Below are 57671 nucleotides of genomic sequence, written 5' to 3'. Positions count from 1 at the left end.
TTAAGCATGACGCCGTGGACATCGGATTTATGCAAAATATTCGGTGATTGCACCTTGAGGGCGAGGGGATAACCCGCCTCATTAGCAATGGCGACGGCCTCATCGGCATCTTTGACAAACCAAGTGTCGATAGTATTGAGGCCATAGGCGCGCAAAATCGGGCTGGCTTCGTGGGTCTCGAGTACCGCTTTGCCCTTGGCCTGTGCCGCTTGCAGCAGTTTTCGCGCCGTTTGGCTGTCGGTTGGAATATTGTCGGGGATCGACTGCGGCACTTCCTGCAGCAGTTTTTGGTTACGGCGATATTCCACCATATGCATAAAGGCGCCGACCGCACCTTCGGGGGTGCGATAGGTGGAGATGCCGCCCTTGGTAAAGCGTTTGCGGGCTTGATAGGCCGAGTCTTCACCGCTCCAGTTGGTGAGGATATTCAAGCGGTTTTTCTTCGGATGCGCGTGGATCACTTTAATCAAGGCATCGGCAATTTCGACACTTTCGCCAAGGGCGGAGGGCGAATGCAGCACTAAAATGGCGTCTAATTCTTCACTATCCATCAGGATATTGAGTGCGCTGGCGTAACGGCTGGCGTTGGCATCGCCGATAATATCGACGGGGTTTTGCTTCGACCACGTATTGGGCAGCACGGCATCGAGTTTGGTGATGGTCTCTTGGGATAACTCCGCCAGTTTGCCACCGCGCAGAATAAGTTCATCGACGGCCAATACCGCTGGGCCGCCACCATTACTGATGATCCCTAATCGCTCGCCTTGCAATGGATTAGAGTGGGCGAGGCTTTCTACCGCGGCAAAAAGTTCAATCAAATCATTCACCCGCAGCATACCTGCGCGCCTAAAGGCGGCTTCGTACACGGCATCGTTACCGCCAATGCCACCCGTATGCAACTTGGCGGCACGCACTCCTTCGGCGCTGCGGCCGGATTTAATCACTAATATGGGCTTATTACGGGAAGCGGCGCGGGCGGCGGAGAGAAAATGGCGTTTCTCATTGACCGAATCGATATACAACATGATGGCGCTGGTACGGCTATCACGGCCGAGGAAATCGAGCAATTCATCGAAGTTAATATCGGTGGCATCCCCTAGGGAGATAAAGGATGAAAAGCCAATACCTTTGTTGTTTGCCCAATCCAGCACTGTGGTACAAATCGCCGCCGACTGCGACACAAAAGCAATTTTGCCGGGCAGGGCGCTGGCATGGGCCAAACTGGCATTGAGCCCTAACGGCGGCAATAACATGCCCAAACTATTGGGGCCGAGGATACGCATGCCATAGCGTTTCGCATGTTGCATGGCCAAGTCGAGTAGGCTGATACCTTCTTCATTGACCTCCTGTGCCATGCCGGATGCCATGATAATCGCCACCTTACAGCCGAATTGCGCTAGGGTTTCGACGATGGCGGGCACGCGACTGGCGCGGGTACAAATCACCGCCAGATCGGGCTTTATCGGCAAGGCTTCTATATTGGGATAGGCAAGCACCCCCATCACGGCGCGGTATTTTGGCGTCACGGGCATGATAGGGCCAGAAAATCCGCTCGAGAGCAGGTTTTTCATCAGCACATTACCGGCGCGTTTCTCACTATTGGAGGCGCCAATAATGGCTACGGATGTGGGTTTAAATAAGGAGTGTAATGTACGTTGACTCATAAATGATCCCATCCCAGTCGAAGACATCGCCAGTGTAACCTAGGCTTTGCAGGCTGCACAGCTAAGTTTATGTATCCACTAGACAAGTCTATGAGTTAATCAGCCATTCGCCTGATAAAGAAAGCCGTTCTACTGATTTAGTTGGCGCCAAATCACGATTCGTACGATTTTTGCGCACGCCGTGCTGATTTGAGCGAAAAAAATCAGTTAGTCGTTTGAAAACCCCTGAATATGAAACTACTTTTTAATCACAGATCAATAATTGCGAAGTCTCTATGACATACAAGGATGGCATTGTTGCAGTGTTTGCAGCAGTAATAGGATATTTTATCGGCAGCTTAGTCAGTTTTACGCTGAGTACCTTAGTTGCCGTGATTATCATGCTCGGTTGGCAATTCTATCGACAATCCTCAACCTCTCAACCCATACCTCACTCCTTTGCCACTTCCGCAGCGAGCGGCGACTGGCAAGATCAGCTTAATCTCTATCAAGAAGTGTCAGTGTCGTTAAAGACCTGCGAGCAGAGTATCGACGATGTGCTATCGGTACAGTCGGATGCGGTTGACTTACTCGGTGGCGCCTTCGATGGCTTAGGTAAATTAATGCACGAGCAAAGCGAGTTTATCTCAGCATTGGTTCATAGCGCCGATGATGAAGAAATCTTTCACTCAGAGCAGATGAAGCTATTTGCCAATAACACTTCGATGACGCTAGAGCGTTTTATTCAATCGACCATTGAGATGTCTGCATCGAATATCGATCTGCTCGAAAAAGTGAATGTGATTTATGAATCTATGCCTCAGGCGATGAAGGCACTCAAGGATATAGATCAAATCTCTTCGCAAACCAACCTATTAGCTTTAAATGCGGCCATTGAAGCCGCCCGCGCGGGCGATGCAGGCAGGGGCTTTGCCGTGGTGGCCGATGAAGTGCGCGCCTTGTCTAATCGCAGCGCAGGCTTTAGCGAAAGTATTCAAAAGCAATTACACACCATTCAAGTGCAAATCGAGCAGCTTACCCATCAAGTGAGTAAAGTCGCTGCTCAGGATATGTCTTACATTATTGAGGCAAAAAAAGATCTGGATACTGCACTGGAGCAAATCATTGTTAAAGCAGAAAAAGATGCCGCAGTGATTGATAGAATCGATGCCTCTGCCCATGAGTTGGAAAGCGCCATTGCAGACGCAATTCGTGGCTTGCAATTTAGCGATATCACCTCCCAAAGTATGATTTACACCAATCAGACGCTGCAACATTTGCGGGAGTCCTTAAATAGTGTCACCGCGATGTCGCCTGAAGAATTCGACGAACAGTGTGATGGTCTGGTATCCCAGATCAGCGGTCGGCGTAAAAATACCCATAACCCAGTATCAGCAAGCCAAATCAGTTGCGGTGAAATTGAGCTTTTCTAAATAGGGACATTGTGATGGCTAATATTTTCTACATCTCTTTGCCGGAACGTTTTGATTTTTATCACCATAAAAAATTCACCAACGATTATCAAAAGGCCTTTCTCGAAGAGGACATTAAGCACTTAGTGCTGGATTTTAGCCGCGTACTTTACATTGATAGCTCGGCCCTTGGAATGATGGTGTTGCTGCATCGAAAAGCGTTGGAGCGACAGATCAGTACGGCGATCCGAGGTTTGCACGGCCAAGCGGAAGAAATTATCAACATAGCTAATATGGGTCGTTTGTATCTTGTCGAACGGGATGTATAAGTGCCTAAAAGCCAACGCTATATTTTGGTCATTGAAGATGACCTAGTGACAAACCAAATTATTACCGCGTTTATTCACAGTAAAGGTTGGGGGGTGATCACTTGTTGCAGTTTAGAAGAGGCCAGTGAGGAAATTTACCAGCAGAATATTGAACTTATCTTATTAGATTATTTTCTACCCGATGGTTCGGCTTTAACGCTATTAGAAAAATTAAGATATTGCGAATCCCCTGTACCAGTGATTGTGATCAGTGCTGATAATGAGTATCAAAAAATATTATCTTGTTTTAGATTAGGCGCCCTTGATTACATTATTAAACCAATTAATTTAGAGCTATTTTGGCATAAAGTTGAAGGCCTGCTCGCACATTTTTCCTTAGAGAAACAAGTTAAGCAACAACGCTCCATTTTAGAAAAGATGCTATATCAAAAAGCCCGCGAAGAACAAATGGCGAGGCATTTATTTGAGCATCTTGTCAATATCGGTAATGTCACTTACGACTTTGTCAAAACGTTTACCCAAGCCAGTGCCAATTTTAGCGGCGATATTATTCTCAATACCGTGGGACCTAACGGTAATTTCTTTTTAATCATTGCCGACTCCACCGGCCATGGATTAAGCGCTGCCATGCCGATTTTACGGGTGGCGAATACCTTTAGAGCCATGGTGGCGAAAGGCTTTAATTTGGTGAGTTTGATTTATGAACTCAATGCTAACGTGTATGAAGACAGCCCCGGCGACCGTTTTGTTGCTGCTATGGTATTGGAAGTCGATTTCTTTAAGAATCAAATACATCTTTGGAATGGCGGCATGCCGGATGCACTGCTTTACCAAGATGAGTTTGAGGGTTCAACCGGGCATAGCGAGCTGGACCATATACAAAGATATCGCTCTAAAAATATGGCGCTGGGTATTTTATCGCCTAGTTCGTTTATCGCTAATATTGCTTCATTCCCGATCCCTAAAACTGGCCGAATTTGTCTACTCAGCGACGGTTTAATCGAGCAACAGAGTAAAGGCGGTGTTTTTTTTGGCATGGATAGCGTGATTTCACTGCTGAGTTTTTACGGCCGCGATTTAACCGAACACCTTAAAGCAAAACTCAAAAGTATTTTTGAACATGAGATAACCGATGATATTGCCGTCTGCGTACTCGATTTTGAGTTATTAAATAACTGGTATCGAGAACGAGAACATAAATCGAGTCAAATATGCATGAAAGGGGAGTTTGCTTGGGCGATAAAAATGATGGGGTCAATGCTGTTAAATGTCGATTATTTAAATTCACTGAATCAGTTTTTGAATATTTTTGGGTTTTCTACTACGTTTAGTCAGAGGGTATTTACTGTTGTTTCTGAGTTAGTTACCAACGCAGTAGACCATGGTGTGCTTAAGTTAGATTCGCGACTTAAAAATGATCCCGAGAGCTTTGAGCTGTACCACAGTATACGTGAAGGCAGCATAGACAAACTGATCGCTGCTGACTGGGTTAAGGTCGAGCTCGAATGGCATGCACAGTTAAATGAACTCAAGATTATCGTGTCCGACAGTGGTGAGGGTTATATCCCCAAAGAGCAGGCTGCATCAACAGATTGGTTTCAAATTTCGGGTCGTGGGCTTTTATTAGTCAAGTCTCTTTGTAAGAGCTATGAATTAGTGGCTCCAGGAAATAAAACTAAAGTCATAATGGAATTGTAAATGAGCAAAAAAATATTAATTGTTGATGACTCGGCCGCGATTAGACAGATGGTCGAGGCGACATTAAAGTCGGCCAATTACCAAGTCGTATTAGCAAAGGATGGCCGTGAGGCCCTAGATTTATGCGGCGGACAACGATTCGATTTTATTTTGACGGATCAAAATATGCCTCGTATGGATGGGTTAACCTTAATCAAATCCCTTAGAGGCATGTCGGCCTTTATGCGCACACCGATTGTGATGCTGACCACTGAAGCTGGTGAAGATATGAAGGCCCAAGGTCGAGCCGCAGGCGCCACGGGATGGATGGTCAAGCCCTTTGACCCCCAAAAGTTATTAGCTATCACAGCCAAAGTGCTGGGCTAACTTAGGTCGGGGTGTGCTATGTCCATTAATATGGCAGAGTTCCATCAGGTTTTTTTTGAAGAAAGCCACGAACATCTTGAAAATATGGAGCAATTGCTCCTTGCATTAGATTTAGCCGCCCCCGATCCCGAAGAACTAAATACCATCTTCCGTGCCGCCCATTCGATAAAAGGGGGCAGTGGCATTTTTGGTTTTACCGCGCTGACCAGCGTGACCCATGTAATGGAGAATTTGCTCGATAAAACCCGAAAGGGCACGTTTGAGCTGTCATCCTCTGTCATTGATCTCTTGCTTCGTACCGTCGATACCCTGTCACATATTTTAAATCTCTATCGAGAAGAAGAACCTATCGATTGGCAACAAGTGGAGTTTGCCAAAAACCAGTTAGTGGCGGCGCTAAATGGTGAGCCATTTTCGACCCAGGCGGCCAAGGTTGTCGAGACCGCTAACCAAGATAAACCTGTTGCGGTATCAACCAATTCGGCGCCACAAGAAGATGCGAGTTTTGGTTTTTTTGAAGATGAAGTCGAGCTAGGGCTGGTCGATGAACCTGAACATTTCGGCTTTTTTGACGAGGCTTATACCGCAAAGGAAATCCGCGTCGAGGATATTCATTCAAACGCTGCGGATTCAGCAACCCATGCTGCTGTGAGTGATGATGAATTAGGTTACGGCTTTTTTGAATCACTGACAGCAGAGAGTTTTGCAAATGAGCTGGACGCATTATCAACACCCGCTAAGGATGTGCAAGTAACCGATAAGGCGATACATAAAACCTTGGCTGAACAATCTGACGCCAAAACGACTCGCTCAAAAAAGCCGCCTAAAGACAGTGCCCAACTTAAATCTCAAGCGACTACGGATGTCAAACTGGAGACTCAAACCCATTTAGCTTCATCCCCTGCGATGAATACGACATCAGCAACACCAGCTGCCTCTAGCCAAGTGGCGAAAAAGGCGAGCACATCGACTCAAGATGCCACCTTGAGGGTGGAAACCTCCAAGATAGATACCTTAGTTAATCTGGCGGGTGAATTGGTGATCACCCAATCCATGCTCACTCTTATAGGCAATGAACTGGGCGGTGAATTAGGTGAGCGGCTTAAAACCGCGCTCAATGAGTTAGAGCGCAATACTCGGGAAATGCAGGAAGCCGTGATGTCGGTGCGCATGTTACCCGTGTCGTTCGTGTTTAACCGTTTCCATCGTCTGGTACGGGATTTGTCGGAGCAGCTTGGGAAAAATGTCAATCTGGTGATTGAAGGCGGTAACACTGAAATTGATAAGGGAATGATCGAAAAGTTGGTCGATCCTCTGACCCATCTCGTACGCAACAGTCTAGACCATGGTATTGAAAAGCCAGAAAAAAGAATCGCGGCAGGTAAAAGTGAGGTCGGTGTGTTGTCCCTCAAGGCGAGTCAGCGTGGCGGCAGTATAGTGATCGCCGTTCACGATGATGGCGGTGGTTTAAACCGCGAGCGCATTTTGCAAAAGGCCCGAGAGAATGGCATGGCACTGCCTGAGAACATGACAGACAAGCAAGTGTGGCAATTGATCTTTGCTGCGGGGTTCTCAACGGCCGCTGAGGTCACCGATGTCTCTGGTCGCGGCGTGGGTATGGACGTGGTGCGTAAGAATATTGAGGCCTTAGGTGGTCGCATCGATATTGATTCCGTTGCGGGCGAGGGCGCGACCTTCGAAATCCAGCTTCCTCTTACCTTAGCCATAGTCGATGGCATGAGCGTCAGCGTGGGCAATCAAATCTATATCTTGCCCTTAGTGCACATTATCGAATCGATACAGCCACAAACCGAGCAGCTTAAATTTTTGGCTAAAGAGCGGTTACTCAGGGTGCGGGAAGAATATCTACCGCTATTAAATCTATATCAATTAATGGAAATAGAACCCCAAGCCAAGACGCCAGAAGCCGGCATAGTGGTCTTGCTCGAAAGCAATAATAAACGCTTTGGCCTGTGTGTCGATGCGCTCGTCGGGCAGCAACAAGTGGTGATCAAGAGCCTTGAAAAACACTATCGGCGGATCCCGGGCGTATCGGGGGCGACCATCATGGGCGATGGCAGCGTGGCCTTGATCCTCGATGTTGAATCACTTGCACTGCATATCAAAAATTAACTAAGGATGTCGCAATGGATAACCGCACGAACACGGCGAGTAAACAGGAATATAGCGTCCACGATGAGGTCGAGTTTTTAAGCTTTGTGCTGGGTGAAGAACATTATGCGCTCGACATTATGTCGGTGAAGGAGATCCGCGGTTATGAACCCGTCACTAAAATCGCCAATGCGCCGAGTTTTATCAAAGGCGTGCTCAATCTCAGGGGCGATATCGTTCCGATTGTCGATTTAAGGATGAAGTTTGCCGTGGGCAGTGCGACCTACAACGAGTTCACCATCGTCATTATGTTGAATGTGTTTGACCGTATCGTTGGGATTGTCGTTGATGCGGTGTCGGATGTGATTAAACTCGCCGCCGAAGAAATTCTACCCGCCCCCGAGTTTGGGGTGGCCTTCGATAGCCGTTACCTTAAGGGGCTGGCTACGGTAGAAGACAAGATGATCATTTTGGTAAATATACAGGCTCTGATCAGCAGTGATGAGCTGGGTCTAATTGATGCAAATAGTCTGTCTGATCAGGAGTAATCATAATGGGTATTTTCAATGTGTTTGGAAATGAAGAGGCGCGCCAGCAAAAGGAAGAAGAGCTGCAACGCTATTTCCAATTATTAGATAACAGCGGCAACAGCTTTATGATCGCCGACAGCAACCGCAATATTATCTACGCCAATAAAGCGGTATTGAATATGTTATCCGAAGCCGAGGCGGATATTCGCAAAGAGCTGCCGCAGTTCTCTGTGGCGAAGGTGGTGGGCAGTAATATCGATATTTTCCATAAAAATCCGGCCCATCAACGCAATATGCTCGAGCGTCTTACCCAATCCCATACGGCGCAGATCAGCATTGGAAAACGGATTTTCAAGTTGATCCTGACGCCCATTATCACCCGCGAAAATAAACACTTAGGCACGGGCGTTGAATGGATTGATAGAACTGAGAGCATAGAGTCCGAGCGGGCGACGCAGCGCATTTTAGAAGCACTGAATAATACCAGTACCAATGTGATGATCGCCGATGCCAACCGCACCATCATCTATATGAACCGCTCGGTGGAGTCGATGTTACGCCAATCTGAGAGTGAGATAAGGCAAGCGCTGCCGCATTTCTCCGTGGATAAAATTCTCGGCAGCTCGATGGATATTTTCCATAAAAATCCAGCCCATCAAGCCAGTCTGTTAGACAAGCTCGACCGTAAATATGAATCGCAAATCAAAGTGGCGAGTTGTCATTTCCGCTTAACTGCCAGCCCGATCATTTCTAAAACGGGCGAGCGATTAGGTTCTGTCGTCGAATGGCTCGATCGCACGGTCGAAGTGCAAATCGAGCAGGAAATCTCGCGCATCGTCAATGCGGCTGCGGCGGGGGATTTCTCCCAACGGGCGGAGACGCAAGGTAAGCAGGGTTTCTTCTTGATGCTCGCCAATAGCCTCAACGCTTTAATTGAAACCTCGGATCGTGGTTTGCAGGATGTGGCGCGGGTGTTGATGGCGCTCGCCGAAGGTGATTTAACCACGCGTATCTATAACGATTACGAAGGTACCTTTAATGATTTGAAAAACTATTCAAATCAAACGGCTGAAAAGCTCTCTTACATGATAAGAGACATCCAAAAAGCCGCCGATACCATCAATACCGCCTCTTCAGAAATCGCTCAAGGCAATGCCGATTTATCGAGCCGCACCGAGGAGCAAGCATCGAGTCTTGAACAAACCTCAGCGAGTATGGAGGAGCTGACGGGCACAGTGAAATTAAATGCCGACAACGCCAGCCAAGCCAATGCACTTGCCTCTAAGGCCGCCGACGTTGCCGTCGATGGGGGCGAGCTTATCCAGCAAGTGGTGCAAACCATGGCATCGATTAACGAATCGGCACGTAAGATCGCCGATATTATTGGGGTTATCGATGGCATTGCCTTCCAAACCAATATCTTAGCGCTTAATGCCGCGGTCGAAGCGGCCAGAGCAGGCGAGCAAGGCCGTGGATTTGCGGTGGTGGCCTCTGAGGTGAGAAGCCTAGCCCAACGTTCGGCTAATGCAGCCAAGGACATTAAGGCCTTGATCTCAGACTCTGTGACCAAAATCGAGAGCGGCAACAGTTTAGTCGGCAAATCCGGCGATACTATGAAAGAAATCGTCATCGCCATTAAACGGGTGAACGACATTATGGCGGAGATTGCCTCGGCCTCGAATGAGCAGGCTATTGGCATCGATGAGATCAGCAAAGCCGTGGTGCAAATGGATGAAATGACGCAGCAAAACGCGGCCCTAGTGGAAGAAGCCGCGGCCGCAGCCGAGAGCATGCAATCACAGGCGCAGCAATTAGCCGACAGTGTGGCCAATTTTACCGTGGATGAAGACACCAGCGCTGCGCCCAAACCTGTGGCGAGCACCAAAAAGTTAGCGGTTAAACAACCGTCATCGACAGTGACTCGCATGCCCGTGAAACCTAAGGCGATGGCGCCAAAGGTCAATAAAGCCGACCAAGACGAATGGGAAGATTTTTGATTGAGCGAACATCAACCTCTAGGGAAAGAGTTTGTTTTTACGGCGGCGCACTTTAATACGGTGAAGACACGGCTGTATCAATTTGCCGGGATTAAGTTAGCCGACAGTAAAGACGCTATGGTGTACAGCCGTTTAGTCCGGCGGATCAGGGCGCTGAAGTTAGCGGGATTTACCGCGTATTTCGAGTATTTGCAGGCAAACGAGGGTGAGCATCAGGAGTTTATTAATGCGCTGACCACTAACCAGACGGCGTTCTTTCGTGAGCCGCATCACTTTGAGATTTTAAAGCAATATTTGCAGGCTCATCCGCATACCAAAAGGATCTGGTGTGCGGCCAGCAGCACTGGGGAGGAGCCTTATTCGATTGCCATGGTGGTTGCGGAGCATTTTGGCCGTTTTAATACTCCCATCGAAATCGTCGCCTCCGATATCGACAGTCGGGTGTTATACAAGGCGCAAACAGGGATTTACCCCATCGAGCGTATCGAGGCGGTGAGTGCTGAGCGCAAGAAGGCGTTTTTTCAGCGTGGACGTGGGGCCCAACAAGGCAATGTGCGCGTGGTCCCTGAACTTAAACAGATGTTGCATTTTACGCGGCTTAATTTGGTCGATGAGTTTTGGTCAATCAAGACGCCCATCGATGTGATTTTTTGTCGCAATGTAATGATTTATTTTGATAAAACAACGCAGGAAAGCATTCTTAAACATATGATGCTTTCCCTTGCCGACGATGGACTCTACATCGCTGGCCATTCGGAGAACTTTAATATGTTTCCCCAAATCATTAAGCCCGTGGGCCAAACAACCTACAAGGCGGTAAAGGGAGCTTGAGTGCCAAAACCGAATATTGAGTACCCTGTTATTGAGCCGAATCGGTATTTTGACCATCATTTTGGCTGTGACGCCGTAAAAATTCTACCAGGAGAATTCTACGCCACACGGGATCAAACCATGATAGTCACAGTGTTAGGCTCATGCATTTCAGTATGCCTCTATGATCCTGACTTAAGAATTGGGGGAATGAACCATTTTTTATTACCGAGCGATAACGGCAACAGTTCTGGGATATTAACCGATTCGGCCCGTTACGGCGTATACGCCATGGAGTTGCTGATTAACGAGTTGCTCAAACTCGGCGCGCGGCGCCGCGCCTTGGTCGCTAAAGTGTTTGGTGGTGGCAATATGCTCAACGGGATCACCGCCCATAATATTGGGGAGCGCAATGCGGAGTTTGTGCTCGAGTATTTGCAAGTGGAGCAAATCCCGATATTGGCGGCGGATTTACTCGATTTTTATCCTCGAAAAGTATATTTCTTCCCTGGGACGGGATTAGTCAAAGTACGAAAAATCAAAACGATGCATAACAGCACCATTATGGACAGGGAAAGTGAATATCGCCTACGGATCAGGAATTTGCCCAGTGGCGGAGATGTGGAATTTTTTGGTGACTAAGCGATGACGATAAAAGTACTAGTGGTAGATGATTCGGCACTGATCCGTAACTTATTGGGCAAGATGATCGAGGCCGATCCTGAGTTATCTTTGGTGGGCATGGCCGCCGATGCCTATATGGCCAAGGATATGGTGAATCAGCATCGCCCCGATGTGATTACGTTAGATATTGAAATGCCCAAGGTAGATGGGCTGACCTTTTTAGACCGGTTGATGAAGGCTAGACCCACGGCAGTGGTAATGATTTCCTCATTAACCGAGGAGGGTGCCGATGCGACCTTTAATGCGCTAGGATTAGGCGCGGTGGATTTTATCCCTAAACCGAAATTAGACTCGCCTCAGGATTTTAATGAATATCAAGATTTGATTCTGGAGAAAATTAAATCGGCGGCGAATGCGAAGCTGAAAACCCAACGCACTCAACCCGTTGCCGTGACTGCGCCAAGTCTAAAACCCACCCTAGCAAATCGCGTGATCAACACGCAATTGGTGGCAATTGGCGCTTCGACTGGCGGCACTGAAGCCATTTTATATCTGTTGCAACAGTTTCCTGCAGTCATGCCACCGATAGTGATCACCCAACATATGCCGCCGGGTTTTACCCGTACCTTTGCCGAGCGGCTAAATAAACTTACCCGTTTGAATGTTAAGCAAGCCGATGATGGCGAACGTTTATTGCCCTGTTATGTGTATATTGCGCCCGGAGATCAGCACTTAGAAGTGATTAAGGTCGGCGGTAGTTTTAAGACCCGTTTGACCCAAGGTGATAAGGTTAGCGGCCATAGGCCCTCGGTGGATGTGTTATTTAATTCGGTTGCGGCGTGTGCGGGGACCAATACCACGGCGGCTATCCTCACTGGCATGGGTAAAGATGGTGCCGATGGTATGGCATTAATCGACCAGCAGGGGGGCAAAACCTTTGCTCAGGGGGAGCAGAGCTGCGTGGTGTTTGGCATGCCAAGGGAAGCGATTAAACGCGGTGTTATCCATCATGTGGTCGAACTGCCGCAACTGGCGGATAAAATGCTCAACTATTTAGCCTCGCTTAAGCGAGACTAAAAGCACGCTTACAAATAGATTTTGGTCTTATCAATGGCAAATTACGCGCAATTTTGTCATTCCTCGTAACAGTCTTATTTGCACGCATCAGTCGTCACTTATGCAACTGATAATCACAAGTCACTTTTTAAAGCCCTGAATTTGATTAACATGTTGATGTATAAAGCTTATTTTAAAGTGGTGATTAAACGGTTGCGTCCAGTCCGCTTCGCCTCATACAGATTTTTATCCGCCAGCAATAAACAATCTTGAAACTCATTACATTCGGTCGAGAAGGCCAAGCCACCGCTTAAGGTGACTTTAAATTCGGCTCCTTCTTCGACAAACACGATATGACTAAAGCTCTCGCGAATGGCATTAAGCTTGGCAATGGCTAAGGGCGCGGGTAGATCGGGCAAGACCAACATAAATTCCTCGCCGCCGTAACGCCCCATAAAGTCCACGGGGCGTAGAGATTGCTGTAACAGGTGGGCAAAGGCTAATAGGACTTTGTCGCCGCCAGAATGTCCATAGGTATCATTTACTTGTTTAAAGTGATCTAAGTCCAGCATGGCAATGCACACTGAAGAGTTGATACGTTTGGCGAGGTTATAACAGCGGCGAGCGGCAACCAGGATCTGAGTGTGGTTGAGTAGCCCGGTTAAGCTATCACGGCTGGCGGAGCTGCGAATATCATGGCCACGCTGGGCGCGGGAAATCACTTGGGTCACAAACAGACTCGGCGCGGTTTGCTTTGAGATTAAATCGTCGGATCCCGCCTGAATGATGCTGACCTTGTTCTGCATGGTGTCGTCGGAGCTGAGCACGAGTATCGGACTCGAGCTGTACTTGTCTAATTGGCGGATCATTTTTGCCAGCTCTAAACCATTCACATCGGGCATATACAAATCAAAAATAAACAAGTCTGGCTCAAATTGCTCTAGGGTCGGCAGCACTTGTTCGGGTTTGGTCATGCCTTTTACCATCAGGCCATGACTACGAAGTAGGCTGGAAAAATAATCGACCATGGACTGTTGATCGTCCACCAGCAGAATTTTAAGCGGCTGTTTTTCTGACATTTTAAGCCACTGATGGATCTTGCGTACCAGTAGTGTGGTTTCGGCGGGTTTGACAAAATACTCGCTGACATTGGCGCGGATCGCCAGCAGTCGCATCTCGAAGTCGCCGCGGGAAGAGAGAACAAACACGCGGGTGTTATTTTTTTCAAATTCAGTCGCCGCCGTAAATAAAGCGGCCTCGGTATAATCGGGTAAGATAAGATCGAGTAAGACTAAATCGAAGGGCGAGGTATTTTGGATCCCCAGAAAATCGGTGAAATTTAAAAAATGCTGCACATTAAAACCAAACTCATGCAGCTGCTTCGTTATCATCGCCCCGACATTACTGTCATCCTCCACAATCGCAATTCGATACTCATGCCGTGCTTTGGTGGGTTTATAGGGGCTTTGCTGCATTTGCGCTTCCACCACGGGTGCTGCGGGTTCACTACGCAGATTATTTTGCAGCAATTGGTGGAAGAGGGTATCTAATCCCTTGATCACGGGCAGTTCTGGCGCAGGAGCGTCCAGTAGGTTTTTTAGCTGTAATTCGAGTCTATCGACGATATCTTTGGTTTCGGTTAAGCCGAAAGTTTCGCAGGAGCCCTTTAAATTATGCACCTCACGGTATACGGCCGACAGCATATGACTTTGCCAGTTTTTCCGTAGAGATATCCATAAAGTAATGATTTGTTTCTTTTTATCCGGTAGTGCATGTAAGTACTGACGTTTTAATTGTTCTAAGGATTCTTCAAGACTCATAAACCATCACCATGATAAGAATTTACAGAATAAATTGGTGCACAGCTGGCGCGTATGCAATACCCCATAAGGTTTAATTCACCCAATTCATTGAGTTGTGCTTTGTGGGTGCTTTAAGAGTGTAAACCAAGGCAGAGAAAATGCGGGCAAAAATACCAGTCTTGGTTGATTGTGATTAGAAATCTATTTTGCAGATGGGTTAACGATTTATCTATCGAGTTCGTTATAGCAATTTATGACGGTTGAAAATAATAAATCAGATCAAGTAACGTATAACCGTTGCAATGATAGCAAACAATAACAGGAGTTATTTCAAGGTGAAGGGATGCGTAAAGAATATCAGGCACAGCGCCAAGTTCTGCATGTTGTTGGCTGTAATGATCAGTGTCGTTGGCCTTTATCCTTTTTCGCTAAAGGCATTAGAGAAACAAGACTCTGAAGCCATCTGTATTCTTATCCAAAGTGAGATGCAAGATTGGCATCCAACCACGCCGCGTTATCAAGAGCTTAAGGCAAGATTCGATGAGCGTTGCCAGCAACCCGTCGCCAATGGCATTAAATCTTCGGTAAAGCAGCCTGCAACGCCAACTACGGTTCGCCAAGACACGCCTAAGCAGAAACCCAATATAATACCTACCGTGGTAACACCTAAACCTACGCCCGCTCATAGCACGATTTCACCCATCTCTTCAGTACTCGAGTCGCTGTCGATTCTGTTGGTGATTCCGATTTTTATACTTGTGTCTGCGATAGTCACCTTGCTATTTCGTCCGTCACTCAGACGATACCGAGCTGAAAGGTTAGGCCAACAGGGTGAAAAGCGGGTCGCTAAGTTACTGAAACAGGGATTCAGAGATGAGGACTTTCGACTTTATTGCAATTTAATTTTACCTATGGATGAGATAACTGAAGGTACGCCTGCTTTGACAGAGGTGGATTTAGTTTTATTGACTCATTTTGGCGTGTTCGTTATTGAAGTTAAAAATTACTCCGGCTGGATATTTGGGGGAGAGAAGCAAGCCCAGTGGACGCAAAAAATCTTTACCAAGCAAACCCGCTTTAAAAATCCTCTCCATCAAAACTATAAACATTGCTTAGCCGTTGCCCACTGCTTAGGGTTAGTCGAGGGACTCCATTCGGTTGTTGTTTTTAGCGATGAGGCGAGCTTTAAAACGCCGTTGCCTAAAAATGTGGTGAATGAGTCGGGACTTTTGAGCTTAATCGCTCAATACAAAGGGCAAATAAGTGAAACCTCTCACAACCTGGCATTTACTAGCGCCGCAGAACGGCTGGATATTGCCCAGCAGCAATCAGACTCTGATGCTAAATCATTGCACTTAACGCAGTTTAAGCATCGTCGCGTCGAGCCAACCATCTCAAGTTAAGGGGATAATTAATATTCTCGCGCAGGTGATAACGAATAGGATTCTTGCGCTATCTTTAAGAGCATCATTGGCCCATAAGCAATTGGAAGGATAAGGATATGTCGGATAACACAGGTACAGTGACGTTACATAGAGTGCTGCGCGCGCCCTCGACGTTAGTCTATAAGGCCTTTACCGATAAAGCGGCGCTAGAGCGTTGGTTACCGCCTTACGGCTTTGTGGGGACCATTCATGAGTTTGAATTGGCCGTTGGGGCGGGCTATAGCATGAGTTTTATTCAATTTGCGACGGGATACAGTCACTCCTTTAAGGTGGTTTATACCGAGCTCATCCCCAACACACTTATCCGCCATACTGACCAGTTTGATGATGAGAATCTGCCCGGCGTGATGCAGGTGACTATCGAATTAACCGAGGTTTCCTGCGGTACCAATTTGCAGATCATTCAGGAGGGTATCCCAGCCGTTATCCCTGAGGAGATGTGTTACTTAGGCTGGCAAGAATCATTAATGCAACTTGCGGCTTTGGTGGAAGCGAAAACCGACTAACGCAGTCAGTCACTGCGTATATGAAAGGGTGATACAAATGGGTGGTATAAAAAAGACGCTAAGCTCGAGTAGAGTGAAGCGTCTTTTCTTTGGGTCTTTTGAAGTCCTTTAGCAAAAGGACGTTTATCAAAAGCGCTTTTGCAAAAGCCGATGGCGATTAGGTACTGGCAAGGTTTGCCAGATACTCATCAAAGGTCCCTTGGAAGTTGACCAATTTTCTATCCCGAATATCGATAATACGGGTCGCTAACGAGGACACAAACTCGCGGTCGTGACTGACGAAAATCAGTGTGCCTTCAAAATCTTTGAGGGCATTATTTAAGGATTCAATCGCTTCCATATCCATATGGTTGGTCGGTTCGTCCATAATGATGACGTTGATATCCTGCATCATTAACTTGCCGAAAATTAAACGGTTTTTCTCACCACCTGAGCAGTTTTTGGCTTTTTTGTTGGCATCATCTTCGGTAAACAATAAACGACCTAACATGGCGCGTACCATCAAGTCGTTGTGTTTTGGCTGACGCCATTGGTCCATCCATTCAATAATAGTCAAATCATTATCAAAATCGCTGGTGCTGTCCTGTGGGCAGTAACCAATGGAAGCGTTTTCTGACCACTTAATCACGCCCTGATTATGGATTAACTCATTGACTAAACAGCGTAATAAGGTGGTTTTACCGACACCGTTCTCACCGATAATCGCAAGCTTTGCGCCAGCTTCGAGGATTAAATCGCCGCCTTCGAATAGCAACTCACCGTCAAAACCGTGGGCGAGGTTCTCAAGCACCAATGCCTGACGGTGCATCTTCTTACCCGGCGCGAAGCGGATTGACGGCGCAATACGGCTGGAGGATTTGACTTCATCCAGTTTAATTTTGTCCATGCGCTTGGCGCGTGAGCTGGCCAGTTTTGCCTTAGAAGCGTTAGCGCCAAAGCGGTTAACGAAGTCCTGCAGTTCTTCAATCTCGGCGCTCTTTTTGGCGTTGCTCGACAGCAATTGTTCGCGCTGCAAGGCCGATTGCTCGAGGAAGTATTCGTAGTTGCCGGGGTAAATCCGCAGTTCACCGTAATCGATATCCGCCATATGGGTACAGACAGCATTTAAGAAGTGTCTGTCGTGGGAAATAATGATCATGGTGCATTTGCGCTTATTCAGCTCAGTTTCGAGCCAACTGATGGTGTGAATATCCAAGTTGTTGGTGGGCTCGTCGAGCAGCAGAATATCGGGGTTAGCAAACAGGGCTTGGGCTAACAGTACGCGCAGTTTCCAACCGGGTGCAACCTGTGACATAGGGCCATAGTGGAAGGATTCTTCGATACCAGCTTCAATCAGAATTTCGCCCGCGCGGCTCTCGGCGCTGTAGCCGTCCATCTCGGCAAATTCACTCTCGAGATCGCCCACACGCATGCCGTCTTCTTCGGTCATATCGGGTTTGGCATAAATCGCGTCACGCTCTTGCTTGATTTTCCACAGCTGGGTATCGCCCATGATCACCGCATCGATAACCGTGTATTGCTCGAAGGCGAATTGATCTTGGCTTAGGGTGCCAACCTTTAAACCCGGCGTGATCGACACGTTGCCCGAGGTTGGGGCGAGGGCGCCACTTAAGATCTTCATAAAAGTCGATTTGCCGCAGCCGTTTGCGCCAATCAAACCATAACGGTTACCGTTGCCAAATTTTGCCGAGATATTTTCAAATAATGGCTCTGGGCCGAATTGCATGGTGATATTTGCGGTAGAGATCAAAGGTATGTCCTAAGAAAAAGTCGTTAATAACGGCTTAAAAAGCTGACAACCGCAAACAGTTTTGCAATATCGAGCTAGTTATTGGCCAAATGATTTGGGCGCGGAGTATAGCGATTTCAGACTCAAGATGCGAGTTTCAAGCAAAAAGGTTCAGGGCAAAAATAAACCGAGCCACTCGGACTCGGTTATCATTCCTCTCGCCAGATCATGCAGCGTTCAACTGGCTCAATACTCAGTTAAGCGATAATTTCTCGATAATACTGCGCCAAGGCAGCCATTTAAAAGATTGATTATTATCGGGTAAATGATTGTGTCCATCCTGTATCACCAGCATTCCCTGTTGCCAAGCTCCGGTTCCGACGCTTAAGTGAGTCACGGCCAAGCCATCGGTTTCGCTACTGCCATCGATACTGGTTTCGCGGCCATTTTCCATGCCGTTAAGGTTTACTCCAATACGGAACTTGCCTAATTGGGCGTAGGGCGGCTGTGCCTGATACAGCAAGTAACTGTTGTCGCCTTGACTGGACACCACCAGCAGATCCTGCTTTTTACCGTGAATATTGGCGCCTTGATAGAGTGAAATACCTTCAACATCGGGGACTAAGTCGCCCTCGGCTTTAATGATGAGCTCACCTTGGGTGCCGCCATTGGCCTTGGCATTAAAGCGCCAAATGCCCTTGTCTTCTTCACCGATAAACAGCGCGTGCTGAGCCTCATCGACCACACAACCTTCGACTTGGCTTGGGGTATGGATATCACGCACCAGCTTGATACTTGGGCCATTTACCTGCCAATCGACGCGGTATTGGGCGATACGGCCGGACTTTTCATTGGCGAACACATACAGGGTATCGGCATCTTGATACAGACACATGCCATAAATATCCACCATATTGGTGGCTTGATTAGGATACTCGCTTAACTTGCCCTGAGCATCGATTTCATAGAAGGCGAGGCTGTCGTTATCCCTTAAGGTCGCCACGGCGATATCGCGTTTTTTACCACCCAGCATCACTTGCTGGCGCAGTTCGACGTTATTGATGCGCCCCGAAGGTAGGGCTTGAACCTGCTCGCCACGCATATTAAAGCTCAATAGTCCCCAACGTTTGTTGGTGCCAAGCACTAGGCTTTTTTCCGGTTCAGTTGGATGCACCCAAATCGCCGGATCGTCCATGGTATCGCCGGGTCTATCGGAGGGATCGCTTTCAACCCAAGCGGGAATTTCGATGATATTATCGCTGGGCTCGTTATTTGATTGATTCCGGTCTATAGGCAAGACTGCTTGGCTAAATAAGTACTGATCAGTTTTATCATCATAGAGGGCAAACTGGATTGCCTTGTTGGTGCTGGTTCCGCTTAGATAACCACTGAACCCTTGTACCTTCCCTAAGTCGTAGTTCGCAATAGCCTGTTGATCTAAAGTTAGGACGCCATTTTTATCGCTTAACAATAACTTGCCATCGATGACTTGCATGCCCGCGATATCATTATTGAGGGCGGCGAGAATCAACTTAGCGCTATTATCGGCGAAGGGGCTGGCATCAAATTGCCAGACACCGGCTTCGGGCTCACTCACTAACAGTTTATCGCCATCGATGGCGCAGCTGGTGCTGTTGACGGGAATCGCCTGACTGCGCATTTTTTTCGGCATAAAGTGTCCGGCATCGCCTAATAGCCATTGCTCGCTATAACCGTCTTCGCCGCCAAACCAAGCGTAGATATTGCCATCCTGCGGCCTTGGCTGAATACAGATCCAATTGATTTCAAACGATGCCATCGGCAGCAGTGGCAACACGTTGGTCGCGACTTTGCCTTCTATCTGTTTGATCATGATAGGGCGAATGCGATCGGCGCGGCGATCGAGCGTTAAGGCATAGGGATCGCTAAAGGCCAACAGCTCAAACTCGCCTTTGACTAAGGTTTTGGCGGTGGGTAGCGACGTTTTATCCGCGCTTGGTATGCTTTGTAGCATCAAACCATTTCTTTCACTGACCCAAAGCCAATCGACGGCAGAGATCACTGCGTTGTTATCCTTGGTAAACAACAAGGCTTGGGCTTGGCTGCCTTTGTGGGCTGGGGCTGTGATTGGTTGAGCGAATGCGCTCAAGGGCGCACTGATAAGGCCTGCTAAGCTAACGGCTATGGCACTAATTTTGGTAAATGCTGTTGTCATATCTTTGTTCTTTTTCAATAGGTGATTAATAGTTGGTGTACTGCACGCCTAACTGGAAAGTGCGGCCATAGGCTTCGTATTGGGCGTTGTAGCTGCTTTCACCCGTGTAGCTGTAGTAGGGCTCGTCGGTCAGATTCACCCCTTTGAAATACAAGGTTAAATTGCTGGTTAAATGGGCCTTGGCGACAAAGTCCCATTGCAAGTGATTGTCTTGATAGAGATCGTAGCGCTCATCACTGAGCTCAGTGACTTCCTGTAAATATTCGGATTTATAGGCCGCCGATAACCAAACACTGGCATAGCTGTTTTCATAGCCAAGCGACAGGTTTGCGGTGAGATCCGATTGGCTCGGCATCGGAATATCGCGGCTCAGTAATTGGCCATCCTCTAGCCAACTGATCTTGGCGCTGGAATCCGTATAAGTGAGGTTAGAGTTGAGCACCAGCGCATTAAAGGGCTCGGGCAAAAAGTTAAACTCTTGCACATAGCTTAGCTCCACGCCGTAGATGTCGGCGCTGTCGCCATTGACAAAGGTCACGGCGCTATGGGCATCCACATAATCGCCACGGCCAGCTAAATCCGCCTGATAGATAAAGTTGTCGATATCTTTATAAAACAGCCCCGCCGAAATTAAGCCGATATTGCCGAAGTAGTGCTCTAGGCTTAAGTCAAAGTTCATCGATTCGAGTGACTTAAGCTGTGGATTGCCAAAGGTTAAATCGATATCGCCATCATCCTCTTCGAGCAAATATCCCGGCGCTAATTGGCCGAACGTCGGGCGGACTAAGGTGTTGGTCCAGGCAGCGCGCAGCACGGTATTGTCGCTAGAGCGGTAAGTGAGGTGCAGTGCGGGCAGCCAATGATCCTCATCGCGGGAGTGGTTGATATCGATAAACTCGCTTTTGGCGCCATCATAACCGTAGCCGCTGGAATCCCATTGATTTTGCTCGAAACGCAGCCCAGTTAAGATACGCAGTTTATCGATATCGATGTGGCCCATTAGGTAGGCGGCGTTGATATCTTCGCTGATATCAAAGTCGTTAATGGTGGACTCGATATCATCACGATTGCTGTCGGCATCTAGGCTGTCGATTAGCAGCCATAAAGGCGTAGCATTGATGCCGCTGCCAAAGCGGCCGAGGTCATAGTCAAGCTCATTGCCTGCGTATTGACTCAATAACAAGTCTTCATCACTCACGCCTTGATCGCCTAAGTCGCTGTAGATCCAGATATCTTCGCGATTGGATTTATCGCGGCGGCTTAGCTTGACCCCAGTTTTTAACTCGACGCTGTAATCCGCAATGGTTAGCTGGCGGGTGAGATCCAGTTGACCACTGTTGATGGTATCTTCGGCCTTGGAGGCGGCGATTTCAATCTCATCTAACTCAAAGTTAGCGTTTTGAAAGTAGTTTTCGGGGGCGATAATCTGTGGCTGCTGAGTATGGCTAAAGCCCGTGTTATCAATCTTGGCGACAAAGTCGGCGCCAGCGATATCCCGCGGTTTTTCGGCGCTGGCGGTGCTGTGGCTCGCCTGATAGTCGAAGGTCCAGTGTTCGAAGCGGGTTTGACCGCCGAGCACAAAGGAGGTGATGTTCTGGTTCTCGGTGCGTGATTTTAGCGAGCGCGTGGTTTTACCTTGGCTGAGGGCATTGGCTTGCTGCGGCGATTTCCACTTAGTTTTGGCGCTGTTACGGGTTTCGGTATCATCAAACTCACTGTAAAGGGTGCGCAGATACAGATCGGTATCATCGCTTGGGCGATAATCGACGTTCACGCCTATGCCTAAACGTTCACGATTGATTTCATAATCCCGCGCGTCGATGGATTCGAGCGCCGCATCCTCAAAGCCGTTATCCCCAGCAAACTCCCATTTACCGCCGGTTTCGACGTTGTCTGAGCCAAAGTCGCGGTTATACCAACTGGCACCTATGGCTACCCCTAGCTTGTCGGCAAAGATATCGCTGTAGCTGGCGGCGAGTTTGGGATTGGTATTGTCGGTTAAGGTATCTTGGCTCGCTTCGGCGTTGAGGTTGAGATAAGTATCATCGCGATCGAAGGCCGACAGGCTTTTAACCTCAATCGCGCCGCCCAGTGCATCGGCATCCATATCCGGCGTTAAGGTTTTGCTCACTTCCACCGATTGCAAGAGATCCGATGGCACCACATCGAGGGCAACCGCACGGCGATCGCTTTCGGGTGAGGGCAAGCGGGTGCCGTTCATTGATACTGAGTTATAGTCCGGCGCCATACCGCGTACACGTACAAAGCGACCTTCGCCCTGATCCCGCTCGATAGACAGCCCTGGCACCCGTTGCAGTGATTCACTGATATTGCTGTCAGGGAAATTCCCCAGCACATCGGCGCTGACCACGCTTAGCACATTGTCGGCGCCGCGTTGGCGGTTCATGGATTTACTTAATGCGCCTTGTTGGCCGACGACGCGAATATGCTCGACATCTTGGCTGCTCAAGTTGATATCTTGCAGCGTGGTCTGCTTATCGCGAATGCTAACACTATGTTCCAGCGGCATAGCACCGAGGTAGTTGACCACTAAGGTGTAATCGCCATCTTGCACGCCGACAAAGAAGAAGCGGCCATCGCGGCCTGCCTGTTGACTCAGGTTGAGCTCTTTTAAGGTGACGGTCGCGCCAGCAAGGGGTTGTTGACTGACATTATCGCGAATTTGCCCTTCAAGCTTACCAACGGCAAGGGCGCTAGTGCTAAAGCCTGCGACCATCATGGCCAAGCTAATTGTTGACAGGCGTGCAGCCAATCGGGTTTTAGGGATGGCATGTTGCTTTCGCGGCGCTTGGGAGCCTTGTTGTAACTCTTGTTGTAATGGCGGGGTACGAGATTGCATCTTGAGTTCCGTTTAAGTTGTTTCTGTTGAGTGTTATTGCAAGCCTTGGGTGAAGGCCTATTTGTGATGGCGGCCAAGTTAGGGGAGCAAAATGTCAGATTTGTGACGGGATAATTGATCTACCGTGTTTGGCGCTTGTTAACGGACGAAAATGGCGCTTTTCGGCCGTGAGTGAGCCAAAATGACGCTGGAAAATCATCGCAAAAAATAGGCATGGATTAATCAAAATCGCTCAGCAATGATGCAGGTATGAAGAGTATGATTGGCAATAACAGCTTTATTTATAGCGAGTTATATCGCTGTCGGTCGAAAAGCAAAGAGATGCAGCAAAGGTTTAGTAAAGCCCGCGAAGGCACAGAGTTCAGCATCAATCAGCTCAATATGGTTTTTTTATCCGTACCACTCAAAAGTGCCTGAGCTAATTTGCCGCTGTGGTCGGCGCGGATAGTATGGGGTTAAGATTATTTTGCATTTAATTCAATATATTAAGTTTTATTTGTTTATGTTTGTCAGTTGAGCGCCACTAAATGGCGTCACGGCGTTGTCATAAAAGCCCGCTAACTTGCCATCCCATAAAGCATTAACGTTGTATTTGCCCGTTTGGGCTTCACAGAACAAACAGAACAAGGTGTGTACTTTGGGAACTCCTGCAAAATCATTACGGCTCGCCAGCGTCTATGGCTTAAGTCTGCTTATCATCTTTATCGTGCCGCTGTTTCTTTGGCAAAGCACCACGGCCAAGACAGTGGCGGCGGTGGATTGGTTCGATGTCGTCACCGAGGGCGCCTTATTTATCCTCGGCATGTGTTGGTTGATGGTGATAGTGTCTGTTCGCCCCTCTGGCCGGGTGACAAACCTGTTGATCGCTGGCCTCTCAAGTTACTGCTTGGGCTGCTATTTAGATTTGTTAGATGAGATTTTTATCGTCAAAACTATCCCAGTGTATAACTGGTTTGAAAAGATGCCGACGCCAGTTGGGCTATTGGTGTTGACCTGTGGCCTATGGCTATGGCGAGATGAGCAAACCGTCGTCAATCGCCAGTTGCAAACTCGGGAGCAGTTTCACCGTGAACATCAATTAACCGATGGCTTGACCTTGCTCAATGATGCTAAAGCATTTGAACATCACTTAATAAAACAATTGTCGCAAAATCAAGCGTTTGGTCTGATTATGCTTGATATCGATAATTTTCATCAATACAACCAAAATCAAGGGGTGGAAGAGGGTGATAGGCTCTTGTCGCAGTTGGCATTGTGGCTCAGCTCAACCCTTAGGAATCAGGATTTAGTCTGCCGCTACGCTGGTGATCGCTTTATCATTCTGTTGCGCGGTGCGATTCCGCCCTTAGTGAGTGTGATGGCGGAGCAGATACAGCAAGGTGTTGGCGCGTTCGGTTGTAGCGCCTCCGTGGTCTGGGCACTGCCATCACCTAAAGTGTTGCCGTTGCAAACGCATAAAGCGCAGGCAAAGGAAGAGGCCGCTACGCTGCTGCAATTGTTGAATCAAAAAATATCACTGCAAAAAGAGAATCGTAGTCCGGCAGCCACACCAGCTCAAGCGAGTAACGCGCAAAATTCGTCGACCTTAAGTGAGCTTAACTGATGCGCGCGCTCGCCACTTGGCAGGATAAATGTATTGATAGTCAATTGCTGGTGGCGAGCATCGTTGGGCTTTTTAAGCAGCGTGGGCTCGATAGCGATAAGTTGTTACGAGGCACGGGGATTTTTGCCGCAGATATTCGTAAACCCGATCACCTTATTAGTCCAAAGCAGTTATCTCGGCTGCTGGACAATGCCTTATCCCTGTGGCCAAGTGGCGATTTAAGTTTCTTATTGGGTCAGCTGTGGCTGCCATCCCAAAGTGGCGCGCTCACGGCGGGGATATTTTGCGCGCGGGATCTGAAGTCGCTCGGGCATTTTTGGCATAAATATCATTGGCTCACACAACCTTGGCTGCAAACTTGGCGCTGGCAAGGAGAGCAGGAATGGCACTTTCTATTAAGCCTCGACCTAGGTATGCAGCGGCACAAACAGTTTTTCATCGAATTAAGTCTGTCGTCCCTCACGGCATGCTGCAAACAATTGCTTGGCCAAGCATGGCGCGGCAGTATCAGTTTTCCTTACCCCGCACCAGCGAACTTAGCCCATTATTATAAGTATTTCGGCACTGAGTTAAGCTTTGATGCGCCCCTTTGCCGAGTTTCGATGGCAAAATCCCTGCTGTGCCAACCTCTGTTGTTTGCAAGCCACTCCGAGACCCATGTGATCGATTTTGCTGGCTCCAAATATACAAAGCCGCCGAATAAGCCCGCAGCGTTGCAACCTTGGGATCACCCTCATGCGGGAACGTTGGATCGCCATTTTAACGAGCCGCTTGCGAGTACTGTGTTAGGGCCGCAACTGACGATGGCCAAGAATGCCCGCCAAGCCCTGCTCGCGCATGGGTTTCGCCATGGATTAGCGGCAGGGATCCGCCTTAAATTGATGCACAATGCATTAAGCCTGCCGGAAATGGCGCAATTGTTAGAGATGAGTCCTGCCACGTTAAAACGGCGTCTTGGGGAGATGGGGCTGAGTTACGGACAATTGGTCGATGAGTCCCGTTTGATTAAAGCGCTGTATTTTCTCGCCGAACCAGATCAGGATGCCAATAGCATTGCGCATTCCTTATCCTTCAGTGACGCCAGTAATTTTAGACGTTCCTTCAAGCGCTGGACCGGCCAATTACCCGCCTATTTCCGCTTTTGGCTCGCCTAAGCAAGCGCGATAAGTACTTACGGCTCAAAACAGTAACAATTTCAACTGTTTTTGAATGGATATTCGCGATTTTGCATAATGGTTAGAAAAATCCTCGGGGTTATATTTTTATTTATGCAAATTAAAGCATACTCAGTCATTTATAAACTCAGTGGCGATTGGGTGCTGATTGGGGAATAAGTCATAGCCATCGAGGGGGGATTTGTGTCATGATCCGCCATCTTGTGCTGCAAGAGGCATGGTGAATCGTGCGGTAACCGGCGTTGTAATAAGCCCGCAGCCAGAACAGTAATAAGTTATTCGACAGGTTAAAAACGGAGGTTAAAGATGAAGAGGGCGGTGCCTTTTATCCAATTATCGCTGTAAACATTCATAGCAATAATTGGATTTTAACATGACAAAATTTAATCAAAACCTGCAAGACCGCAAATGGGATTATACCTTTGCGTACTCACTTCTATTACTCATTCCCTTCGATTTACTCGCCTCCCTTGGCATGGATCTGTATCTGCCTGCCATTAATGATATTCGCCAGAGCTTTAGTGTTAGCCAAGATCAAATGCAGCTGACCTTAACCCTGTATATGGCGATTTTAGGCTTAGGCCAGTTGTTATTTGGACCGCTATCCGACGCAATCGGACGCAGGCGAGTGGTGATTGCCGGAGCCTTAGTTTACGCAGGTTCCAGTTTGGCGATGGCACTAACCGACAGCTTCAGTGTGTTTCTGCTCCTTAGGATTGTGCAGGCCTTGAGCGCCTCGGCCGTGCTGGTGGCGGCATTTGCGACCGTGCGAGATGTGTTTGCCGATAGGGAAGAAGGCGTCGTTATCTATGCCATTATGGGCTCAGTGCTCGCGGCCGTACCTGCGGTAGCGCCTTTTATTGGCTCGCTTATCGATGGACTTTGGCATTGGCGAGGGATTTTCTACACCTTAGCGATATTTGCTGCTCTAGTTGGGTTGCATGCCTTACTGAAATGGCCTGAAACCCGCCCAGCACAGACCCATCCCTTTGAGTGGTCGAGATGTATTAACATCATTCGCTCTAAGGCGTTTTTAGGCTATACCTTGGCCTACGCCACGGCTATGGGGGCCTTCTTTGTCTATTTTTCGGCTTCACCGAGCATACTGATGGACAAATTAGGGCTCGATAAGGTGGCCTTTAGCCTGTGGTTTGGCTCGGTTGCGATAGTCATGATCATCACCACTCGCTTTGTTAAGCATCTCGTCAAACGTTGGGGCACACAGGGAACTGTGCTTAGAGGCCTGATCGGCATGATGCTAAGCGGCGGCCTATTGTATGGGCTGGAATGGCTAAATGGGCTGAGTTTACTTGGGTTTATGCTGCCTATGTACTTCATAGGAGTGCATATCGCCTTAACCTGTGCCGTAACCGCTAATGGTGCTTTAGCGGCGTTTTCCCATTCTGCGGGGCTGGCAACCGCTCTGTATTATGCCATCGAGAGCCTGTTCTTAAGTGCCTTAGTCAGTCTGTTGATTTGGCTGTTACCCTCGGGTACTTCGCTGGTGATCTGTAGTTATATTTTGATCTCGGCGTCACTATCACTGCTATTTATTCTCTCCATTAGAGCAGATCACAAATAGCCTCTGCTTCGTTATCGTCCATTAAAAGCCGAGAATAACTCGGCTTTTTTGCATGCTTTATTGGTTGTTATTTGCTCGAAATTACCGTACGTATCACTAGACACTTTTTTTCGTTGTCCAATGTTACTGTGCCATGGTTTTAGGTTAAAGCTGGCATTTATACTGCAATTCCTGTGGCAAACGCATGGTTACGACTCGGAGCAAATGGAGGGACAAGTGATGCAAGAAGAGAAAATCACGGGACTCTATTTTGTGGAAGAACAGCAACGCATTTGGATTATTTATACCCTAAGACATCCAGAGCCAATAGATGATGTGAACCATGAGACATATATGGAGCTGCTTGAGAAAATAAAAAAGACTGATGGAACACGTTATGATTTGTACGCCTATCTCCTATCCAAGCAAAACAAGTGCACAGACATTCTCCAATTTCTTAAAACACACTCGCACTGAAAACCAGTTGTCTCAGGAAGAGCTATGTTGCCTGCTACGGCAAAAGAGTTGTTTGTTCGATACCTTAGATGCCATCACTATCAGCCGCTGGGAACGCGGGGTGAATATTCCCTCATTGGCCAAACAAGCGGAAATTGTCGAAATTTTTGGCTCTGAACTATTTGATATTTATCGTGAAGATAAAACTTTTATCCATGAAGGCTTATCACTGATCAATTTATTTGAGTCCAGTATCGAGCGTAGTGAACATCCTTACTATCGAAATAAACCCTATCGCGTCGAGTTTATTGATAGCCAGGATGACAACTTTATGACCTTGCTGCAGTTGAGCTTGGTTTATGAGAGTAATCCACGGCTTTCCTTGACGAATCGTCAATTAACTCAGCCCTTCATTTGCGGATTATCGCTGGTGGTCGCCTTTAGTTTTGGTGAGCAGATCGTGGGGCATAGTCTGTTTTGCCGCACTCAGGCTAAGGTTGCGCTCGAATTTATGAACGACGAGGTGGATTTATTCGAAGTCATTGGCCATCACTCCCAGTCGATTCCCGATACCTTGATGGTGTTTTCATCCTTTGGGGTGACGCCACATATTGAGAACTACATGATGTCTGTTTACCTCCATAAGATGGCCTTAAGTCGCTCGATCAAGTACTTAAGTTTTAGCATTTGTGATGAAGCCTTAAAGCGTAAACTCACGCAGTTTAAATTACCGCTTTTTAAGATCCGAACCTTAGATAACTATCATAAACCCTTAAAAAATTACTCATTTTTTGCAAGTCGAACCGAAGTGATGGCGAATCGAAATTTGCTGAAATTGTCTGTCATTCCTTCGGCTAAGTCACAGACAATCGATCCCGTTTTCTTTATGCAGTTAGGGACCAGCATATGAATATACTCATCATCGATGATCAAAAATTTATCCGTGAGACGCTCAAAGCAGATATTCATCGGTATTTAGCTGAGGACGATATCCATATTTATGAGGCGAGTAATGGCAATCAAGGAATAGAGTTGCTGATGGCGCTGGATGTGTCACTCGACTTGGTGATTATCGATTTAAAAATGGAGCAGGGGGATGGTATCGCCGTCATTAACATGCTGGCGACAACGCCTCGTTGGCTGACTGTGCCTATTGCGGTGATCAGTTCCTCCGATAAACGCACACTGGAATTGGTTGATTGCATTATTCATACCCTGAGACTTAACTTGGTTGGCGTGTTTGCCAAACCTGTTAATGCGAGCGATATCTTAACCCCATTGCTGGCAACGGAAGCCGAAGATAGTGAGCCAGACAATCAGGCCAATCGACGTCACCGGCATGCAAATATTAATGTACAGCAACTACTTAAAGATGAGCAGTTGATCCTCTGTTATCAGCCTAAAATTAATTTAACTACCCAAGAAATCATGGGGTTTGAGGTGTTATCGCGACTGTGCGACCGTCATCATGGGTATATTTATCCCGATGCGTTTTTACCCTTAATCAATCAGCAGGGCCTAAATAGCGTTTTCACTCGTATGGTGATTTCTCAAGCGTTGCAATGTTGGTTACGTCAGCCTCTATTAGCCAAGTATTCGCTATCGATTAATATTACTGCCGACGATCTTACCTGTGATGAGTTGATTGAATACATTATTGAATCGAGCCGTAACCATGATGGTATTCGGTTGATGTTAGAGTTGACTGAATCCCAAGAGATCATCAATCAGGATAGAGTGCTTAATTCAATTGCACGGCTGATTATTAACAATATTGATATTTCCCTCGATGATTTTGGCAAAAGCTATTCCACCTACGATCGCCTCGATGCTATTCCGTTTAAAGAAATCAAAATCGATAAAAGTTTTGTCTCTGATATGGATATCAATCATCAACATTATCTGATTGTTGAGTCAACCATTGCCCTTGCGCAGAAGATGCATGTCAAAGTGGTCGCTGAGGGGGTAGAAACAGCGGCCATTGCGGCTATTTTGACTGCCCTAGGATGTGATGTGGCACAAGGCTATTTGTATAGCCCTCCCATTGAAGGTCGATATCTTATTGACTGGATAGGCCAATATCAGGGCGAATTAATGCATGCACAGTGATGTATTGGAGCCTCAAGTACGGCGGGCAGTATGGGTTTTTATGAGCCAATACTCCCCCGTTCAACAGCAAGTGCTTAGGCGAGCCTTACTCACTGAACTTGACTGTTTACATCATCAACTGATGCAACTCACTTTAGATGAGAGTATTGCTGAACTTAAACATAGTTTTTTAGGTATAACCAGTTGTCTCGCCTTACACGAGATCTTATCCGTCCCAAGCATAACATCCGTCGACCCCTTGTTGGCGCGAGTCAGGCTATTGCTTAAGGTTGTTCGGGAGGAAAACCATGGGCAGTAAATATACTCCGAGCATTCATTTGTTAACGGGATTACTGGTTACCTTGCTACTGATTTGTTTGACTCTGGCCCATACAACCCACGAGTTTAAAGCGGTTTATCAAAAAAAAGCTCAAGCAGTATTCGCCTCATCCCAGGATATGTTTTTACAGCATCGCATAATGCTGGATGCGCTCAGATCGTTTTTTCATGCCTCTGAGGCGGTGTCACCCCAAGAGTTTGAAATCTTTGCTAAGGATCTATTGATGATAAAATCGGCGCTGGCTTTTACCTTAAGGCCGGATCTTCAACTTGCGTATCTCTCGGATCCTTCTCGACTCTCCGAATTGCAACGACTACAACTGCATCGCACTGAGCAAGGCGAGCTACAGGCTCAATTAATGGATTATCTCCTCGTCTCCCTTAAGATTGATGAACCTAACATGCCGTATCTTATCTATGCCATCTCGCAAAAAAGGATTTTGACCCGCATCGATCTGGAACAGAACATTTGCGTTACCTATCAATTTGAGCACTCGATAGTGCGAAGTTCAGCCTGTGACAAGCCTCCTGCTGTGGGCTTTTGGCGGCTATTTACTTATTCCGATGAGCAGTTTGTGGTACTGAGCGAATATCAGACTCAATTTAATCTACAGGTTTACTACCAAGTTCCTCGTGCAGAAGTGATTGAAATCTTGGTGATTATCCTTTCTATTGCGTCGCTCGGGCTGGCATTTTCAGTGCTGTGGTTTGTTAAAGCGAAGCATCGACAAGTGGTACAACGTATTGAGTGCGAAAACCGCTCTAAGTTAGCGTTACTCGCCAGTATTAACCACGAGATCCGAACACCAATTAACGCGTTACTCGGTTATAGCAAGCTGTTAAAGAAAACCCTCTCGCGACAGGAAGCGCAATTAAGGTTGCACTATGTAGAGCAAGGAGGGGATAAAGCATTAAGTACTATCGTCGATAAAATGATCTGGTCAGCGAATTTACTCTATTCAGTTGCCGAAAATACCTTAAATTACAGTAAGGCTGAGGTGGGAAAGCTACAGCTTGACCAACATCCTGTGAACCTAAGGGAATATGTCGAGCGTATTCAAGAATACTATCGAGCTTTTAATAGCACCTCAGGTAAAACCCTTAGTGTGACCATTAGTGATACCTTACCGGACTGGCTGGTGCTGGATGGCACTAAACTGTTCCAACTCATTACTAATATTATTAATAATGCCTTTAAATACAGTACTGGCGAGCAAGTGCATTGTTATATGGATTTGCCCATGTCATCGCTACAAGTCTCGACTTCCCCCATGTTAAGGATATTAATCCGCGATTTTGGTGAAGGCATGTCTTGGCGGGCAAAACAGGCTTTGGATGAGCCCTTTAATCATCAATCGGTATCAAGTCACGGCATATCAGGAATGGGGCTTGGGTTATATACCTGTAAGCGCTTATTAGAGCAGATAGGTGGGAAATTACGTTTACGCAGCCAGGAAGGGCAAGGCACTACCGTACTGTTGCGCTTTCCCTGTCAATTGCATTGCGGGGTGCCTGTGCCAACAAATCACTATGCACAGCAGTCATTACTTTTGGTTGACGATAATTTATTTAATCTTGAGATTTGCCGTAGTGCGCTCGAGTCGCATTTTTCGCATATTCACAGTGCTGATAGGGCTGAAGAGGCTTTAAGATTATTTAGCACCCAGCGACCGTCTATCGTGATTGTAGATTACCGCTTAAAGGATACGGACGGGTTGGCCTTAATCAAGCAAATGGTTATCGCCCAAGCTGAGGATTCTTGGGCATGTCAGTTCTTTATGCTATCAGCGAATGATCGCCACGAGATCCGTGATTTGGCACAGTTCCCTGAGGTGATTTTTATGCAAAAGCCCTTTAGCCTAGAAGTATTCTTTAGCAAATTAGCGGTGGTTTAATAGAAGTAAGATTGTTGTCTGTGAAGCTATAAATCGATTCCGCTTTCACATAGAATCACTTCCATACTATGTTCACCCACGACTTTAACCGATAGTGTTACTCCATCAGCAATATACCCGCCATGGCCCCGATTATCGCTTCGGGGTGCAAATGACCTTTCTGGATGTAAAGCAAACCTTTGGCTTTAGCCATGTGCGCGTGGGGCGTTGGGTCACGCGGGAGGAATCGTTAATTGCCGCGAATTTAGTGTTTGATTCGCTGGCAGATCTTGCCTTTATCCTCAATTTACCGCCGTTGACTTTAGGGTTGAGGCAAACTCTAAGCCTTGCCTTTGGCCATGGTGGACAAAAGGGCGTGCAGGCTCACTATGCGCCAGGGGCGCGAGAGCTGGCGTTAGCCAAAAATGCGGGTGCTGGAGCGCTGGCCCATGAGTTTTGGCATGCCTTTGACCATTATGTTGCGCCCAAGGCGTTTTCGCGAGTCTCGGGGCGTTTTAAGTGCGCCAGCGATCTCTGGCTTGCGGATCTGCCACTTATCGAGCATCCGCTCAATCAGCGGTTGGCCGAAATTTTTCGGGTGACATTACTCTCCGAGGACAATTTGGAGCCAAGCGATTATGTGCGCCGCGCCATAGCCTTGGATAAACGCTATGGCGCGCAGTATTTTGCTAAACCGACGGAAATGATGGCTCGCGCGTTTGAAGCTTGCATCGAATCCTATCATGGGATCCAAAATCCCTACTTAGTCTCTGGTACGCGCTATTCTGCGTTAGCGAAGGAAGGGGCTTATCCCGATGAACAGCATAGGCAACGTATCTTAAATGCTTTGATTGCCTACTTTGAGCCATTAGGCATGGCGTTAGGGAAAGCGGGATAAGCTGACTTGGTTAGTCTGCGAGTTGCTGCCGACAGTAGGCGAGCTGGTGACGAATCGCATCGAGATATTGCGAGGCGTGATAATCCATCAGGTACCAAGGGCTCGCTTGGCTTTCGGGAAGATGATTAAAGAATAAGGGCTCGCTCGCTTTTAGCTTGCTGTGATCGGCACATTGTTGCCAAATCTCATAAGGCGTGTGTGCAAGGGTCGCTAAGTGGTGACGTAGCGTTTGTTTCATCTCCTCGCTTACACTTGGGGCGAGGTTGGATTGTCTGAGTAATTCCAGCTGTTCGAAGAGATCCTCACATAAAGTTTGTTTATTTTCACTGCTATCGGTTTCACTGACTTCATCTGTTTCACAGTCCTTGGACATTGGCTCCCAAGGCATCAATGTAAACTCAGCCCAATCTAAGCGTTCACACTGCAGCGTCTTTGCGATTCTTCTTTCCCCTAGCCAGTTATGCACCATGCAGGGTAAATGGAGTGTCTCCGGTAGTTCAATACTGCGCTGTAAGCTTGGCAACAGCGACATGCGTTGAACCTGTACGTGATTTGCCAATTGCAGCATGAGCACAACTGTCGTTAAGCCTGAGGATGGCCAACAACCAAGGGATGCGGTGAGATCGGTAGCGACTTGTGTTAATGCTTTCGCCAGTTGCACAGCTTGCGAATGACCTTGAACTTCAAAGGCATACTGCGACTCAGCAAAGCCGCCATTGGCAATATTGACGACTTGGCTTTGGGGAGCATTCTGCTGCGACCACTGCGTGCCATTAAAGATAAAGGTGAGGCCTTCGGCCGCGGGCTGCCACTCGCCAGAGGCATTGCCAATAATGGTCACTTGCTCAAGCTTAAGTTGCTCTGCGAGTGTGCGAAGGCAAATCCTAGGTTGTGGCTCAGCCAATTGACGGTGCATATGCGTATGGGACTGAGGCGCATCGGCTAAGGGCTGTGGATAGGACATACTCGCAAGGACTCTTTAAAACAAAGATGGGTATTGTAGCGGATCTTCTGTTTTGACTAAAGAATTATTCCCCTGAAGCGACAGGCAAGATAATTAATAAAATTTCATAATAACAGTACGTTAGACCGTTTTCGTTTCGGTTTTTCTCCCCAGTTAATCTCCTCAAGCGTAGGTTGATGTATTTGGGGGTGAGGGCTATTAAGTTGCGAGTGGTATTGCCCGCTAAGCTGTTGGAGCCTTTGTTTTGTAAACTCTAGCTATGAACTTTCGTCCTCAAAATAGTACTTATCTGTTATTTTCCCGATGTTTGACGTTCTTTTTCTATCACGGCAATGGTACGTTCGATAAATTTCCTCAAGGCTTTTGGCGGCAGAAAAGGGGATTTTCCCTCCTGATTAAAGCACGCAACCAGCTCTGCGATCTGTGGATGTTGGGTTATCTGTTCCACACTCTTGCCTGAGTCAATTAGCGACTCGATTTGTTGAACCCAGTCATTGGTGTTTTGTTGAAAGCGGCGCAGCGAGTCTTTATGACTTGGTTTACCATGGCCAGGCACGATAAGGCTGTCCTCATTACCTATGGCTAAAATATGGTTAATGGCGCCATTAAATCCACTAAGACCACCAGCATAAAAAGTCGGGTGCCAGCTGTTATCGACAATATCGCCAACAAACAAGCTGTTGCTCTGAGGGTGAAAATAAATCCAGTCGGCAGATGAATGGGATGATACTTGGGTGGCCAATATATCGGGTATCAGGGATTGCAATGGCACAGTTTTTTGCGCTGCCACCGTGTTCTGCATCTGGGCTGTATTTTGCAACGGTACTTTTTGTGACGGTATATTTTGTGATGGAACTGTGTCTTGCGTTGGCACTAGGCGCGCGCCCTGTTGGATAAAGTGCTGATTACCACCGGTATGATCGGCGTGTTCATGGGTATTTAAGATGAATTTAACGGGTTTGACATAGAGAGATTGAATCGCATCATCCAGAGCACTTAAGTGTTCATCCCCAGGCATAGGATCGATAAGCACTAAACCATCCTGCGTCAATATCAGGCCAATATTGGTGCCGTAATCGATGCCTTTTAAAAGATGTACTTGCTCAGAGACTTGCTCAGCACTGATGGTATTGGCTTGAACAATGAAGCTAGACGTTAAAAAAACGAGGGTAACGAATACCTTATGCATAGTGAAATCACTCTCTGGTTTAGCCTAATCGATGGGATCTTTAAGCATTATTGACCGCATTCGAGTTGCGAGCTATTGCGCAACTCGGCCTAATTTGTGACAAATCTTATAAACCTATCGTATTATCAATATGCTGTATTGATAACAATTCGCATTACCTTTACACTGTTGGGATTCTAAAAGAGGTAGGAAACAATCCCCCATGGCGAAAATAAGTAATCGCTTCTGGTTTATGTTACACGGTTGGGTGTCATTGCCCATCTGGATTTTATTCAGTTTTATCTGTTTAACGGGCACGGTGGCCGTGTTGAGTCATGAGTTGACTTGGCTGACCAACCCAGCGGCTCGTGCGACTAATCCTAACGAATTACCCGCAAAACCCGTCGACGAGTTAATGCTGGTGGTCGAAAAGGCATATCCGAATGCGCAAGTGATGGGGGCAATGACCCTCGAGCCTTATTTAGTCAATGCCATTACCTTTACCGATGCCGATAAACCCTATGCCATCGCCTATGTGAATCAATATACGGGCGAAATCCAGCAGATCAATGAAGGGTTAACCTTTATCGGTTTTATGCGCTCATTACATGGTTGGCTGTTGTTCCCTTGGCAGAGCGGTTATAGCGTGGGGTATTACCTTGTGTGTTCTATGGCACTTTTGATGCTCGCCTCATTGGTAACGGGACTCATCGTTTATAAACGTTTCTGGCGCAGCTTTTTTGCCCCAAAACTTAGACTAACACAAGGCAAGAAGACTCTATTGTCGGATCTGCATAAACTCTCTGGCGTCTGGTCGATTTGGTTTATCGCGATTATGAGCCTCACAGGGCTGTGGTATTTAGTCCAAGCCATCTTCTGGCATGCCGATATCGATATTGAATCCCATGCGCCTATGATCGCCGCCGAGCAAGTGCCATTGATGCAAGCTGGTGATACGCAACTGCCAAGCGCTAATGTCTCCTTTACTGAGGCCTTAAGTTTAGCCAAGCAGCGTTTTCCCGATTTTCAGCCAAGCTATGTGATGCTGCCCGAGCATCAGCGGGATATGTACCATTTAAGCGGTAGTGGCGATCATATTTTTTACGATCAATATTCCTATAGCCTCAGCATTAACCCATGGACCGGCGAAATCGCCAGCGCTACCTCGCCAGAAACCATGACAGGTATGCAAACCTTAATGCATATTGCCGATCCGCTGCATTACGGCACCTTAGGTGGCATTTGGACTAAATTGATTTGGTTCTTCTTTGGGCTGGTGCTTTCAGGTATGTCTATTACCGGTTTTATGATGTGGGGACTGCGCCATGTCCGCGCCTTTAAACAGGCCGAAACCAAAGACTTAGCTGCAGATATGATAGGGGAGACTCGCTAATGGCATCATCGATATTTTGGCTAAAGCATAAATATAAGCTCAGTGGCTTGATTTTGATTTTACCCTTTGTGTTTCTCTATCAATCGCTTAGCCCAAGCTTTCCGCCCGCTTGGCCGAGCCAGCAGCTTGGTGAATTTAAAATCGCGCCAATGCCCTTAGATTTAAAGGCGCCTTACAAACACCACGATGATTACGTAAAAGATTTTATGTTGATCTTTGAACAGGGTGATGTCGCCCATATTCGCCAAGGTTATGCCAATATCGGCCCAGAGGCCTTGCCATTAGAAGCCCTGCAAAAAGGTGAAAACGGGGTTTTACATGGCAGTAAACATGGCCAGCATGTGCATGCGATAACCGGCGCTAAGTTAGCGGCAACGGACAGCCTGTGGGTGTCGATTCAAAATTGGCAGGGCGAATGGTTAGTCAGCCAATGGCCTATCCCCGAGGCAGTGTTAGTTCAGTAATACCGCTAGCAAATTGTTTGCAGTAAAACCGCCCTCAGGTGCAAACTGTGCTTGAGGGTTATTTTTATCGGATAGGTTTACTGCAAAGGATTGGATATGGCATTTACTCAAGCGGAACTCGCGTTAATCGCTGCCGCGAAACAAAAAGTGCAGATGGCGCAGCGAGTGCGTGTTGGGGTGATTATGTTACTTATCTTAGGCACGCTTACGCTGCTGGCAGGATTTTGGAGTCACCCGTACGCGATTTATATTGCCTTTGCGCTGGTGGTCTTTGCGGTCGCGCTACCCCAGTTTGGCCAAGGGCCCAAATATGAAGAATTGCTCGCCCTATTGCAGCAAAAAGCCGCTCAACCAAACGATTAATCTGCACCACAGGGCTAATATCAATAGGGCTAATAACAGCATTAATAACAAAAGGACTTTCAGCGAGATCTTCTCTAGCGTGGAAGCCCTTTATAAAAGTTTTCAACCAAAGTGTTTAACAAATTGTCTCCAACAAGAAGCCGTTAACTAAAGCGCTTAACCACAGCCTTGTAGCGCCCTTACTCTTCGGGATAGACCTTTTCTTTAAACTCACACAAATCTTCAATAATGCAGCTACCGCAGCGGGGTTTGCGGGCCAGACAGGTATAGCGGCCATGCAGAATAAACCAGTGATGCACATCGACCTTAAATTCGGCGGGAACAACCTTTAACATGCGTTCCTCGACTTCGACCACATTTTTACCGGGGGCAAATTTAGTGCGGTTTGCCATGCGAAAGATATGGGTGTCGACGGCGATGGTCGGCCAGCCAAAGGCGGTATTGAGCACCACGTTAGCGGTTTTACGGCCTACGCCAGGAAGCGATTCTAGCGCTTCTCTGTCCTCTGGAACTTCGCCATTGTATTTTTCAATCAAGATCTCACAAGCTTTAATCACATTGATGGCCTTGTTGTTATACAGGCCAATCGTCTTGATATATTCCTTTAATCCATCCACGCCTAAGGCATAAATACTGTGGGCGGTATTGGCGACTGGAAATAGTTTATCGGTTGCCTTATTCACGCTCACATCGGTCGCCTGCGCCGATAAAGTCACCGCCACCAACAATTCAAAGGGACTAGAGAAATTCAGCTCGGTTTCGGGTTTGGGATTGTTTTCGCGAAGGCGGGTGAGGATTTGGATGCGTTTTTCTTGATTCATAGTGGTCCTTGTAAGTAGTGGGTTTAACGCTAAACCCACTACTTAAGCTGTTATCTCAATAAGGGCTTAACTCACTTTGGTGATCCGTGCCCGTGTTACGCTTGGCTGCACTGCCGCTTCGGGTTGACGCTCTTTAAGCTTTTTATCGATAACGTTTTTCAGGGCGATAAGTAGGCCCATCACAATAAAGGCGCCTGGCGGTAACATCGCCAGCAAGAAGGGCGTATCGACTTGCCTTACCTGAATAGTTAAGGCTTTTGCCCATGGGCCGAGCAGTTGGTCTGCGCCATCAAACAGGGTGCCTTGGCCGAGAATTTCCCGCGTTGCGCCAAGGACTGCTAAGACTAAGGTAAAGCCAAGTCCCATCATCAGTCCATCGAAGGCGGCGCTAAAGGCATTATTACGGGAGGCAAACGCTTCGGCGCGGCCAATGATAATGCAGTTAGTCACAATCAGCGGTAAGAAGATCCCTAAGGACAAATACAGGCCATAGGCGTAGGCGTTGATCAGCAGCTGCACCGCGGTTACCAGCGCCGCAATGATCATCACAAACACGGGGATACGGATTTCCTTGGGCACATAGTCACGTACCAACGAGACTAAAATGTTTGAACCAATCAGTACCAACATAGTAGCGACCCCAAGCCCGAGGGCATTGGTGAGGGTGGCAGTTACGGCCAGCAGTGGACATAACCCCAGCAGTTGCACCAAGCCGGGGTTATTTTTCCACAGTCCTTGCCAGGCTATTTCGCGATAATTAGTCATGGTTGGCCTCACAATTCAGAGGTTGGCTGAAAATCTCTGCTTGATGCTGAGTAAAGTACCATACGGCGCGTTTAACCGCTTTCACATAGGCGCGTGGTGTGATTGTTGCGCCAGTGAATTGGTCAAAGTCACCCCCGTCTTTCTGCACTTGCCATTGCTTATCATCTTCGGATGTCAGCACTTTTCCGACAAACTTGGTGACCCAATCGGATTTACGTAAATCGATTTTATCCCCAAGGCCCGGGGTTTCTTGGTGGGCAAGTGTGCGTACACCTAACACTTCACCTTGGGTATTGATACCCACAATCAGCTTAATATTGCCGTTGTAACCATCGGGGGCAATAGCTTCGAGGGCGATAGCAACGGGCTTACCCGCAGCAGTGGCGATATAGGCTGGCATGGCATCATCGGTGCCGAGCGCGTCTTTATTCTGCAACAGGGTACATTGCGCGGTCAGCTCATTGTCATGGATCTCATCGGGGATCAACTGATGCAACACGCGCATCAGTTCCTGCTGCTCTTGCTGCTTAATTTTATCTAAGGTCTGTTGATTAACCACTGCCACTAAGCCCGTGCAGAGCAGGGCAAACAGGGCAAGCAGCAAACCATTTTTAATCATTGGATTATTCACTTTTATTCCTCAAGAATCCTTGTTCAAGCTCGCTTGATTCTTTTATGCCACAGGCCTAGCCCGCAGAGTGGCCATAGGTGCGTGGACGCACGTAGTAGTCAATAAATGGTGCGCACAGGTTTGCGAGCAGCACGGCAAAGGCGAACGCATCGGGGTAGCCACCTTGGGTACGAATGACATAGACCAAGACACCGATTAATGCACCGAAAATCAAACGACCGCGTGGACTGGTCGCCGCGGTGACAGGATCGGTCGCGATAAAGAAGGCGGCGAGCATGGTCGCGCCCGAGAATAAATGGAACAGCGGGCTTGCCTGAGTATCGGGGGATAATAAATAGCCGATGCTCGATGCTACAAATAATCCCACCAACACGCCTGTGCTGATGTGCCAACGGATGGCTTTTAATTTAAGCAGCACTAAACCGCCAGCAAGATAAGCTAAATTGACCCAAAACCAACCTACGCCAGTGCCGCCATCGAATATGCTTTTGGCCATACTCTCAGTAGTAGTCAGCCCTAAGGACAGATCGGTTTTGAGGGTATCGAGCGGTGTCGCCATACTGATCCCATCGATGCCGAGACGGAATTGCTCCATACCACTATGGGCGCCGACATTAAAGATCAGTTGCAAGCTATCGATCACACTTGGGGTATTAAGCGCAACCGTACTTGGCGCAATCCAACTGGTCATCTGTACCGGGAAGGAAACCAGCAGCAACACATAGGCGGCCATCGCGGGGTTAAACAGGTTATGACCTAAGCCTCCGTAGAGATGCTTAACGATAACAATCGCAAAGGCTGTGCCCATGACAATCATCCACCAAGGCGCCAGCGGCGGGATCGCAACCCCGATTAAGATCGCCGTTAACATGGCGCTGTTATCGCTTAGACTCGCTTTAATGCTGCGGTTACGCAGTTTCATCACCGCGGCTTCACAGCTCAGGGCAACGATAATCGCCAGTAACACTTGAATAAGCGTGCCCCAGCCGAAAAAGGCGCATTGCACCACAAGGCCGGGTAACAAGCATAAAATGACCCTTTGCATAACCGTTGATGTATGCAAATTACGGGTAACATGGGGTGATGAGGCTATTTTAAACGCCATTGTGATCCCTTTTATCTAATCTTGAGTCACTGATTTTTAAGCTAATAATTTTAAATGCACTGAGCTTTTAAAGCTGCAGTGCTATTCATTTGCATCGCTGATCGCATTCGCTTCTCTGGCCGCTTTTTTGGCTTTCGCACGAGCAACGGCTGCAGCGACCTTGGCCTTTTTCTCAGCTTCGGGACTGAGTGGTGCGCTTGGTTCTGCTACTGAGCTTGATTTATTGCCAGATTCATCGTCTGAATCAGGCTTAGCGTCTGCTACTCGCTCGGGCTGAACTTCGGCAACATCACTCGATTCAGCCTGCAGCGCGGCGGCCTTTTTGGCTTTTGCGCGGGCTACGGCGGCAGCGACTTTGGCCTTTTTCTCATCTTCGGGACTGAGTGATGCGCTTGGTTTAGTGGCTGAGTCTGATTCATTGTCTGACTCATTGGTCGATTTTGGTTTAGCGTCTGCTGCTAACTCGGGCAGAACCTCGGTAACCTCACTCGATTCAGCTTGCTGCGCGGCGGCTTTTTTGGCTTTTGCGCGCGCAACCGCAGCAGCGACCTTAGCTTTTTTCTCATTTTCTGGACTGAGTGGCGTGCTTGGTTCAGCGACTGAGCTTGATTCATTGCCAGATTCATCGTTTGACTCTGGCTGAGCGTCTGCTGCTAACTCGGGCAGAACCTCGGTAACTTCACTCGATTCAGCTTGCTGCGCGGCGGCCTTTTTAGCTTTTGCGCGGGCAACGGCGGCAGCGACTTTGGCTTTTTTGTCATCCACTTCTGCGTTAGCCGTTGTTTCTGTTGCTGGCTTATCTGTGTTGTCTGTCACGACGTTAGTGTCGCCATTGGCATCCGAGTCGGTTTTTAATGCGGCTTTTTTCGCTTTGGCGCGAGCGATAGCTGCGGCGACTTTATCTTTTTGTGATAAAGACTCGGATTGCTCAGTTGGCTTGCTTGGTTTAGAAGAAGCTGTTTGCTCAGAAGAGACTGCTAGTTGAGACGGTTCTGCATCATCGGCCCCTTGCGCCGCAGCGGCGGCTTTCTTGGCCTTGGCTCGAGCAATCGCGGCGGCAACGGCCGCCTTACCCTTAGGCGCCTCAGGGCTGCTTGCATCAGCCGCAACGACCTCGACCGGAGCGTTATCCGCTGTGGTTTCTGCCGCAGCTGCCTTTTTGGCCGCAATCCGCGCCATGGCTTCGGCGACGGCATTCTTATCCGTTGAGGTCATGGTCGTTTGGCGACGCGCAGCGGCTTCCTTAGCCTTGGCTTCGCGGGCGAGCTTTTCTTCCTCGAGGCGTTGAATACGCGCCTCGAAGCGCTGTTTGGCGCGCTCGGCTTGATGCTTTTCATCGGCGGCTTGTTTTAGTGCCGACTTAGCGATGCGGTAGTATTCCACCAGTGGGATATCACTGGGGCACACATAACTACAGCACCCGCATTCGATACAGTCCTTAAGGTTGTAACTGGCCGCCTTGTCATACTCTTCCGCTCTTGCATGCCAAAACAGTTGTTGTGGTAGCAAGAGTGCAGGGCAGGCATTGGCACATTCGCCGCAGCGGATACAGGCCTTATCCTCTGGCGTGGTTCCAATTTCTTGACTGCTGGGCACCAAAATACAGTTTGTGCCTTTTAAAATCGGCACTTGGATGGTTGGTAACGCATGGCCCATCATAGGACCGCCAATAATCACTTTTTGATCGGCTTCGGCGTTAAATTCAGTATGTTTGAGCACATGCTCAACGGGCGTGCCTATGGGTAACCAATAGTTGCCTGGCTTACCCACATTTTGGCCGGTAACTGTCACCACACGTTCAATCAGCGGTTTACCTTGGGTCACGGCTTGGTGAATCGCAAACGCGGTTCCTACGTTATGCACGACAATGCCAAGCTTAGCGGGGATGGAACCTGATGGCACTTCACGCCCCGTGATGATCTGAATAAGCTGCTTCTCACCGCCAGAAGGATACTTGGTTGGTATCGCCGTTACCCGCGTGCTGCCCGCTGGAAGCGTGGATTGGCTCACCGCCTGTTGCATGGCTTTGATGGCTTCGGGCTTGTTGTCTTCGATAGCAATCACAATGCGCTTGGGCGCTAGGAGGCGATGGATAATCCCAATACCCGCCAGAATGTCTTGGCTGTATTCGCGCATTAAGCGATCGTCGGCGCTGATATAAGGCTCACACTCCACGCCGTTGATAATCACTAATTCGATTTCACTGACGGGATTAAGCTTGATATGGCTTGGGAAGGCGGCGCCCCCCATACCGGCAATGCCGGCTCCATGGATTTTGGCAATTATTTCATGATTACTGAGCTCAATTGAGCCAGGCGTTAACTCACACCAGCGATCTTCACCATCGGCGGCAATCACGCAGGTATTGACCGGCAAGGCCGAGGCGTGGTTACTGGCTCTTGGCTCAATGGCGATTACAGTGCCAGAGGTTGGCGCATGCACCGGCAAATGCCAAATCGAGGTGCCTTGAGTTAATGGCGCGCCTTTTAATACTTTGTCACCCACTTTGACTGCAAGAGTGCAGTTCTCACCTACCTGTGGCACAGGCACTAAGTATTCCTGCGCTAATGGCAGTTGGCTAATTGGCGTGGTGTTGGAGAGGAATTTGACTTCAGGCGGATGAATGCCACCGGGTGAGCGCCAAAGGGTTCCTTTATCTAATTGATCTAATAAAGTCAGCACCGCTTATCCTCTCTTTTCTTCGTGCGGGGTCTCTTGGATAAGAGTCACGGGAATGGCGTTTAAGCGCCAGTTCCAGTTTTTTAGATTTTGGCCCACAGGGATCATCTCGATACAGTCAACGGGGCAGGGCTCGACGCAGAGATCGCAGCCTGTGCAGTCGGCGGTGAGCACGGTATGCATGAGTTTGCCCGCACCGATAATGGCGTCGACAGGGCAGGCCTGAATACACTTAGTGCAGCCAATACATTCATCTTCGCGAATGTAGGCGACTTTCTTGACTTGGGACTGAGCCTCGGCATTGAGCGGCTCTGGCTCTACACCCATTAAGTTGGCGAGCTTTTCCATGGTTGCAGTGCCGCCGGGAGGACACTTGTTGACTTTATCGCCATTGGCAATGGCTTCGGCGTAGGGACGGCAACCGGGATAACCACATTGACCACATTGGGTTTGTGGCAGGATAGCTTCGAGTTCATCGACAATGGGATTGCCTTCAACCTTAAATTTTAAGGCGGCAAATCCGAGTAATACCCCAAAGAACAATGCCAATAGGGTCAGTAAGATAACGGCAATTAACATGGTGGACATCTATTTAACCAATCCTGTGAATCCCATAAAGGCTAAAGACATTAAGCCTGCGGTGATCATGGCGATGGCGCCGCCCTTAAACGGCATTGGCACATCGGCGGCCGCTAAACGTTCGCGCATCGCGGAAAACAGAATTAACACTAAGGAAAAACCCACCGCAGCACCAAAACCATAGATAGCTGACTGAATAAAATCGTGTTTCTCGTTCACGTTTAACAGGGCTACACCCAGTACGGCACAGTTAGTGGTGATCAGTGGCAGATAGATACCGAGCGCTCGGTGTAGGGATGCACTGGTTTTTTGCACCACCATCTCAGTAAATTGCACCACCACGGCAATCACCAGAATAAAGCTCATGGTACGCAAGTAGCTGAGGTCAAAAGGCAATAATAGATATTGGTTGACGAGGTAACTGAGAATGGATGCCAAGGTCAACACGAAGGTGGTCGCCATGGACATGCCAATAGCGGACTCCAATTTACTGGAGACCCCCATAAAAGGACATAAACCTAAGAATTTCACTAATACGAAATTGTTGACCAGTACGGTGCTGATCAACAACAGGAGATATTCACTCATCTCAATACTTGTCTAAACGGATCTTGGCCGTATTATCGACTTTTCCGTTTGCATAAACAACATATAGAATGCAGGGTTAACTATCTTTACTGTAAATTTGCGCGCTCCATTAACCCTGCGCTGGTTTAAATTTGGTCAGTTAAGGTAATGGCCTGTGGCTGGGCAATATAATAGCCCTGCAATCCATCGACGAGGAGTTTTTCGAGGGTCAGTTTTTCCTCTTGGCGCTCGACACTGGTGGCGATAACTCGAATGCCGATGCGTCGTGCTACATCCACCATCATCCGTACGAAGAACTTATTATTGCTATCTTCATCGATTGATGAGGTGTAGCTGCCATCGAGCTTAATGTAGTCGGGGCGCACTTCACTGAAGAATTTGAAGGAGGTAAAGCTCATCCCGAAGCGCTCAATTGAGACCCGCGAACCGACACTATGGACTTCTCGGACAAACTTATAGCTGGCGCCTAAATTGGCCTGCATACCGGATTCGTTGATCTCAAACACTAGGCGAGAAGCGATGTATTTATGTTTGCTCAACACATCCCTTAACCAGCCTACAAACAATTCTTGATGGGCCGAAAAGGCGCTGATATTGACGCCAAAGTTGCCGCTAATGGTCGGATTTTCTTTAAGCATTCTTAATGTGCTGATCACCACTAATTTATCTAATTCCGTGCTCATGCCGTGGCGCTCGGCCATGGCGATGACGGTGGTGGTAGGTAAAAACTTGCCTTCGTTGTTGTAAAAACGTGCGAGTAACTCGCGATAGACCTCGACATCATTGCGGCAAGGCTGAATCGGCTGTTGAAAAAATTTCAACGCTTGGCGGGTGATTAAGTCGTTGATTGCCACTTTCCAACGGTCATCCCCAAACTGCTCATCGCCGTTGAGTTTCTCTTGAATATGGAAACTATTGGGACCTAAGGTTTGCGCAATGCTGACAGCGGTGTCTGCTAAGGAGAGCAAATTAACGGGATCGGTCCCCTGTTGATAAGGCACTAAGCCAATGTGCGCCACCGATTCGGCTCGGGTCATTTGTTGGTATTCATCGAGGAACACTTTAAGTTGTTCTAAAAATTTAGGACCGTCTTTTAACACTAAATCAGGTAAAAAAATCGCAAAATCGGCACTGGAGACACGGTAACACTCAGAATCGGGATATTTTGAACAAGCCTTACGAATGCAATTGGCAACACTCGCGAGATAATCATCACCTGCAGAGCGGCCTTGCAATTGGTTCACATGGGAAAGCTCAGTCGCTTTGACCATGGCTAACAGCCCGAGTTGTGGGATGCTGCGATTACTGATGCTTTCTAATTTCGTGGTAAAAGGTGGGCGACTGCCAAAACCCGTCACAGGATCTTGATAAGCGGCTTTATGTAATTTTTGATTTTCTTGGGTCAGTAAATCCAGTTTAGATTTGAGCTGAGTTCGGCAGTCTTCTAAGGCTAATTTCACTGGCGCCATTTCACCGTTAAGCTTCGAAGATTCAATGGCAGAAAAATTCATGTCAGGAATGTGGGAGATATACTCTGCCGCATAACGGATAGCTGATTTTAATTTGTTGATAAGAAAAGTAAAAACAACAATCAACAGGATATAGGTCAGTACCAATACCATCCCCAATTGCTGGGTACTGGTGATCGCATTTTCAATCGCTTGATCGGCACTCAACTTAACCTGTAAACGCCCCGCAGCCAGTTTTTGCGTATGGGATAAATCTAAGGCAAACAATCCGGCTAGCAGGTGAGGGCTCTGGGAGTTGAGATCGCCCTGAGTAAAATTAAGTTGTCCGTCGGTATCATCGACATATTGGAAAAATTGCAGCGGATAATGGCTGGCAATACTTTGGTAAAGCTCAGCGCCATTACCTTGCCATTGGGCAAAGTTACCCATGTACTGTTTAAAGTTATTGAGCTCTTGCTGTTGCTGCACTTGGAGCTGATTATTTTCGTTGTGATAAACCCAACCAAACAGCCCTAAAAAAATCAACAATAAAAAGATGGGATATGATTTAGACATCGCCATAAAAATCCGCTCTCAATGTGGTGAAGTATTTGCGGACAGAATATTAAGAGAGTGCTCAGTCAATATCCCTATCTGCGTGATGATACTCGGAATTTTGGTTAACAAACTGCTTACAGTGTAACCGTATTTGGCGTAAAACAGAAATGAAAACACACGCCTAGATGACGAGTTATTGGAGCTTAGAAGATTGGATGGACTCGCAAGAAAGTGGCTCCCCTGACTGGACTTGAACCAGTGACATACGGATTAACAGTCCGCCGTTCTACCGACTGAACTACAGGGGAGTAGAGGGTGCGATATTGCTATCGACTTGAGATATCATCTTGAAAGTGGCTCCCCTGACTGGACTTGAACCAGTGACATACGGATTAACAGTCCGCCGTTCTACCGACTGAACTACAGGGGAATCGTTTTAACGCAACAGCTTGATAATTAAGTGGCTCCCCTGACTGGACTTGAACCAGTGACATACGGATTAACAGTCCGCCGTTCTACCGACTGAACTACAGGGGAATCGTTTTAACGCAACAGATTGATAATTAAGTGGCTCCCCTGACTGGACTTGAACCAGTGACATACGGATTAACAGTCCGCCGTTCTACCGACTGAACTACAGGGGAATCGTTAGTTACCTAACTGCATCCTCACTTTTATCGAGATTGAAATTTGGCTCCCCTGACTGGACTTGAACCAGTGACATACGGATTAACAGTCCGCCGTTCTACCGACTGAACTACAGGGGAATCGTTTCTCTTGTCTCGATGACTCGTTGAGAACGGAGCGCATAGTAAAACGCTCTGTGGGATGAGTCAACTCGAGTTACTAAAAAAAGTGTAATTATGCTGTTAAGTGCTCATCTAATGTGCATTGCGGTGTAGAAATCAGCATTTTGATGAAGAAATAACTTATGTTTTCGTAAGATAGCGTATGTAAACATCCAAACTCAGTTGGCTTTTATCCGCCAGTAAAAATCCCCAAAAGGCTTAATTGATTAAATTGACAGCAGTTATTGGGGTTAATGGTTAATTTGAAATTTCTAAAAGCTCGGTCTTAACTAGATAAAGTTCAAATTCGTGGCAACGAAACGGCACGATTGAGGTCGAATTGAGTATGCGGTATTCAATTTGACCTTTGCGCCGATGCAAAGCAATGGGTAAAGCGATAACCCAAGACACTTCACATTATCCCTATAGCGACAGGTAGGCGCCATTTTTAACGATATAAGTGGCATCGAAAACATCCCGAGAGGTGATAACTATGGCAATGAGTCGATTAGCGCAAGCGGAAGCCTTACTTCAGGAACCGTTGACTTTAGATGTACTGCGTCAATACCGTGAATTATCTATGCACTTAGATGACCCTGATTTTCAAAAAATCCAAGACTTAGCCGAAATCCTCTTTGTGGTTGCATCGGCTGATGAAGCACTTTTTGCCGCCGCGTTAGCAGAGGACTTAATTTAGCGCAGTTATCCGGAGCGGTGATCAATCAGGAGAACGAGCCTTATATAAAGGCTTTGCCGACATTAATACGTCGTGAATGGGTAAACGCTGTCATTTTATGCTGCAATGCCAAGGTTAAAGCCTAACAGTTGGACATGTATCAGATTTTTCGAATGCTTGCAGCTGTAACAAGTAGTAACATTTATCAAATGTAATTAAATTACCAAAGCCGTCCATCAGCTGACGCTAGGGTGAAATACTCCTCAATCCCGCATGGTTTCTCACTTATTTCGACTTATCAACAAATTCTGTGGATAACCCTGTGAGTTGCGGCTTGAAACAGGCAGCAAAGCCTTGCCGTGCGGGCGATGGACTTAAATTGCACTATTTTGGCGATAAAAATATTAAGCCATATTTTTCAGATAGATAATAATTGCAAGCCTTATCTTTTTCTGACTCGATTCAGGTTGCAATTTTGTAAGCAAGTGAAAGTCAACTCTTGTGTATTAATTTGGCATTTCTCCTGAGTTTTAGGGCGTTTTATCGCCAATTTGAGCATTAAAACCTCGTGGTCAAAAAGTTTCACTTTCTGTCCATCAAACTGTCATCCACTTGAGTTAATGCAAATCTGTGCGCATGGTTTAAGAAGGATAACTGCTGGAGCTTAATGGACGACTTGATTAGAATGAGTCGACTAACCACAAGGATATGTTCGCGTGTCAGAATCTGTTTTTCAGCTTGAATCCCAATTCGCCCCCGCAGGGGATCAGCCCACGGCCATCGCCAAGTTGGTCGATGGCCTCGAATCTGGCCTAGCTTGTCAAACCCTTTTGGGGGTGACGGGCTCGGGTAAGACATTCACCATCGCTAATGTGATTGCCCAGCTTGGGCGCCCGACGATTATTATGGCGCCAAACAAGACACTGGCGGCGCAGCTTTATGGCGAGATGAAAGAGTTTTTCCCCAATAATGCGGTGGAGTACTTCGTCTCTTATTACGACTATTACCAGCCAGAAGCCTACGTACCCGCATCGAACACCTTTATTGAAAAGGATGCGTCGGTCAACGCCCATATCGAGCAAATGCGTCTCTCGGCCACGAAAGCACTGCTGGAGCGTAAGGATGTGGTCTTGATTGCCTCTGTATCGGCAATTTACGGTCTTGGCGATCCCGATTCTTACATGAAGATGCTCTTGCACCTACGCCAGGGCGATACCATGGGACAGCGGGATATTCTTAAGCGCTTGAGTGAACTGCAATATACTCGCAACGATCTCGAGTTGCAGCGCGGTACCTTCCGCGCCCGTGGAGAAGTCATCGATATTTTCCCCGCCGACTCGGATCGCTACGGTATTCGGGTAGAGCTGTTTGACGATGAAATTGAACGTTTAAGCGAGTTTGACCCGTTAACGGGGCAGATAGTTAAGCGCATTGCGCGCACCACTGTGTATCCGAAAACCCACTATGTGACGCCGCGGGAAAAAATCCTCGAAGCGACCGAGTTAATTAAAGAAGAGCTACGTGAGCGCAAGCAGTATTTACTCGACAACGATAAGTTGATTGAAGCGCAGCGGATCCACGAGCGGGTGCAATACGATATCGAGATGATGGTCGAACTGGGTTATTGCTCCGGTATTGAAAACTACTCACGCTACTTGTCGGGTCGTGCACCGGGTGAGGGACCGCCAACCTTGCTCGATTATTTACCCGCCGATGGTTTGTTGATTATCGACGAGTCCCACGTCACTGTGCCGCAAATTGGTGCCATGTATAAGGGTGACCGCTCCCGTAAAACCACGCTTGTGGAATATGGCTTCCGTTTGCCTTCGGCGCTCGATAACCGGCCGCTGAAGTTTGAAGAGTTTGAGCAACTGATGCCGCAGACCATTTATGTGTCGGCAACACCAAACCCTTACGAGCTGGATAAGAGTGGCGGCGAGATTGTTGAGCAAGTCGTGCGGCCAACGGGTTTGCTCGATCCCGAGTTAGAAGTGCGCCCGGTCAGCATTCAAGTGGACGATCTGCTCTCCGAGGTGGCCAAGCGCGTTGCCGTTAATGAGCGGGTGCTTGTCACCACCTTAACCAAACGCATGTCGGAGGATTTAACCGAATACCTCGATGAACACGGTGTCAAAGTCCGCTACTTGCACTCGGACATCGATACCGTAGAGCGGGTGGAGATCATTCGCGATCTGCGCCTCGGTAAGTTTGATGTGCTGGTCGGCATCAACTTGCTGCGTGAAGGCTTAGACATGCCCGAGGTTTCCTTGGTCTGTATTCTGGATGCGGATAAGGAAGGCTTTTTACGTTCGGAGCGCTCGCTTATTCAGACCATTGGCCGCGCCGCGCGTAACGTCAATGGCAAGGTTATCCTCTATGCGGATAGGATCACCCAATCGATGGCCAAGGCGATGGGCGAAACAGAGCGCCGCCGTGAGAAACAACACGCCTACAACCTTGAGCATGGCATAGTGCCAAAAGGCGTAGTCAAGCGTATTACCGATGTGATGGATGTGGACGATGGCAGAGACACTGAAAAGGGTTATCGCCAAGCGTCACTGGGTAAAGTGGCCGAACCTAAAGCCAAACGTTATCAAGCCGATGCGGCGCAGCTGAGCCATGATATCGACAAGCTCGAGAAGCAAATGCATGAGCATGCGCGTAACTTGGAGTTTGAACAGGCGGCAGCCCTGCGTGATGAGGTGAAACGTTTACGGGAGTTGCTGATCACCGCCTAACTAAAATTTGTGTCTTAGCTCGTTAGACGTAGGACTGCGATGCTAATCAAGCAGATACCAAGGTTCACTACCTAATAAAAAGCCGCCAACATAACAATGTGAGGCGGCTTTTTTATGGCATGTTTTTATCAAAACAGGAGAGATTAGCGCAAGGTTTCCTTGGCGAATCTGGTTCGCTGGAACACAAACACCATAAGCGCGCAGACTAAGCCACAGATCAGGCCGACTAAATGCGCCTCGGTGGCCACGCGTGCACCAATCATGGCGGTCACATCATCATTGGCACCATAAAACTGTTCATGGCCGACTTTAACTATCACGCCGAGTAGCAGCAAATAACCCGAGCGGAGATGACGGCGAATATCTTGCACTGCACCAAAGGTGAATAGGCCGTGTAACATGCCGCTCAGTCCCACATAGCCTAATAGCTGCGGATAACCCAGATACAGGCCAATGCCTTCAAATAGACAAAGCAGAATAAACAGCGCGGTTAAGCCCTTGAGCCAGTAATGAAAGTGATGCAAAAACAACACTACCCATAATCCTGCGAGGTTCATCAGCAGGTGCCAATGATTGGTATGCAGCAGATTACCTGTGATCAGGCGCCACCACTGACCGTCACTGATGGCGCTGCGGCGATAGGCGAGCAGATTATCTATGCTCGGGGTAAAAAGCCCCGCAATATACAAGAGCGCACAGAGCAGACTGACGATAAGCGCCAGCCAATAGGGGCCGAGTGTTTTTAACGTCACCAGTCTCACGCCTGCGGTTTACCCGTTTCAGTTGCCTTGTCGAGCGAGGCCATTACCTCTGCTTTATTTTGCAGGTAATCCTCTAAGCCCCGTTTGCGAAGATGGCAGGCTGGGCAGTCACCGCAACCATCACCGACTATGCCGTTATAACAGGTCAGGGTATGGTGGCGAACTAAATCGAGCTGCTGGTATTTATCGGCCAGCGCCCAGGTTTGGGCCTTGTTGAGCCACATTAATGGGGTGATGATCTCAAGCTTTTTGTCCATGCCTTGCACCAGTGCCGATTCCATCGCACGCACAAAGTCGTGGCGACAGTCGGGATAACCCGAAAAATCGGTTTCGCAGACACCGGTAATAATCGCCTCGGCCCCTAATTGATAGGCGTAGATCCCTGCCAAAGTCAAAAACAGGATATTGCGGCCAGGCACAAAGGTATTGGGTAAGCCATTTTCCATTAATTCGTGGGACACGGGGATGGCATCGCGGGTAAGGGCAGAAATTGCTAACTCATTGAGTAAGCTCACATCCATAACCTTATGGCTAGTGATCTTTAAGCGCTTGGCGAGGGATTTGGCAACTTCAATTTCTTCACGGTGACGTTGACCATAATCGAAGGTGATCCCGTGGACTTCATCAAACTGAGTTAAGGCTTGAATAAGACAAGTCGTTGAGTCTTGTCCGCCACTGAAAACCACTACCACCTTTGAAACTGACGCTGCTGACATAGGATCCACTTAAATTAACACATAAAATAGGGCGTAAGTGTAACTCAGGCGCTAGGGCTTGCAAACTCTTTGCTGGCGTGTGGCGACGGGCATATCGCTCTTGGCATCACTCTGTCTGAGGCGGTAAAAACTTGCAGCTGCAGCTAAAATCCTCTATAAATGCCGCCCCAGAAAAACGGAACGCTAGCATGAATTACCCAGTCAACGAAGTCTTTGAAACCATTCAAGGTGAAGGTGTCTTTACCGGAGTGCCCGCCATTTTTGTACGTTTACAGGGTTGCCCTGTGGGATGTGCTTGGTGTGATACCAAACAGACTTGGGATCTGCTTGAGGAAAACAAGGTGTCACCCGAACAAGTGATCACCGTCGATGGTTCCGTAGGGCGCTGGGCTAACCATACGGCGCAGAGTCTTATCGAGGCGTTCAACGCTAAGGGATATACGGCGCGCCATGTGGTGATCACCGGTGGTGAGCCTTGTATGTACGATCTGCATGAATTAACCCACACGCTCCATGCTGCCGGTTTTGCCACTCAAATCGAGACCAGCGGCACCTTTGAAGTGAAGTGCGATGCTGATACCTGGGTGACTGTCTCGCCAAAGATCAATATGAAAGGGGGTTATAAGGTGTTAGCGCAGGCCTTGATCCGCGCCAACGAGATAAAGCACCCGATAGCAACCGAAAATCATATCGACGAACTCGATGAGTTACTTAAAGGGATTGATGTGTCGGCGAAAACTATTTGTCTGCAACCGATCAGCCAAAAACCAAGGGCGACGGAATTAGCGATGAAGGTGTGTATTGCCCGCAGCTGGCGTTTATCGATTCAGACCCATAAGTACTTGAATATCGATTAATGGCCACTTAGCTCAGCAGCATGGGTCTCTAATGCTCAGAAATAGTTTTAACGCTCCGAATGGGGCGTTTTTTATCAGCAAAATCCATGGATTAAAGGTTAAGCGATAGAATAAGTTTGAATAAGCGTGAGTAAGACTAAGAAAACTGGGAGAATGACGCGAGATAAAGTGTGAGAGAAGAAAGAAGTGGTGGAGGGAGAAGGATTCGAACCTTCGAAGGCGGAGCCGTCAGATTTACAGTCTGATCCCTTTGGCCACTCGGGAACCCCTCCACATATTTTCTTCAACTTTTAACTCTGACTTATTAAGACGGATTTAAAAGTTATCTTAAATCTTGGCCGGATTTAAGGATAAAGCAAGTTTACAGCAGACTAACGATTGTCGAACTACACAAGATAAAAGTGGTGGAGGGAGAAGGATTCGAACCTTCGAAGGCGGAGCCGTCAGATTTACAGTCTGATCCCTTTGGCCACTCGGGAACCCCTCCACGAGTATCTTTTATAGCATCGCTAATTGTTAGTGCAAATGGTGGAGGGAGAAGGATTCGAACCTTCGAAGGCGGAGCCGTCAGATTTACAGTCTGATCCCTTTGGCCACTCGGGAACCCCTCCTCAATTGCGGCCGCCATAGTAGTCAGAAACGTTTGGCATGTAAAGTCTAAATATGAAAATTTTCCTAAAGTTCTTGTTCAACTGGTCGATTAACTAACAACGAGTTGTTTTAATGATGTTTTTTTATGCAAATCGATGTTCCTTTAATCAACGAAGCCCAAATTGGCTCCCGCTTAAATGCGGCAATAGAACACAACAGGCGAGGTGAGTTCGCCCTGTTGCTATCGCTATTGTCTGCAGATGCGAGGGACATGGCGCAGTTTCAATGGCAAAAAGAGCTCGATAATGCAGAAAAATTGCAACGTCAGTTTGAGTTACCCCCAAAACAAGCGCTTGTGGCGGATTTATCGACGGATAACAATGTTACCGACAATAGTGCCGTTTTCGCCGAGCAAGGGGCGAGGGCGTTTCAACTGCAACAGGCATTGCGCCCTGAAGCCTTAGTGATCCGCGGTGGCGAGCCTATCGCCATGGCTGAAGCCTTAAGCAATTGCGATCTCACCACACGCCTGCGTCAACGTGGGCAATTGCCATCTCCTAAAATGGACATCATGCATTTTGCCGATCTACTGGCGATTCAACGTAACTTGATGCCGTTATTAGCCAGCGCCTAGCCAGTCTCCAAGTCACTATCGGGCCGTTGAGGAAGATTCGGTCTTTAAAAACATCTAGACTTTAAGGGAATTGTTGACCAAATAGCCATCAACTGTGTCGTTACACAATAATAAGCGTGAGCTAAAGCTGAGTCTCTGACGTCACAGTTATCTATAATAAGGCGTTAATGATGCAGCTTTAAGTTGATGCATCACCCTTAAATGCAGCTGTATAGCGATTAATGAGGAAAAACAGATGAAAGGTATCATTGCAGGACAAGCGGCTACCGTAAACGACACTTGCACCGATTGTGGCAGTTTTGTGGATATAGGCGCTGTGATTGATGAGCAGGATACAATGCTGGAGTTATCCTTTGCGGGTGCACAGGCTGAGGTCGAAGCCAGCAAGATGCTGGAACGGGCTCAAGCGCGCTTTAGCCAAACCCAAGGTAACATTGTCAAGAATGACGCAGGCGTTATCCTCAAGCTGGTCTTCGATGTGAGTGTCGAGAAGATGATTTTCCAATTAGAGAACGGGCTGTAAGCATAAAACCCTGCGGTAAATGTTGATTAATTTGTAATAAATTGTGCTCGATGTTGCTGTTTGAAATGCCAATGTGTAATCTGCATCGACAAAAATATTCAGGATTGGCGCAATTAGCACGCTGAAATGAGTCGTGCTACTCGCTGTAGTATCTGTGTTACCCAACACGATGTTTTGTAGGGATTAGAGTGAAGCGACGTCAACATCAGCACTTATTAGAGTCTTTAGTTCATTCTACGGCTAAGCAGCAGGGCGACTTTACGAAAACCGCAGAGCTAGCAACAGAGCTACTCTGTGAGAATTTAGCCGTTTCTCTGGTGTCGGTTTGGATTTTTTCTGCCGATCAATCTAGCCAATCCCTCGTCGCGCAATTTGGCGCTATGGCCCTACAAGACACTTACCGCCCCTCGCAGTTGCAGACGCTGCCTCGTTATTTAAATGAACTCAAAAATCATCGCCATATCGATGCGGGTAATTCGCTTATCGATCCGCGTTTGACTGAGTTAGTCGATAACTACTTTATCCCTCGGCAAATTTTATCCAGTCTCGAGATTGGCATTCGCATTAATGGCCATCTCGAAGGGGTGCTTTGCCTTGAGCGAGCGCAACTGACTCACCATTGGCACGACAGCGAAATCCATCTTGCCTGCCAAATGGCCGATCAGCTGGCCTTAACGCTGGCCACTAAACATACCTATGATAAAGAAGAACGCCTAAGTCTATTTCGCTGTGCCACCGAGCAGTCACGCCAGATGAGCATGCTGATTAACCTGCACACCGAAAAAGTCGAATACGTCAACCAAGCCCATGAAGAGATCACTGGCTTAGCGCGTGAAAAAAGCATTGGCGCCAATTTACGTGAGTTAAGTTTTTTTAAGCAGCACAATCAATTAGCTGAGCAAACCTTAGCGCAGATCTTCAGAGGCGAGCAAGCCAAGGGCGAGGTACAATTCAATCGTGCCGATGGCAGTCGCTACTGGCTCAAGTATGTGGTCAGTCAATTTATCACCGATCGCGGCAATCATTACGCCTTAGTGTCGGGTGAAGAAAGCACGGATGAGCACAATTATAAGGCGGAGCTGGAGCGTTTAGCTTGGCGTTGCAGCCTCACTGGGCTGAATAATCGCAGCCACTTTAATCGGGTATTAGAGAAAACCACCAATGGATTGTTGCTGCTGGTCGATTTAGTGGCCTTTAAACGATTTAACGATACCTATGGCCATGAAAATGGCGACAGCTTGCTGATCGAAATTGGCCGCCGCTTAAAACATTTTTCGGAAATCAATAAGGCGACCGAAATCGCCCGTGTCGGCAGTGACGAATTTGCTGTGTTGCTCACCGATGATAACGCGGTTTACGATCTCGATTATTTCAGTACCCGTCTATATCAGCATTTAGCCATGCCGATTTTAATTGGTCGTGAGCAAATTGAACCTAAACCCGCACTTGCGGTTGTCGATATCGCTTCGGTGGCGAATCTGTTCGCACCGCTGACCTGCGCCGATATTGCGGTGCAATACGCGAAGAAGAAAAAGGGCACGGCCATTCAAGTGTTTAACAGCACTTTGCTCAGTGCCTTTAAGGAAGATGCGCAAATCGAGCGTGATTTGCATAGCGCTATCCGCGGCCGTCAATTTGAACTTTATTATCAACCCTTACGGGACCTTGAGCAGCAAACCTATATCGGTGCTGAAGCCTTGATCCGCTGGCATCACCCCAAAAAAGGTGTGCTGTATCCCGGCGCGTTTATCGATATTGCCGAGCAATCAGGGATGATCAACGCCATTGGCAGTTGGGTGCTTGAAGCCGCGTGTCGACAACTAAATATTTGGCAGCACCATAATGCCGATTTGAGCATGCATGTTAACGTGTCTGCGCGGCAGTTTTTTAGCGGGAACCTGTATGAGCAAGTCTGGCAACTGCTGACGCGTTATCGTTTAAAGCCCAAAACCCTAATCCTTGAGATCACCGAGACCGAATTAATGGGCGACATTCGCCATGCCACGCTCTTATGTCAGGAATTAGCGGAGCTGGGTGTGGGGCTGGCCATCGATGATTTTGGCACGGGCTACAGCTCGATGCGTTATCTTAAACAGTTCCCGATCAGTAAGTTAAAAATTGACCGCTCCTTTATCTCCGATCTCACCATTAGCCGCGAAAGCCAAGAAATCGTCTCGGCCATTATCGCGATGGCGAGCGCGCTCAACATTTCCTTGACCGCAGAAGGGGTTGAAACCGCTGAGCAGGAAGCATTTTTAGCCAAGAGTTTTTGCCATCAGGCGCAGGGATATTTATACAGCCCAGCGCTGCGAGAGCCCGAGTTTGCACAATTCTTATTGGCGGCGAAAGAACCTAGTCTTGTGACGCATTAACCATTCAGATTAGCCGTTCTGGCGATATAAAAACAAAAGGCAATCAATCGATTGCCTTTTGTTTTACAAACCATCTTTTGTTAACCCTTCATGCAGCACTGCTTAAACTTCTTACCGCTGTGGCAGACGCAGGGATCATTACGTCCCGGCAATTTGGCATGCATTTGATGGCCTTTAGTGTAAAACCAACGATCTTGCTCGAAGATAAACTCCGAGCGCTCGTAAATGGCATCAATCTCGCCACTCATTTTATACCAGGCTTTGAAGGTTACAGTACCGTGCTTGCGGCCATCGGGGTGAATGGTTTCATCGGCGGATAACACATCAAGCCCTAACCATTGGGGATGTGGACCTTGTTGGAGCTGTTCAAGGGTTAAGCCAT

The 57671-nt window shown here is 47.8% G+C and carries 46 protein-coding genes and 8 tRNA genes (2 of these 54 cut by a window edge); 28 read left to right on the top strand and 26 right to left on the bottom strand.

The window, feature by feature from the left end:
• A protein-coding gene (locus K0H60_RS11105; RefSeq protein ID WP_220055745.1) for an acetate--CoA ligase family protein crosses the window boundary here: on the bottom strand, nt 1-1664 show its 5' portion. The gene continues 1051 nt to the left of window position 1, outside the view; only the first 1664 of its 2715 coding nucleotides appear in the window; it begins with the start codon at nt 1662-1664; its stop codon lies off the left edge, out of view.
• A gap of 275 nt (nt 1665-1939) precedes the next feature.
• Here K0H60_RS11105 and K0H60_RS11100 point away from each other — a divergent pair, with 275 nt between their 5' ends.
• The 10 genes from K0H60_RS11100 to K0H60_RS11055 are packed head-to-tail and all read left to right on the top strand — an operon-like array spanning nt 1940 to nt 12598.
• On the top strand, nt 1940-3076 hold the full coding sequence (locus K0H60_RS11100; RefSeq protein WP_220055744.1) for a methyl-accepting chemotaxis protein: 1137 nt from the start codon (nt 1940-1942) through the stop codon (nt 3074-3076).
• Nucleotides 3077-3090: 14 nt separating this feature from the next.
• A complete protein-coding gene (locus K0H60_RS11095) occupies nt 3091-3384 on the top strand; it encodes an STAS domain-containing protein (protein WP_011717171.1) in 294 nt (97 codons plus the stop codon).
• Nucleotides 3385-5082: a fused response regulator/phosphatase gene (locus K0H60_RS11090; protein WP_220055743.1), complete on the top strand. Its 1698-nt coding sequence runs from the start codon at nt 3385-3387 to the stop codon at nt 5080-5082.
• Nucleotides 5083-5448 (top strand): response regulator, encoded by a 366-nt coding sequence (locus tag K0H60_RS11085; RefSeq protein WP_011622857.1) that lies wholly within the window; start codon nt 5083-5085, stop codon nt 5446-5448.
• A gap of 18 nt (nt 5449-5466) precedes the next feature.
• Nucleotides 5467-7581: a chemotaxis protein CheA gene (locus tag K0H60_RS11080; protein ID WP_220055742.1), complete on the top strand. Its 2115-nt coding sequence runs from the start codon at nt 5467-5469 to the stop codon at nt 7579-7581.
• 14 nt (nt 7582-7595) lie between these two features.
• Nucleotides 7596-8108, top strand: coding sequence for a chemotaxis protein CheW (locus K0H60_RS11075; protein WP_011717167.1), 513 nt, complete (start codon nt 7596-7598; stop codon nt 8106-8108).
• 5 nt (nt 8109-8113) lie between these two features.
• Complete coding sequence (locus tag K0H60_RS11070) at nt 8114-10087, top strand: methyl-accepting chemotaxis protein (protein ID WP_220055741.1); 1974 nt, start codon at nt 8114-8116, stop codon at nt 10085-10087.
• Entirely contained in the window at nt 10088-10918 is an 831-nt protein-coding gene (locus tag K0H60_RS11065; protein ID WP_220055740.1) for a CheR family methyltransferase, read from the top strand.
• Nucleotides 10919-11539: a chemoreceptor glutamine deamidase CheD gene (gene cheD, locus K0H60_RS11060; protein WP_011717164.1), complete on the top strand. Its 621-nt coding sequence runs from the start codon at nt 10919-10921 to the stop codon at nt 11537-11539.
• 3 nt (nt 11540-11542) lie between these two features.
• Nucleotides 11543-12598: a protein-glutamate methylesterase/protein-glutamine glutaminase gene (locus K0H60_RS11055; RefSeq protein ID WP_220055739.1), complete on the top strand. Its 1056-nt coding sequence runs from the start codon at nt 11543-11545 to the stop codon at nt 12596-12598.
• A 167-nt stretch (nt 12599-12765) separates the two neighbouring features.
• Here K0H60_RS11055 and K0H60_RS11050 read toward each other — a convergent pair whose 3' ends face one another.
• On the bottom strand, nt 12766-14397 hold the full coding sequence (locus tag K0H60_RS11050; protein WP_011717162.1) for a diguanylate cyclase: 1632 nt from the start codon (nt 14395-14397) through the stop codon (nt 12766-12768).
• 362 nt (nt 14398-14759) lie between these two features.
• Here K0H60_RS11050 and K0H60_RS11045 point away from each other — a divergent pair, with 362 nt between their 5' ends.
• Together K0H60_RS11045 and K0H60_RS11040 are read left to right on the top strand one after the other, a co-directional pair.
• Nucleotides 14760-15782, top strand: a complete 1023-nt coding sequence (locus K0H60_RS11045; RefSeq protein WP_220055738.1) for a nuclease-related domain-containing protein — start codon at nt 14760-14762, stop codon at nt 15780-15782.
• 98 nt (nt 15783-15880) lie between these two features.
• The gene (locus tag K0H60_RS11040) at nt 15881-16330 is read left to right on the top strand and encodes an SRPBCC family protein (RefSeq protein WP_220055737.1); all 450 of its coding nucleotides are present in this window, start codon (nt 15881-15883) and stop codon (nt 16328-16330) included.
• A gap of 157 nt (nt 16331-16487) precedes the next feature.
• Here K0H60_RS11040 and K0H60_RS11035 read toward each other — a convergent pair whose 3' ends face one another.
• From K0H60_RS11035 to K0H60_RS11025, 3 genes are all read right to left on the bottom strand, one after another.
• Entirely contained in the window at nt 16488-18080 is a 1593-nt protein-coding gene (locus tag K0H60_RS11035) for an ABC-F family ATPase (protein ID WP_220055736.1), read from the bottom strand.
• A 232-nt stretch (nt 18081-18312) separates the two neighbouring features.
• Nucleotides 18313-20253, bottom strand: a complete 1941-nt coding sequence (locus K0H60_RS11030; protein ID WP_220055735.1) for a phytase — start codon at nt 20251-20253, stop codon at nt 18313-18315.
• Between the two features lie 25 nt (nt 20254-20278).
• Nucleotides 20279-23113, bottom strand: coding sequence for a TonB-dependent receptor (locus K0H60_RS11025; protein ID WP_220055734.1), 2835 nt, complete (start codon nt 23111-23113; stop codon nt 20279-20281).
• A 637-nt stretch (nt 23114-23750) separates the two neighbouring features.
• On the opposite strand from K0H60_RS11025, the gene K0H60_RS11020 reads away from it, so the two are divergent.
• From K0H60_RS11020 to K0H60_RS10990, 7 genes are all read left to right on the top strand, one after another.
• Nucleotides 23751-24716 (top strand): GGDEF domain-containing protein, encoded by a 966-nt coding sequence (locus tag K0H60_RS11020; RefSeq protein ID WP_220055733.1) that lies wholly within the window; start codon nt 23751-23753, stop codon nt 24714-24716.
• Nucleotides 24716-25870: an AraC family transcriptional regulator gene (locus K0H60_RS11015; RefSeq protein ID WP_220055732.1), complete on the top strand. Its 1155-nt coding sequence runs from the start codon at nt 24716-24718 to the stop codon at nt 25868-25870. Before K0H60_RS11020 ends, K0H60_RS11015 begins: the two co-directional genes overlap by 1 nt.
• Before the next feature lie 394 nt (nt 25871-26264).
• Entirely contained in the window at nt 26265-27473 is a 1209-nt protein-coding gene (gene cml, locus K0H60_RS11010) for a CmlA/FloR family chloramphenicol efflux MFS transporter (protein ID WP_220055731.1), read from the top strand.
• 376 nt (nt 27474-27849) lie between these two features.
• A complete protein-coding gene (locus tag K0H60_RS11005; RefSeq protein WP_220055730.1) occupies nt 27850-28818 on the top strand; it encodes a helix-turn-helix transcriptional regulator in 969 nt (322 codons plus the stop codon).
• Complete coding sequence (locus K0H60_RS11000; protein WP_220055729.1) at nt 28815-30017, top strand: EAL domain-containing response regulator; 1203 nt, start codon at nt 28815-28817, stop codon at nt 30015-30017. Before K0H60_RS11005 ends, K0H60_RS11000 begins: the two co-directional genes overlap by 4 nt.
• A 287-nt stretch (nt 30018-30304) precedes the next feature.
• Nucleotides 30305-32230, top strand: coding sequence for a hybrid sensor histidine kinase/response regulator (locus K0H60_RS10995; RefSeq protein WP_220055728.1), 1926 nt, complete (start codon nt 30305-30307; stop codon nt 32228-32230).
• 94 nt (nt 32231-32324) lie between these two features.
• Nucleotides 32325-33107 (top strand): CLCA_X family protein, encoded by a 783-nt coding sequence (locus K0H60_RS10990; protein ID WP_220055727.1) that lies wholly within the window; start codon nt 32325-32327, stop codon nt 33105-33107.
• A gap of 10 nt (nt 33108-33117) precedes the next feature.
• Here the strand turns inward: K0H60_RS10990 and K0H60_RS10985 are convergent, their stop codons facing one another.
• Nucleotides 33118-34071, bottom strand: a complete 954-nt coding sequence (locus K0H60_RS10985) for a hypothetical protein (protein WP_220055726.1) — start codon at nt 34069-34071, stop codon at nt 33118-33120.
• A gap of 292 nt (nt 34072-34363) precedes the next feature.
• Nucleotides 34364-35260, bottom strand: coding sequence for an MBL fold metallo-hydrolase (locus K0H60_RS10980; RefSeq protein ID WP_220055725.1), 897 nt, complete (start codon nt 35258-35260; stop codon nt 34364-34366).
• Nucleotides 35261-35462: 202 nt separating this feature from the next.
• Between K0H60_RS10980 and K0H60_RS10975 the strand changes: the two genes are divergently transcribed.
• The 3 genes from K0H60_RS10975 to K0H60_RS10965 all read left to right on the top strand — a co-directional run bounded on the left by K0H60_RS10975 (nt 35463) and on the right by K0H60_RS10965 (nt 37459).
• A complete protein-coding gene (locus tag K0H60_RS10975; RefSeq protein ID WP_220055724.1) occupies nt 35463-36632 on the top strand; it encodes a PepSY-associated TM helix domain-containing protein in 1170 nt (389 codons plus the stop codon).
• The gene (locus K0H60_RS10970) at nt 36632-37096 is read left to right on the top strand and encodes a PA2404 family protein (protein WP_220055723.1); all 465 of its coding nucleotides are present in this window, start codon (nt 36632-36634) and stop codon (nt 37094-37096) included. Before K0H60_RS10975 ends, K0H60_RS10970 begins: the two co-directional genes overlap by 1 nt.
• Before the next feature lie 96 nt (nt 37097-37192).
• On the top strand, nt 37193-37459 hold the full coding sequence (locus K0H60_RS10965) for a hypothetical protein (RefSeq protein WP_220055722.1): 267 nt from the start codon (nt 37193-37195) through the stop codon (nt 37457-37459).
• 179 nt (nt 37460-37638) lie between these two features.
• On the opposite strand, the gene nth is transcribed toward K0H60_RS10965, so the two are convergent.
• From nth to K0H60_RS10900, 13 genes are all read right to left on the bottom strand, one after another.
• Nucleotides 37639-38280: an endonuclease III gene (gene nth / locus K0H60_RS10960; RefSeq protein WP_011626118.1), complete on the bottom strand. Its 642-nt coding sequence runs from the start codon at nt 38278-38280 to the stop codon at nt 37639-37641.
• 66 nt (nt 38281-38346) lie between these two features.
• A complete protein-coding gene (locus K0H60_RS10955) occupies nt 38347-39045 on the bottom strand; it encodes an electron transport complex subunit E (RefSeq protein ID WP_220055721.1) in 699 nt (232 codons plus the stop codon).
• The gene (gene rsxG / locus K0H60_RS10950) at nt 39038-39676 is read right to left on the bottom strand and encodes an electron transport complex subunit RsxG (protein WP_220055720.1); all 639 of its coding nucleotides are present in this window, start codon (nt 39674-39676) and stop codon (nt 39038-39040) included. Before rsxG ends, K0H60_RS10955 begins: the two co-directional genes overlap by 8 nt.
• Nucleotides 39677-39731: 55 nt before the next feature.
• Nucleotides 39732-40781: an electron transport complex subunit RsxD gene (rsxD, locus tag K0H60_RS10945; protein WP_220055719.1), complete on the bottom strand. Its 1050-nt coding sequence runs from the start codon at nt 40779-40781 to the stop codon at nt 39732-39734.
• Nucleotides 40782-40862: 81 nt separating this feature from the next.
• Nucleotides 40863-43463: an electron transport complex subunit RsxC gene (gene rsxC, locus K0H60_RS10940; protein WP_220055718.1), complete on the bottom strand. Its 2601-nt coding sequence runs from the start codon at nt 43461-43463 to the stop codon at nt 40863-40865.
• 3 nt (nt 43464-43466) lie between these two features.
• On the bottom strand, nt 43467-44048 hold the full coding sequence (gene rsxB, locus K0H60_RS10935; RefSeq protein ID WP_220055717.1) for an electron transport complex subunit RsxB: 582 nt from the start codon (nt 44046-44048) through the stop codon (nt 43467-43469).
• Complete coding sequence (rsxA, locus tag K0H60_RS10930) at nt 44049-44627, bottom strand: electron transport complex subunit RsxA (RefSeq protein WP_011717121.1); 579 nt, start codon at nt 44625-44627, stop codon at nt 44049-44051.
• A 125-nt stretch (nt 44628-44752) separates the two neighbouring features.
• Nucleotides 44753-46657, bottom strand: a complete 1905-nt coding sequence (locus K0H60_RS10925) for an EAL domain-containing protein (RefSeq protein ID WP_220055716.1) — start codon at nt 46655-46657, stop codon at nt 44753-44755.
• Between the two features lie 208 nt (nt 46658-46865).
• Nucleotides 46866-46941: transfer RNA gene (locus K0H60_RS10920), tRNA-Asn, on the bottom strand.
• Nucleotides 46942-46987: 46 nt separating this feature from the next.
• Nucleotides 46988-47063 (bottom strand) — tRNA-Asn (locus K0H60_RS10915).
• A 31-nt stretch (nt 47064-47094) separates the two neighbouring features.
• Nucleotides 47095-47170: transfer RNA gene (locus K0H60_RS10910), tRNA-Asn, on the bottom strand.
• A 31-nt stretch (nt 47171-47201) separates the two neighbouring features.
• Nucleotides 47202-47277 (bottom strand) — tRNA-Asn (locus tag K0H60_RS10905).
• 47 nt (nt 47278-47324) lie between these two features.
• Nucleotides 47325-47400 (bottom strand) — tRNA-Asn (locus tag K0H60_RS10900).
• A 514-nt stretch (nt 47401-47914) separates the two neighbouring features.
• Between K0H60_RS10900 and K0H60_RS10895 the strand changes: the two genes are divergently transcribed.
• Both K0H60_RS10895 and uvrB read left to right on the top strand, forming a co-directional pair.
• Complete coding sequence (locus tag K0H60_RS10895; protein ID WP_041412641.1) at nt 47915-48118, top strand: hypothetical protein; 204 nt, start codon at nt 47915-47917, stop codon at nt 48116-48118.
• 695 nt (nt 48119-48813) lie between these two features.
• Nucleotides 48814-50835, top strand: a complete 2022-nt coding sequence (gene uvrB / locus K0H60_RS10890; RefSeq protein ID WP_220055715.1) for an excinuclease ABC subunit UvrB — start codon at nt 48814-48816, stop codon at nt 50833-50835.
• Between the two features lie 143 nt (nt 50836-50978).
• Here uvrB and rrtA read toward each other — a convergent pair whose 3' ends face one another.
• Complete coding sequence (gene rrtA / locus K0H60_RS10885; RefSeq protein WP_220055714.1) at nt 50979-51596, bottom strand: rhombosortase; 618 nt, start codon at nt 51594-51596, stop codon at nt 50979-50981.
• Nucleotides 51593-52312 (bottom strand): 7-cyano-7-deazaguanine synthase QueC, encoded by a 720-nt coding sequence (gene queC / locus K0H60_RS10880; protein WP_023267229.1) that lies wholly within the window; start codon nt 52310-52312, stop codon nt 51593-51595. The genes rrtA and queC overlap by 4 nt, the downstream gene beginning before the upstream one ends.
• Nucleotides 52313-52500: 188 nt before the next feature.
• On the opposite strand from queC, the gene queE reads away from it, so the two are divergent.
• Nucleotides 52501-53169, top strand: a complete 669-nt coding sequence (gene queE, locus K0H60_RS10875) for a 7-carboxy-7-deazaguanine synthase QueE (RefSeq protein ID WP_220055713.1) — start codon at nt 52501-52503, stop codon at nt 53167-53169.
• A 187-nt stretch (nt 53170-53356) separates the two neighbouring features.
• Here queE and K0H60_RS10870 read toward each other — a convergent pair.
• The 3 genes from K0H60_RS10870 to K0H60_RS10860 form a co-directional block, all read right to left on the bottom strand.
• A tRNA-Tyr gene (locus tag K0H60_RS10870) sits at nt 53357-53441 on the bottom strand.
• A 130-nt stretch (nt 53442-53571) separates the two neighbouring features.
• A tRNA-Tyr gene (locus K0H60_RS10865) sits at nt 53572-53656 on the bottom strand.
• A gap of 39 nt (nt 53657-53695) precedes the next feature.
• Nucleotides 53696-53780, bottom strand: a tRNA-Tyr gene (locus K0H60_RS10860).
• A 125-nt stretch (nt 53781-53905) separates the two neighbouring features.
• Between K0H60_RS10860 and K0H60_RS10855 the strand changes: the two genes are divergently transcribed.
• The 3 genes from K0H60_RS10855 (at nt 53906) to K0H60_RS10845 (ending at nt 57289) form a co-directional block, all read left to right on the top strand.
• Complete coding sequence (locus K0H60_RS10855) at nt 53906-54394, top strand: VC2046/SO_2500 family protein (RefSeq protein ID WP_220055712.1); 489 nt, start codon at nt 53906-53908, stop codon at nt 54392-54394.
• Between the two features lie 235 nt (nt 54395-54629).
• Complete coding sequence (locus K0H60_RS10850; RefSeq protein ID WP_220055711.1) at nt 54630-54917, top strand: DUF406 family protein; 288 nt, start codon at nt 54630-54632, stop codon at nt 54915-54917.
• A 188-nt stretch (nt 54918-55105) separates the two neighbouring features.
• On the top strand, nt 55106-57289 hold the full coding sequence (locus K0H60_RS10845) for a putative bifunctional diguanylate cyclase/phosphodiesterase (RefSeq protein WP_220055710.1): 2184 nt from the start codon (nt 55106-55108) through the stop codon (nt 57287-57289).
• A gap of 80 nt (nt 57290-57369) precedes the next feature.
• On the opposite strand, the gene K0H60_RS10840 is transcribed toward K0H60_RS10845, so the two are convergent.
• A protein-coding gene (locus tag K0H60_RS10840) for a YchJ family protein (RefSeq protein ID WP_220055709.1) crosses the window boundary here: on the bottom strand, nt 57370-57671 show its 3' portion. Its footprint extends 193 nt past the window's final position; only the last 302 of its 495 coding nucleotides appear in the window; the start codon falls outside the window, past its right edge — the gene reads right to left on this strand; the stop codon is at nt 57370-57372.

This window comes from Shewanella mangrovisoli (genome assembly GCF_019457635.1).
In the GTDB taxonomy this organism is placed as follows: domain Bacteria; phylum Pseudomonadota; class Gammaproteobacteria; order Enterobacterales; family Shewanellaceae; genus Shewanella; species Shewanella mangrovisoli.
Note: the sequence above shows the minus strand (reverse complement) of the source record. Positions and strands in the feature narration are given on the sequence as shown.

Excerpts from the sequence above, each read along its gene's own strand:
- K0H60_RS11080 (WP_220055742.1), top strand. The coding sequence starts at position 5,467 with ATGTCCATTAATATGGCAGAGTTCCATCAGGTTTTTTTTGAAGAAAGC.
- queC (WP_023267229.1), bottom strand. The coding sequence starts at position 52,312 with ATGTCAGCAGCGTCAGTTTCAAAGGTGGTAGTGGTTTTCAGTGGCGGA.
- K0H60_RS10925 (WP_220055716.1), bottom strand. The coding sequence starts at position 46,657 with ATGGCGATGTCTAAATCATATCCCATCTTTTTATTGTTGATTTTTTTA.
- rsxB (WP_220055717.1), bottom strand. The coding sequence starts at position 44,048 with ATGTCCACCATGTTAATTGCCGTTATCTTACTGACCCTATTGGCATTG.
- K0H60_RS10975 (WP_220055724.1), top strand. The coding sequence starts at position 35,463 with ATGGCGAAAATAAGTAATCGCTTCTGGTTTATGTTACACGGTTGGGTG.
- K0H60_RS11085 (WP_011622857.1), top strand. The coding sequence starts at position 5,083 with ATGAGCAAAAAAATATTAATTGTTGATGACTCGGCCGCGATTAGACAG.
- K0H60_RS10855 (WP_220055712.1), top strand. The coding sequence starts at position 53,906 with ATGCAAATCGATGTTCCTTTAATCAACGAAGCCCAAATTGGCTCCCGC.
- K0H60_RS11055 (WP_220055739.1), top strand. The coding sequence starts at position 11,543 with ATGACGATAAAAGTACTAGTGGTAGATGATTCGGCACTGATCCGTAAC.
- K0H60_RS11045 (WP_220055738.1), top strand. The coding sequence starts at position 14,760 with ATGTTGTTGGCTGTAATGATCAGTGTCGTTGGCCTTTATCCTTTTTCG.
- K0H60_RS10895 (WP_041412641.1), top strand. The coding sequence starts at position 47,915 with ATGGCAATGAGTCGATTAGCGCAAGCGGAAGCCTTACTTCAGGAACCG.
- nth (WP_011626118.1), bottom strand. The coding sequence starts at position 38,280 with ATGAATCAAGAAAAACGCATCCAAATCCTCACCCGCCTTCGCGAAAAC.
- K0H60_RS10850 (WP_220055711.1), top strand. The coding sequence starts at position 54,630 with ATGAAAGGTATCATTGCAGGACAAGCGGCTACCGTAAACGACACTTGC.
- K0H60_RS11075 (WP_011717167.1), top strand. The coding sequence starts at position 7,596 with ATGGATAACCGCACGAACACGGCGAGTAAACAGGAATATAGCGTCCAC.
- K0H60_RS11040 (WP_220055737.1), top strand. The coding sequence starts at position 15,881 with ATGTCGGATAACACAGGTACAGTGACGTTACATAGAGTGCTGCGCGCG.
- K0H60_RS11050 (WP_011717162.1), bottom strand. The coding sequence starts at position 14,397 with ATGAGTCTTGAAGAATCCTTAGAACAATTAAAACGTCAGTACTTACAT.
- K0H60_RS10955 (WP_220055721.1), bottom strand. The coding sequence starts at position 39,045 with ATGACTAATTATCGCGAAATAGCCTGGCAAGGACTGTGGAAAAATAAC.
- cml (WP_220055731.1), top strand. The coding sequence starts at position 26,265 with ATGACAAAATTTAATCAAAACCTGCAAGACCGCAAATGGGATTATACC.
- K0H60_RS11015 (WP_220055732.1), top strand. The coding sequence starts at position 24,716 with ATGCGCGCGCTCGCCACTTGGCAGGATAAATGTATTGATAGTCAATTG.
- K0H60_RS11100 (WP_220055744.1), top strand. The coding sequence starts at position 1,940 with ATGACATACAAGGATGGCATTGTTGCAGTGTTTGCAGCAGTAATAGGA.
- K0H60_RS10970 (WP_220055723.1), top strand. The coding sequence starts at position 36,632 with ATGGCATCATCGATATTTTGGCTAAAGCATAAATATAAGCTCAGTGGC.
- rsxA (WP_011717121.1), bottom strand. The coding sequence starts at position 44,627 with ATGAGTGAATATCTCCTGTTGTTGATCAGCACCGTACTGGTCAACAAT.
- K0H60_RS10965 (WP_220055722.1), top strand. The coding sequence starts at position 37,193 with ATGGCATTTACTCAAGCGGAACTCGCGTTAATCGCTGCCGCGAAACAA.
- K0H60_RS10980 (WP_220055725.1), bottom strand. The coding sequence starts at position 35,260 with ATGCATAAGGTATTCGTTACCCTCGTTTTTTTAACGTCTAGCTTCATT.
- K0H60_RS11070 (WP_220055741.1), top strand. The coding sequence starts at position 8,114 with ATGGGTATTTTCAATGTGTTTGGAAATGAAGAGGCGCGCCAGCAAAAG.
- rsxD (WP_220055719.1), bottom strand. The coding sequence starts at position 40,781 with ATGGCGTTTAAAATAGCCTCATCACCCCATGTTACCCGTAATTTGCAT.
- K0H60_RS10985 (WP_220055726.1), bottom strand. The coding sequence starts at position 34,071 with ATGTCCTATCCACAGCCCTTAGCCGATGCGCCTCAGTCCCATACGCAT.
- K0H60_RS11030 (WP_220055735.1), bottom strand. The coding sequence starts at position 20,253 with ATGACAACAGCATTTACCAAAATTAGTGCCATAGCCGTTAGCTTAGCA.
- K0H60_RS11095 (WP_011717171.1), top strand. The coding sequence starts at position 3,091 with ATGGCTAATATTTTCTACATCTCTTTGCCGGAACGTTTTGATTTTTAT.
- K0H60_RS11005 (WP_220055730.1), top strand. The coding sequence starts at position 27,850 with ATGATTTGTACGCCTATCTCCTATCCAAGCAAAACAAGTGCACAGACA.
- K0H60_RS11000 (WP_220055729.1), top strand. The coding sequence starts at position 28,815 with ATGAATATACTCATCATCGATGATCAAAAATTTATCCGTGAGACGCTC.
- K0H60_RS10995 (WP_220055728.1), top strand. The coding sequence starts at position 30,305 with ATGGGCAGTAAATATACTCCGAGCATTCATTTGTTAACGGGATTACTG.
- queE (WP_220055713.1), top strand. The coding sequence starts at position 52,501 with ATGAATTACCCAGTCAACGAAGTCTTTGAAACCATTCAAGGTGAAGGT.
- K0H60_RS11025 (WP_220055734.1), bottom strand. The coding sequence starts at position 23,113 with ATGCAATCTCGTACCCCGCCATTACAACAAGAGTTACAACAAGGCTCC.